General features: G+C 55.3%; 44 protein-coding genes. 26 read left to right on the top strand and 18 right to left on the bottom strand.

The annotated features are described in order from the left end of the window. From GHO41_RS12995 to GHO41_RS12975, 5 genes are all read left to right on the top strand, one after another. Window positions 1-1,782: RHS repeat-associated core domain-containing protein (locus tag GHO41_RS12995; RefSeq protein ID WP_218580257.1), on the top strand; the 1,782-nt coding region annotated here is incomplete at its 5' end. 409 nt (window positions 1,783-2,191) lie between these two features. Continuing rightward, complete coding sequence (locus GHO41_RS12990) at window positions 2,192-2,722, top strand: fimbrial protein (protein WP_048368593.1); 531 nt, start codon at window positions 2,192-2,194, stop codon at window positions 2,720-2,722. An 83-nt stretch (window positions 2,723-2,805) separates the two neighbouring features. Continuing rightward, the gene (locus GHO41_RS12985) at window positions 2,806-3,561 is read left to right on the top strand and encodes a molecular chaperone (protein WP_153390247.1); all 756 of its coding nucleotides are present in this window, start codon (window positions 2,806-2,808) and stop codon (window positions 3,559-3,561) included. A gap of 34 nt (window positions 3,562-3,595) precedes the next feature. Beyond that, the gene (locus tag GHO41_RS12980; protein ID WP_153433771.1) at window positions 3,596-6,106 is read left to right on the top strand and encodes a fimbria/pilus outer membrane usher protein; all 2,511 of its coding nucleotides are present in this window, start codon (window positions 3,596-3,598) and stop codon (window positions 6,104-6,106) included. A 57-nt stretch (window positions 6,107-6,163) separates the two neighbouring features. Next, window positions 6,164-7,249: a fimbrial protein gene (locus GHO41_RS12975; protein WP_053225203.1), complete on the top strand. Its 1,086-nt coding sequence runs from the start codon at window positions 6,164-6,166 to the stop codon at window positions 7,247-7,249. Window positions 7,250-7,295: 46 nt separating this feature from the next. On the opposite strand, the gene GHO41_RS12970 is transcribed toward GHO41_RS12975, so the two are convergent. From GHO41_RS12970 to GHO41_RS12950, 5 genes are all read right to left on the bottom strand, one after another. Beyond that, on the bottom strand, window positions 7,296-8,822 hold the full coding sequence (locus GHO41_RS12970) for a hypothetical protein (RefSeq protein ID WP_153433770.1): 1,527 nt from the start codon (window positions 8,820-8,822) through the stop codon (window positions 7,296-7,298). A gap of 185 nt (window positions 8,823-9,007) precedes the next feature. Next, window positions 9,008-11,221: an autotransporter outer membrane beta-barrel domain-containing protein gene (locus GHO41_RS12965; protein WP_178126509.1), complete on the bottom strand. Its 2,214-nt coding sequence runs from the start codon at window positions 11,219-11,221 to the stop codon at window positions 9,008-9,010. 167 nt (window positions 11,222-11,388) lie between these two features. Beyond that, on the bottom strand, window positions 11,389-13,374 hold the full coding sequence (locus GHO41_RS12960; RefSeq protein WP_048368598.1) for a hypothetical protein: 1,986 nt from the start codon (window positions 13,372-13,374) through the stop codon (window positions 11,389-11,391). 417 nt (window positions 13,375-13,791) lie between these two features. Further along, the gene (locus GHO41_RS12955) at window positions 13,792-14,940 is read right to left on the bottom strand and encodes a patatin-like phospholipase family protein (protein ID WP_153330533.1); all 1,149 of its coding nucleotides are present in this window, start codon (window positions 14,938-14,940) and stop codon (window positions 13,792-13,794) included. Window positions 14,941-14,964: 24 nt separating this feature from the next. Continuing rightward, on the bottom strand, window positions 14,965-15,900 hold the full coding sequence (locus tag GHO41_RS12950) for a lipid A biosynthesis lauroyl acyltransferase (protein ID WP_048368600.1): 936 nt from the start codon (window positions 15,898-15,900) through the stop codon (window positions 14,965-14,967). A gap of 120 nt (window positions 15,901-16,020) precedes the next feature. On the opposite strand from GHO41_RS12950, the gene minC reads away from it, so the two are divergent. From minC to GHO41_RS12920, 7 genes are all read left to right on the top strand, one after another. Continuing rightward, window positions 16,021-16,764 carry a septum site-determining protein MinC gene (minC, locus tag GHO41_RS12945; protein ID WP_048368601.1) on the top strand — a complete coding sequence of 248 codons (744 nt, stop codon included), beginning with the start codon at window positions 16,021-16,023 and terminating at the stop codon, window positions 16,762-16,764. 201 nt (window positions 16,765-16,965) lie between these two features. Then, the gene (gene minD, locus GHO41_RS12940; protein ID WP_048368602.1) at window positions 16,966-17,778 is read left to right on the top strand and encodes a septum site-determining protein MinD; all 813 of its coding nucleotides are present in this window, start codon (window positions 16,966-16,968) and stop codon (window positions 17,776-17,778) included. A gap of 3 nt (window positions 17,779-17,781) precedes the next feature. Continuing rightward, complete coding sequence (gene minE / locus GHO41_RS12935) at window positions 17,782-18,036, top strand: cell division topological specificity factor MinE (protein WP_019410761.1); 255 nt, start codon at window positions 17,782-17,784, stop codon at window positions 18,034-18,036. 90 nt (window positions 18,037-18,126) lie between these two features. Continuing rightward, on the top strand, window positions 18,127-18,762 hold the full coding sequence (locus GHO41_RS12930; protein WP_048368603.1) for an RluA family pseudouridine synthase: 636 nt from the start codon (window positions 18,127-18,129) through the stop codon (window positions 18,760-18,762). A 157-nt stretch (window positions 18,763-18,919) separates the two neighbouring features. After that, entirely contained in the window at window positions 18,920-20,209 is a 1,290-nt protein-coding gene (locus GHO41_RS12925; RefSeq protein ID WP_123750373.1) for a M18 family aminopeptidase, read from the top strand. A gap of 202 nt (window positions 20,210-20,411) precedes the next feature. Continuing rightward, window positions 20,412-20,588, top strand: coding sequence for a hypothetical protein (locus GHO41_RS29825; RefSeq protein WP_164488139.1), 177 nt, complete (start codon window positions 20,412-20,414; stop codon window positions 20,586-20,588). Window positions 20,589-20,694: 106 nt separating this feature from the next. Then, a complete protein-coding gene (locus GHO41_RS12920) occupies window positions 20,695-22,854 on the top strand; it encodes a mechanosensitive ion channel family protein (RefSeq protein WP_048368605.1) in 2,160 nt (719 codons plus the stop codon). Window positions 22,855-22,928: 74 nt separating this feature from the next. Here the strand turns inward: GHO41_RS12920 and phnR are convergent, their stop codons facing one another. Continuing rightward, complete coding sequence (gene phnR, locus GHO41_RS12915) at window positions 22,929-23,648, bottom strand: phosphonate utilization transcriptional regulator PhnR (RefSeq protein ID WP_153433769.1); 720 nt, start codon at window positions 23,646-23,648, stop codon at window positions 22,929-22,931. Between the two features lie 334 nt (window positions 23,649-23,982). On the opposite strand from phnR, the gene GHO41_RS12910 reads away from it, so the two are divergent. From GHO41_RS12910 to GHO41_RS12885, 6 genes are all read left to right on the top strand, one after another. Then, entirely contained in the window at window positions 23,983-25,050 is a 1,068-nt protein-coding gene (locus GHO41_RS12910) for an ABC transporter substrate-binding protein (RefSeq protein WP_048368607.1), read from the top strand. 117 nt (window positions 25,051-25,167) lie between these two features. After that, window positions 25,168-25,983: an alkaline phosphatase family protein gene (locus tag GHO41_RS12905; protein WP_153433768.1), complete on the top strand. Its 816-nt coding sequence runs from the start codon at window positions 25,168-25,170 to the stop codon at window positions 25,981-25,983. Beyond that, entirely contained in the window at window positions 25,980-26,816 is an 837-nt protein-coding gene (locus GHO41_RS12900; RefSeq protein WP_048368609.1) for an ABC transporter permease subunit, read from the top strand. The genes GHO41_RS12905 and GHO41_RS12900 overlap by 4 nt, the downstream gene beginning before the upstream one ends. Continuing rightward, window positions 26,803-27,603, top strand: a complete 801-nt coding sequence (locus GHO41_RS12895) for an ABC transporter permease (RefSeq protein ID WP_048391212.1) — start codon at window positions 26,803-26,805, stop codon at window positions 27,601-27,603. The genes GHO41_RS12900 and GHO41_RS12895 overlap by 14 nt, the downstream gene beginning before the upstream one ends. Continuing rightward, complete coding sequence (locus GHO41_RS12890; protein ID WP_153433767.1) at window positions 27,600-28,589, top strand: ABC transporter ATP-binding protein; 990 nt, start codon at window positions 27,600-27,602, stop codon at window positions 28,587-28,589. The genes GHO41_RS12895 and GHO41_RS12890 overlap by 4 nt, the downstream gene beginning before the upstream one ends. Before the next feature lie 34 nt (window positions 28,590-28,623). Beyond that, window positions 28,624-29,277, top strand: a complete 654-nt coding sequence (locus GHO41_RS12885; protein ID WP_153433766.1) for an HAD family phosphatase — start codon at window positions 28,624-28,626, stop codon at window positions 29,275-29,277. Between the two features lie 94 nt (window positions 29,278-29,371). Here the strand turns inward: GHO41_RS12885 and GHO41_RS12880 are convergent, their stop codons facing one another. Further along, window positions 29,372-30,334: a zinc-binding dehydrogenase gene (locus tag GHO41_RS12880; protein ID WP_282363854.1), complete on the bottom strand. Its 963-nt coding sequence runs from the start codon at window positions 30,332-30,334 to the stop codon at window positions 29,372-29,374. Window positions 30,335-30,472: 138 nt separating this feature from the next. On the opposite strand from GHO41_RS12880, the gene GHO41_RS12875 reads away from it, so the two are divergent. Further along, entirely contained in the window at window positions 30,473-32,554 is a 2,082-nt protein-coding gene (locus GHO41_RS12875) for a carboxy terminal-processing peptidase (protein ID WP_173430632.1), read from the top strand. A 117-nt stretch (window positions 32,555-32,671) separates the two neighbouring features. On the opposite strand, the gene GHO41_RS12870 is transcribed toward GHO41_RS12875, so the two are convergent. From GHO41_RS12870 to GHO41_RS12860, 3 genes are all read right to left on the bottom strand, one after another. Further along, window positions 32,672-33,040, bottom strand: a complete 369-nt coding sequence (locus GHO41_RS12870; protein ID WP_048368615.1) for a hypothetical protein — start codon at window positions 33,038-33,040, stop codon at window positions 32,672-32,674. Continuing rightward, window positions 33,037-33,387, bottom strand: a complete 351-nt coding sequence (locus GHO41_RS12865; RefSeq protein WP_048368616.1) for a helix-turn-helix transcriptional regulator — start codon at window positions 33,385-33,387, stop codon at window positions 33,037-33,039. Before GHO41_RS12865 ends, GHO41_RS12870 begins: the two co-directional genes overlap by 4 nt. A gap of 409 nt (window positions 33,388-33,796) precedes the next feature. After that, complete coding sequence (locus GHO41_RS12860) at window positions 33,797-34,516, bottom strand: FKBP-type peptidyl-prolyl cis-trans isomerase (protein ID WP_048368617.1); 720 nt, start codon at window positions 34,514-34,516, stop codon at window positions 33,797-33,799. A 267-nt stretch (window positions 34,517-34,783) separates the two neighbouring features. On the opposite strand from GHO41_RS12860, the gene GHO41_RS12855 reads away from it, so the two are divergent. Both GHO41_RS12855 and GHO41_RS12850 read left to right on the top strand, forming a co-directional pair. Beyond that, complete coding sequence (locus GHO41_RS12855; protein ID WP_153433765.1) at window positions 34,784-36,598, top strand: di-heme-cytochrome C peroxidase; 1,815 nt, start codon at window positions 34,784-34,786, stop codon at window positions 36,596-36,598. 19 nt (window positions 36,599-36,617) lie between these two features. Further along, window positions 36,618-37,754 (top strand): catalase family protein, encoded by a 1,137-nt coding sequence (locus GHO41_RS12850; RefSeq protein WP_153433764.1) that lies wholly within the window; start codon window positions 36,618-36,620, stop codon window positions 37,752-37,754. 79 nt (window positions 37,755-37,833) lie between these two features. Here the strand turns inward: GHO41_RS12850 and GHO41_RS12845 are convergent, their stop codons facing one another. The 4 genes from GHO41_RS12845 to GHO41_RS12830 all read right to left on the bottom strand — a co-directional run bounded on the left by GHO41_RS12845 (window position 37,834) and on the right by GHO41_RS12830 (window position 41,358). Next, window positions 37,834-39,159: a DUF4329 domain-containing protein gene (locus GHO41_RS12845; protein ID WP_048368620.1), complete on the bottom strand. Its 1,326-nt coding sequence runs from the start codon at window positions 39,157-39,159 to the stop codon at window positions 37,834-37,836. 173 nt (window positions 39,160-39,332) lie between these two features. Continuing rightward, complete coding sequence (gene cysB / locus GHO41_RS12840; protein WP_048368621.1) at window positions 39,333-40,307, bottom strand: HTH-type transcriptional regulator CysB; 975 nt, start codon at window positions 40,305-40,307, stop codon at window positions 39,333-39,335. Window positions 40,308-40,420: 113 nt separating this feature from the next. Beyond that, window positions 40,421-40,921, bottom strand: coding sequence for a universal stress protein (locus GHO41_RS12835; RefSeq protein ID WP_153433763.1), 501 nt, complete (start codon window positions 40,919-40,921; stop codon window positions 40,421-40,423). Between the two features lie 110 nt (window positions 40,922-41,031). Then, window positions 41,032-41,358: a thioredoxin gene (locus tag GHO41_RS12830; protein WP_048368623.1), complete on the bottom strand. Its 327-nt coding sequence runs from the start codon at window positions 41,356-41,358 to the stop codon at window positions 41,032-41,034. 58 nt (window positions 41,359-41,416) lie between these two features. Between GHO41_RS12830 and GHO41_RS12825 the strand changes: the two genes are divergently transcribed. Next, the gene (locus GHO41_RS12825) at window positions 41,417-41,863 is read left to right on the top strand and encodes a PilZ domain-containing protein (RefSeq protein WP_048368624.1); all 447 of its coding nucleotides are present in this window, start codon (window positions 41,417-41,419) and stop codon (window positions 41,861-41,863) included. A gap of 131 nt (window positions 41,864-41,994) precedes the next feature. After that, a complete protein-coding gene (locus GHO41_RS12820; RefSeq protein ID WP_048368800.1) occupies window positions 41,995-43,071 on the top strand; it encodes a 3-deoxy-7-phosphoheptulonate synthase in 1,077 nt (358 codons plus the stop codon). Window positions 43,072-43,126: 55 nt separating this feature from the next. Here GHO41_RS12820 and GHO41_RS12815 read toward each other — a convergent pair whose 3' ends face one another. After that, complete coding sequence (locus GHO41_RS12815; protein WP_048368625.1) at window positions 43,127-43,408, bottom strand: GNAT family N-acetyltransferase; 282 nt, start codon at window positions 43,406-43,408, stop codon at window positions 43,127-43,129. Window positions 43,409-43,885: 477 nt separating this feature from the next. On the opposite strand from GHO41_RS12815, the gene oprI reads away from it, so the two are divergent. Next, complete coding sequence (gene oprI / locus GHO41_RS12810; protein WP_003172710.1) at window positions 43,886-44,137, top strand: outer membrane lipoprotei OprI; 252 nt, start codon at window positions 43,886-43,888, stop codon at window positions 44,135-44,137. 132 nt (window positions 44,138-44,269) lie between these two features. On the opposite strand, the gene GHO41_RS12805 is transcribed toward oprI, so the two are convergent. From GHO41_RS12805 to GHO41_RS12795, 3 genes are all read right to left on the bottom strand, one after another. Further along, complete coding sequence (locus tag GHO41_RS12805) at window positions 44,270-45,298, bottom strand: L,D-transpeptidase family protein (RefSeq protein WP_153433762.1); 1,029 nt, start codon at window positions 45,296-45,298, stop codon at window positions 44,270-44,272. Between the two features lie 109 nt (window positions 45,299-45,407). Further along, the gene (locus GHO41_RS12800; protein WP_003446817.1) at window positions 45,408-45,701 is read right to left on the bottom strand and encodes a hypothetical protein; all 294 of its coding nucleotides are present in this window, start codon (window positions 45,699-45,701) and stop codon (window positions 45,408-45,410) included. A gap of 58 nt (window positions 45,702-45,759) precedes the next feature. Continuing rightward, the gene (locus GHO41_RS12795) at window positions 45,760-46,365 is read right to left on the bottom strand and encodes an arylesterase (protein ID WP_153330961.1); all 606 of its coding nucleotides are present in this window, start codon (window positions 46,363-46,365) and stop codon (window positions 45,760-45,762) included. A 10-nt stretch (window positions 46,366-46,375) separates the two neighbouring features. Here GHO41_RS12795 and GHO41_RS12790 point away from each other — a divergent pair, with 10 nt between their 5' ends. Then, window positions 46,376-47,059 (top strand): ABC transporter ATP-binding protein, encoded by a 684-nt coding sequence (locus GHO41_RS12790; protein WP_153433761.1) that lies wholly within the window; start codon window positions 46,376-46,378, stop codon window positions 47,057-47,059. Continuing rightward, on the top strand, window positions 47,059-48,100 hold a 1,042-nt coding region (locus tag GHO41_RS12785; RefSeq protein WP_153433760.1), incomplete at its 3' end, for an FtsX-like permease family protein. The genes GHO41_RS12790 and GHO41_RS12785, both read left to right, overlap by 1 nt.

The following is a 48,100-nucleotide window of genomic DNA, read 5'->3' as shown; positions in this document are numbered from 1 at the left end:
TGTTTTGGAAGCGGGATTGTTTCGCTTAGCAAGCTCAGAAAATTAACTGACTGTTGCACTTGCTCCTTGAGACCGCCCAGTGAAGCGCCACGCATTCTCGGCCAGACGTGGTACCCCAATAACCTGCTACGCACACGTGAACTTAACAGTGACGGTGCCCTGCTATTGAAAGAAACATTTGAATATGACGCCCGCGGCCGACTGCGGCTGCATATATGCGAAGGTGATAACTTACCCAAGGATCGTTATGGCAATGCAATTACTCGACAAACGTTCAGGTTTGATTCGCTTGACAATATTCAACGCTGCGCCACCATATTTGCCGACGCTACAACGGATCTTGCCCAGTTCACCTACGACATTGAAGATAAGTGCCGCCTTCTAAACGTGACCCATACTCACCCTTCCTACCCAGCAACTCAGGCATTCGAGTATGACGCTAATGGCAACATGCTCAATGATGAGCAGAACCAGCGTCTTATCTATGACTCCCAAGGCCGACTGCTGCAAGTTGAGGCGGTCCGGGATGCGCAGATCAGCGGGCGTTATCGCTACGATGCACACAATCAATTAATCACCACTCAAGTCGGCGAGCAGCCTGAAACCTTGCGCTTTTATGAAGGTAATCGCCTGAGCCTTTCAGTTCAAGAAGGTATTAGCACTCACTTTCTGACCATCAGCGGGCAGCCGATCGGCCAACAACAGGCTGGCGACGACAGTAAAACCCTGGTGTTACTGACTGACGCCAGTCATACCGTAGTCGGCGAGTGCTTGCAAAATCAGTTATTGACCGCTAGCTACACTGCTTATGGCGAACGCAGCAGTGAACAAAACCTGCAAAGCCTGATGGCATTCAATGGCGAAGTGCGTGATGAGGCCAGTGGTTGGTATTTACTCGGTAAAGGCTACCGAGCTTACAACCCACAACTGATGCGCTTCCACAGTCCCGATTCGATGAGTCCATTTGGTGCGGGTGGGCTAAATCCATATGCGTATTGCCTGGGCAATCCCATTGCATTAAGTGACCCCACCGGGCATGCGGGTTCAGGTCGCAACATTCGTCCTAAATATGTAGCGCCGCGTAGCAGCGGTGGCGGTATCGGCGCCTGGATAGGCGTGATTATTGGTGCTGTGCTTTTAGTTGCAACTGTAATCGCAACGGTATTTTTCCCACCTGTGGCAGCCATAGCTTCGAGTGTGGCAACCAGTTTCACAACAGCTCTGTCTGCACTGACAAGTTCTACGCCAGTACTCATGGCTGGCTATGCAGTTAGCTATTGGACTTCGACCATCATCACCACCTTCATCACAGCACCGACAATTTTGGAAAAAACTTTTGTGGCTCTTGATACAGTGACGACCAGCTTAGATGCGATATCCATAGGCACAAAGAGTCCAACATTAGCCAATGTTCTGGACAAGGCTAACTGGACACTGCTGGCTGCAGACGCTACGTTGGCAATCACGCGAATACTTGACCTTGACCTTGCCCTTGACCTTGCTAAAGCTGCGACCTCCAGTGGGCTTAGAGCTACACGCAATGTACAAAAATCTTTAGCCTCATTTACACCTATAGAGGCTGGAGTAACGACATCAGTAGGAGATGCTAAATTATTTAATCCAGCAACCTCTTCGACTGACGTCTATACGATTGATATCTATTCAAAAGTGCCAGATATAAAACCCCTTAATCCTTACCGCTTGGCTAAAACTTACCCTACTGTCGAGACTCCAGATCGCGTCATAACTACTGAAGCAGGTGTTCGCAATACCAGGGCGTGAATATAGGGTAATTCTTAAAAACTTCTCGCCCAAGTGAAACATATGGCTCGAACAAGCTGAACAGTTCAGTCAGTAGACACAGATACCTTTCGCGTGAAATACATTATTTTACGTGAAGGGTATTATGTGACTGCAGCACTTATATCCCCCCTATAAGCCGCACGCGCTATGCGCTTGATCCAGTTGAACCGATGTGAGAGGCGGACCTGCCCAGTTCACTCAACCGCTGGAATATTAAATTCTAAATTTTCACCACCTGATAATTGAGAGTTCTCTCATATCTCAACCCGCTCAACCCCTGCAAAATCTGCCCTCTGAAACAACGCTACCCCTTTATAATCACCCTTATGTGCACTCGGCAATGTTTCGCATTTATACGCCGAACACATTTCCAAACAGGTTATACACCATGAAAAGCTCATTAATAACCTTGGGTCTTCTGACAGCCCTGACAGGTACCTCTGCCTTTGCCAACACCGGCACTATCAACTTCGTCGGTAAAATCGACAGTTCAACATGCCCTATAGAAGTGGTAAACCCAGGCAGTGGTGCGGTGACCAACGAGGTCAGCATGGGTTCTATATCACCCTCACGCTTTACTGAAGTCGGCCAGGAGTATCCGGGGAATGACTTTATTCTTCGTATACCCTTAGATGCGGATTGCGCTGTTGTAAATGCTGGAACCGTAACCTTCACCAGTAATGCTGCTGGTGATAATTATGCAACTAAAGTATATACAGGCGCAGCCACCGGGGTTGCAATTCTTATAAAGGATCATACAGGTGAGCCTGTGAAGAACGGCATCGCATCCAAATCCTATGTCTTGGACCCTCTCAAGGTTAACGACATGAAGTTTGATGCTTATTATGTCTCAACCTCAAAAGACGTGAGTGCCGGACCGGCTGATGCCGATATAAACTTCCTCGTCACTATCAAGTAATAGCCCACTGTTTGCCCTTGCCAGCCAAGGGCAGCACTTATCTGACTCGCCAACTTCTCACCTCGCTGACAGGTCTGCACTCCATGTTCGGTTTTATCAGAAAGACCACTGATTCAAAGCCTGCTTTGCTTATGATTACACTGTTATCTATATGCACTTTCTATAGCGCTTCCAACCATGCCGCCCTAGTTATAAGTGGCACCCGCATCGTGTATGACAGCGACAAGCGTAGTGTCTCCACTATTATTTCCAACCCCAGCAAAAAACCGTTTGCCGTTCAAACCTGGGTCAATACAATTGACGATGACAACACCACGGCAGTGCCTTTTATTCCATCCCCCGCTTTATTTCGATTAAATGCAGGAAAAGAACAGCACGTTCAAATCAACCTGCTCCCCCATCAATTACCTGACAACCAAGAGTCGGTCTTTTATTTTAATGTACAAGAAATCCCTCAAACCACTAAGTCCCAAGACGGGGTATTAAATATTGCATTACGCACTCGAATTAAATTGTTCTATCGCCCTACAGCGATCAAGGGCAACCCAGAGCTTCGATTAAAAGAGCTGCAATGGTCCATGAAAAAAATTGAGGGCAAGACTTATCTGGAGGTATATAACCCGACCCCCTATTACGTTTCCTTTCTACGCTTGGATGTTAGTTCAAACGGCCATATTCAGTCCCCTGAAAATCCGCCAATGGCTGCCCCCCTTTCTCATCAGGTTTACCCGATGGACAACACCAAGCTGGCCTCCGATATACAAGTCACGTTCTCTGCAATCAATGACTACGGCGGCTTCAGCACACCTTTATCCCGCCCGGTAGCGTTCGCTAACTAAAGCTTATCCCCGCATTGACCTACCAGGACCCTCCATGATCTACACACCCGGCCTATGCAATGCTCATGCGCGCCTGAAATTAACACGACTTTTTATCATGAGTACCAGCTTAAACCTCACGTTCACAGCTTTTACATTCGCAAACGCGACAACACAGTTTCAATCCAGTTTTATGCGCCAAGGCACTGGACAAACAACCGATGCGGGCAACTATGCACTTGAAGCCCTTTCCAAAGGACATGACATCGTACCCGGACGTTATTGGGTGCATGTTCAAGCCAATTCACAACCGCTTGAACAGCAACAGATCAATTTCCTACTAAGCGAGGATGGCGAAACACTCAAACCTTGCTTGCCTGCAGCATTATTGACGTCAATTGGCATTAAACCGGACAGTGTGCAAGACCCTGCCTCCTTGAAAGCTGCCTGTGTGGATCTTTGGGCACTGATACCGGGCGCTACAACAGATTTTGACAGTGCCAAAATGCTGTTGGACATTTCTATCCCGCAAATTGCATTGCGTCGTGATGTCGCGGGGCATGTTGAACCAAAACGTTGGGATACCGGCATCAATGCTGCATTCATTAACTATCAAGCATCTGCACAGCAAAGCTCCAACCGTTACAGAGGCCAGAGCAGCAGCCAGGATTTATTTCTCAACAGCGGGATAAACCTGGGTGAATGGCAATTTCGCACCAATCACGTACTCCGTCGGGATGACACCGATAACGATCAGTGGACGCGCTCATTTAGTTACCTGCGACGAGATGTGCCGGGCACTAACGCGAATTTGACGCTGGGTGAAACGTCAACAGAAGGAGATATTTTTCGCAGCGTGCCTATTCAGGGAGTCCTGCTTCGTTCGGATCCAGGGATGCTGCCAGACGTGCTGCAAAGTTACGCACCCATCATTCGAGGCGTGGCGCTGACCCGAGCCAAACTCGAGGTGCGGCAAAACGGGTACCCCATTTACTCAACCTATGTCAGCGCCGGTCCTTATGAAATCGACGACCTGAGCACTGCTGGTGGCAGTGGTGAACTGGAAATAGTACTCACCGAAGAAGACGGTCAGATAAGACGGTTTACTCAGCCCTACGCGACCCTGAGCAATCTATTGCGCGAAGGTGTCTGGCGCTACAGCGCTGCTGCGGGACGTTATAACGCGGCAGGCCACCTGAGCGAGCCGATATTATGGCAAGGCACTTTAGCGATGGGCACCGCCTGGAACTCAACCCTCTATGGTGGCCTCATGGGGAGCAACTTTTATCAGGCTGGCACATTTGGCATCTCTAAAGACCTAGGTACATTCGGCGCCCTGGCGCTTGACGCAACCCGTTCCAGCGCCCAGATCGATTGGAATGATGTGCAAAGTCTGCAGGGGATGAGCTACGCCGTTAAATACGGCAAATCTTTCAGCTCGGGCACCAATCTTCGTTTTGCCGGTTATCGCTACTCCACCTCAGGCTATCGAGACTTTGATGAAGCGCTGCGCCAACGCAGCCAGGACTCCACGTTCTTTGGAAGCCGCCGTAGCCGGATAGAAGCCTCTGTTTATCAAAATTTAACGACTCGCAGCTCCTTAAACTTATCGCTTTCGCACCAAGACTACTGGGGGACGAGCTACAAGCAGCGTCAATTCCAGTTCAGCTTCAACACTCAGTTTCAGGACGTCACGCTTAACCTGTTTGCCTCGCAATCGTTAAGCGATAAGTACGCCAGTGATAGACAAATAGGTCTGAGTATTTCAATGCCACTGGACTTTGCCCGTGCCAGCAATGTCACATTTGACCTGCAAAAAAATGCCGACTACTACAGTCAGCGCACCAGCGTGAGTGGCAGCGCCTATGGCAATCGTCTCAATTATCGGGGCTCATTCAGCCACACCGAGCAACAGCAAGAATCCGCTACGTTATCGGCCAACTATCAAACACCCTATGCCAGCCTGGGCAGCGGCATTACTGTAGGACGTGAATACCGCAGTATGTCGGTGAACACCACTGGCGCGATCATGCTCCACGATCAAGGCATCGAGTTAAGCCCTTATTTGGGGGAAACCATGGCCTTAATTCAGGTGCCCGACATTGCCGGGGTTGGTGTCGCCAATACGAGCGCCATACGCACCAATGAAAAAGGTTTTGTACTGGCTCCTTACCTGCGCCCTTATCGGGTCAACTACCTTGAGCTCAATACTGACGATCTGGGACCAAATATCGAGATCGATAACGCTACTGCTCAGGTAATACCTCGACGAGGCGCGGTTGTGAAAAGCGTGTTTCCTGCCCGAAAAGTGAACCGAATCCTAATAACCGGTACCACAATCGATGGCCAACCGCTGCCTTTTGCTGCACTGGTAACCACAGTTACAGGTGAACAAAAGGGAATCATCGGCCAAGCCGGGCAAGTGCTGTTATCGACAACGCTTCAGTCGCAAACTCTGAACGTGGGCTGGGGTCCGGAACCAGAGCAAAACTGCAAAATGCACACAAATCCGGACACGATGCAACAAATCAACGGGTTTCATTTGCAGGCTCTGGTTTGCCAATAAATCGCCCTCTATAAGGGTGGTATTCAATATACCCCCCGGCCAATCTGGAATGACTCAATGAACACGTTTTCTCAACGGCTAGTGTGCCTGATTGGACTTGCTCTGTGCTCTAAGATGTCTATCGCTTTCGGCGCAGATGATGTGAACACTTGCTACTGGGTCAGCGGCTCAGGCCCTGTAACTTTTACTCCCGATGTAGGCGCTGTTTATATCCCAAGAGATGCGCCCTTGGGCAGTGTGATTGGGATTGTAAATGATCTGTTTCCGCAGAATCCTGAGAGAGGCTACATTGGTTGCGCAAACGACGGCAAAACGGTACTGAGCTTTAACGCCATTGCATCTGCCCCTATTTTCATAGGCCCCCTGCCGCCGACGCCGGGCACAATACTGCATTCCAACATTCCCGGAGTGGGGGTCAGAATTGAACTGCAAAGACCCTTGGTTAAAGAGTTTTCAGAAGACAACTCATTCACAGCCCTCAATGGCCCTTACGTGCCAATGGACAGCCAACACACAGGCGCAATGGGCAGTGCCAACTTCGGTTTGGGGAACTTACGTCATCGACTCACGCTGATCAAAATAGGCAAAATCGCACCCGGCCTGCACACACTGAATGGCGCTCAGTTGTTCAGTGGTCATTTCAGCGGCATAGGCAAGGCGTTTTCTTACGGTGTCACTGGCACCGTAATACAAGCGCAATGCAGTTTGTCAGGCAACCCTGTGAGTGCAAATCCGGTAAATCTGGGTGATTGGGACAACTCGCACTTTACTAAACCGGGGGATGTAACAGATGCGGTGGATTTTCACATCAATCTGATCGACTGCGAAGCAGACCCTGCAGACGCGAATATCGCAACGGCAAATATTCGTCTCGAAGGGGCCAAGGGATCGACGGTATTTGATGCTGCTAAAGGGATATTTACTCTGACTTCAAGCGCCACGGCAAAGGGGGTGGGAATTCAAATGCTCAGCGCCGATGGCCTGACTCCAATAGCTTTGGGAGTGGAAGTACCCGTGATCGCCATTCAGCCGGGTAACACGGTGCTGGACTTCAAGGCACGCATGTATCAGACCCATCCAGCTGACCAAGTTGAGTCCGGGTCAGTGGAAGGAGCCTTAAACTTCACACTTACCTACAAATAAATGCTCCCCCCGCTTTCGCAATATAAAAAAGCGGGGAGACACATATTTAATTGGTCAGATTAGCTCGCAACGCCCTGAAGCCATACCAATAACCCTTATTATTAAAAGTCACCTGCCCTTCAAAATAAATATCGATGCCTACTTTGAATTTTAAAAATTGCTCTTTAGCGACTGTCACACTGACCTTCTTATCCGCTACTTCCTCGGCAGTCACTTTATGCTCAAAGAAAACCACCTCTAAGTTTTTACCATCCTGCCCCAAACCTACCAGCTTGAATTTGATATATTGATCGTCTGCCATAAAAGGCCACACACCAATACTCACCTCAGCTCCTGACCCAGGCACGCTGGAAAGGCTCAAAATATTCCCGTTCACATGCGAACACTGCATGGTCGGATAGTTAGTTGCCAATATATCTGAGAGGGTCAAGCCATAGATACCCGACGTCGCAAGCACTTCAGAGCTACTACCGTCGAGCACCTCATAATAGACGGGAATATAGCGTGCTCCGTCGGCCAAACTGCTGACCATGTGGGCCGCAATATTTTTTCTGGGTACATTAAATAGCAAGGGAGCATCAGGATCGGCGCTGCTCAGCGTAATTGCATTAAACGCCAGAGGGTCAGCCCATTGAAGAAGAACCTTCTCGCCCTCATAAATATCACTTTCTGGAGGGATATTCACAGTGATACCGTCTCCAGGGCCCTCCCCTACAGAATCGATATTCAGTTTCCCAAATTGAGATGAACCGCTGGCGCCTGTAACTTTTACGTAGCCGAGAGAACGTGGCGCCATGTCCACTTCAATGGGCACTGACTCACTCAACGGGCTGCTATTTCCTGCTTTATCGATAAGTTGGTACTCGGCATAACACTCACCGTTCAGCGCGGCCTCAATCTGCGCACGGGTATAGATTATTTCTCTATTGGTCGCCACCGGTGTCCGACCAATAAGTTGACTACCCGTACGGGTTCTCCAAAAATAAACGACTTCATCACCGTCTTGATAATCGGCATATTCTGGTATGACACAGACAAATTTATTGTCATGAGCCTCGAAGAAAGGAATAGTAATTTGCGTGGCGGGAAGGATCAGTGTGCTGGGTTTTAGATGCTTATACGGAGGCGTACGATCAATAACCAAGGGGACAATGTTTGATTCACTCTCTCCTCCCCCATTATGCCCAACGACCACGTATCTAAAGTCAAAAGGCCCTTCCTCGTAATCTAGCTTCCCCGCATCAATACTAAATGACATAGGAAAATCACTGTCAGCAAGCGGCCCTACAACGTCATAGGTTTGCATTGTATTAAATGCGTTGGAGGTATTCTGCCTGCGCCATTGAAATGAGAGTTTATCAATAGCGTTTTTTGGCGGGAGATTAACCCATGCTGCAACGTCAACGATTAACGGATCATCAAGCGCCGAAGCCGGTAGTAACCCTGCCGGGAGCCCCGGCAAAACGCCTACAATATCGGGCTCTTGCAACAAAAAGTGCAGGGACGCAAGCGCATTTATATTCGCCGGGCCTTCAGTGGGTTTTACATTTTTTCTGTCATCAAAATCGGCCATTACTATCACTCACTAAACTTCAATTTAATTGAAACTTAACCTGACGTGTACAGTGGACTCCCACTGTGCACGTAAAGCACGTCAAGTATATTTAGCACGCTTTTGATCGATCGGTTACTAGCAAAACTACTAGCACCCGACCTCTCAGCTTTAAACAGCCCTATTATTTTTCGTACACTTAAAACTTACCAACTATAATAAACCCCCACTGAGCCACCCAACGGCTGTTCAATACCGTCGCCTTTGCTGTACTCCACATCAGCATAGACTTTTATTTTTTGAGTCATGGTCATCGTCATACCGGCCCCCAACTTACCTCGCGAACCGGACAAGTCATTATTAAAGACATTGTCGTTAACTTTGACTTCATTGTTTTTCGAGAACTCATGCACGTAAGCGGCTCGCAGGTAGGGTTGTACGACCTGACCGCCCGCCAACTCAATATTACGCCCCACCGTAGAGCCAAGCTCACCCAATAATGAACACGTGCGGTCACCTTTAGCACGTAACCCATTGTCCAGATCGTAATCCTTGCCTTGGATAATAACGCTTGACACTTGAGCATACGGCTCGACAAAGTAGCCCTCATCAAGCTTTATATGACGCCCAAACTCTGCAGAGGCACCAACACCATAATTGCTATAACTGCCTTTTGTGCTCGTGTTATCACTCAAATTCACATCTGATTTATTTTGAAAACGGTTAATCTTGACGACACCATCAAAGTAATAACCGGTTTGCGCATCAAGCCAGGTGGTATAAGCACCAGCATAATAACTGTCTACCGTGCCGGAAGTGCCACGATCGAGGTCAAGATCTGACTGGCTATAACCCGCCATCAAACCCGCCAGCCACTGACCATCACCGATCGGCAACGGTGCATCCGCACCGAATGTTAACCCCTGCTGGCTTTGCTTATAGCCCACTCCGGTAGAAGCAGACACTGTGTACTTATTGCCATAGGCCCTGACCCATGCGCCGGACTGCCCCGAACCGATACGCAACTCCCCCATACGTGTGCGCAACGTGGTCAACTCTCCATACCAGATAGTAGGTGCCGTATTAAACAATGCCATGGCCGACTGAGTGCCAGGGCTTATGGTTCTGTTCTCAGGGTTCAAGTACCAGTCGGTTGCGCCTCCATCTTCACTGTTTGCCAATTGATAGGAATAAGCACCAAGGTCAATTCGGTCATTCAGCAACGAAAACTTTGCATCCCCTGCGGCTGTGTGCACGAGGTAAAGCTTGTCTGCATTAATCGGATCAGCACCGGAACTGGCCACTACCAGTTGGTGACTGCCCGTAGCGGTGCCCGTTACGTCCAGTTTGTCGGTCTGACCGGTCGAAAAATCTGAAGCCATATAGAACGTACCGCCCGCTCCGCTCAAGTTACTGACCGACAACGTGTAGTAAGCGGTGGGTTCACCAAATTTGATCGAACCTCCATTCATGGATAAGTCGGACACTGTACCGTCTCCAACCATTACCCATTGTGCCTGGCTATTGATTGCCAGGCCCGAGAGGTTTTCAAGGCGCCCGGTCAAGGTGGCCTGAGTATCAAGGATCACATTGGCAGTAGCACCTGACGCAGCAATCACATCACCCTTAAGTTGGGTATTGCTGTCGCTGACTCGCAAGGTGGCTGTGGATGTGCCGTTAACCTCCAGTAAATTGCCATTACCACCGGTGAGTGTAGAGCCATTCATCACATTGATTTGTGTATGAGCGCTCCCGGAATCGTAGTTTTCTACAAGGATCGCCGCCCCAGTCCGCCCGGTCACGGTAGTACTGTCTAGATCAATAACTGAATCTTCGGGATTGATGTAATCAATAATCTGTATGCCATTCAGCCCCCCAACAATCGTGCCTCTCACGGCTGAGGCGTTGCCGTTGAACACCTCAAGGCCGATACCCTCAGCAGCGTTGGCCAACAAAGTAGTGTCGGTCATCTCCAGGCGGCTCAAATGAGACACTGTTGCGCCACGGTTCATACCCGTGATGGTACTACTCTGTACCTGTGCAACAGACCCTGTATTGGTATCAGCTGCGACTCTAAGAGCGATCCCATTACTGGTAAGTGTGCTGCCAGTAATGGTCGCATTACTGCCATATAAACTCACACCGGGTTCTGTACCGTTTCCATTTACAGTTGACCCGTTCAACACCAGATTTGACTTATTGACCTCAATATTTTGTGCGGTCGCTGCATTGGCCGTCAGCGTCCAACCATTGAAAACTCTATATTTATTCAGCGGATCACTCAAAGCACTAATAGACTCGTCACTAAATCTGACCAAAACTGTTTCGGCATTTACGCGTTCAGCGATGAACAAACTGGAGCCTACCGCAACAAGAAACATACAATGAGAAAGTGGCGAACGTTGATAGGGCATGGTCATTTACCTGTTAATCGGATACATTTTTATGCAAAGAATTACCTTAGATCTCTCTAAGCATATTCATACAAAGCCGACGCATGCTACGCACATTGTATAAACCGCAATGTAGGAAAAACCCTACGCAATCGTAGGGCGTCTCCCAAATAATGTTGCATGCCCTGATAAATCTATGGACTTGGGGGGATATTGCACGTCCCTGCTGAGGTATACATACCTATGTCCACTGTCGCCTCTCCAGGTTCTTCTTTACCCTGAATAAGCAGTGTGTATTCAACTTTTCCACTGCCTATATTGTCACTGTCTGCACCATAGATGGGCAGAAAGTAGGTGTCATAAGGTCTAACCCACCAGATAAAACCTTGCTGTTCTTGCTCCTTACTCACCGTCAACTCGCCACTTTCAAGTGGGTCACCTGGAATCGGCGTTACGGTGCCTTCATCAATAAAACTAGTCCATTTAAGTTTTATTTTTGTACCCTCGACCAAGTATCTGGATACCGGAATATAAACACGAATCCCATAGGAACCATCATCAGTCAGTTCCAGAGAAGGGCAATTCAGCCAGTTCCAAGTCGTGTCAATAGTTGGAAATTCAGGGGGAGCCAAAACAATAGGAACTCCCGAAACCGCCACCGGTTTGGGCTTTGATTTTTCATCGTTGATAAAGTCGTCATGCGATACAGAAAACCAAACATCGATGTCGCCATTACCCGCTGCATCAATATTAACCCAATCAACAGTGAACTCTATATCATCAGGATCAGTGGGCTCTTCGGTGGTGACCGTATGAGTACCGAGTGATTTACCCCCCCAAAAGAACTCGATTTTTTGATCGGGGCCAATTCCCTCATAAGGTCTGAGTTTTATCGTTGCAGGTTCGTTTACATCACCAGCAACAATTTTATCAACTTCCCCCGTAAAACTGACTACGGTCACTACACCGAGTGCAGGGTTTACCGGGTTAGGCTCGTCAGGGTTTTCTGGCCCCACTTTGGATAAATCTACCTGAATCGTGACATCGGCTGAGCCCAAAGGCAGCGAACCCCGGTAATAGGTGTACTCGACAATGGTGGGCTGCGAGCCAGGCTTCGTGAAATCATAGGCAGCTTTCAGAGTTGCCCACGGCACTGGGACGCTAACCGGAAACTGACTGATGGGAAAAAGGACATCCAACGTCTTGCTTCCCCACTTGACCTCAATACGATCGCCAATTTTCCAGTTGGTAATTTCAGTTTTTATCTCAAGATAAACGCCCAAAAAAGCATCATCACGGTCAATTAACTCATCTGAGATCTCGTCGGCATGGCGTACCGTCGGTGCCGGAAATGGCGCCACAGGCAAAGGTCCAAGCGCTACAGGCATTTTCACAGACTTACCAATACGACTGTCATTACCGGCTTTATCGAGCAGGATATAACAGGCGTAAAAATCACCATCCCCCGCAGCAACAATTGTCGCTTCGGGAATTGCAAATTTCCGACCTGCTGGAATAGCTTGATACCCCCCAATAGGGGTCAAGCCGGATATATCATCCGGCACATCACCTTTTACCCAGAAAACACCAATTCTATCGCTGCTTTCTTCATCAGGATAAGCCGAAATTTCAGCCACTACTGCAGCACGATTGGCATCCGTAATAGGTCCCGCCGGGAGAATTAAATCAGCCGGATATGCAGAACCGTAGGGCGGGATAATGTCGAGCACTATAGGTGTTGTTTCTGACGGAGTAGCAACTCCGCCATCATTCCCACCCACTACGCGGTATCTAAATTCAAAAGCACCGTGAACATTTTTAAAAGCGTCGAGCGGTATTTCTTGAATCATGGGATCTGGGTACACCCCTTTTATTTCAATAGATGGAGGGTCCAGCAGGTCTATATAGGCCGCGTCATCGGTACTCCCTAGCGGTCGCCATTGCAGCCTTAATTCATCACCGGGCCTTGTTGGATTGGTCGGAAAATTCACCCAGTGCGGAATTTCAACTTTAAGAGGAACGGTCAAAAGCGCTTTAGGGATAAGCCCAAGCGGATCGCCTGGCAAAACACCTTGCACAGTAGGTTTGACATGTGCAGCTGCATGCCTTAACCCAACAGCGCGTTTAAAATAAGCCTTACGTGCATTTTTAGCAGCTAATTTCCTCTCAAGCATATTCATCCCGCAACCCTCAATTCACAGAAAAGTTTAGATATCGAACGTTCTTACGCCTTACAAAAACAGACCCACAAAAAACTTAGCACTTAGCCTATAAATTAAGTGTGCGAGCAGCACGCCACCGAACGAACTATGGCCGCCATAAATACCTTAATACTGTTGTGACTCTTAGAGTTATTGAACGCCTTTTTAAGGCAGTTGGATACTGTCAGAAATGACAGGTAAACCCACCGTATATAACCTTCTCAAATACGCTCTAACCCAGCAGGCCCTTGCCACTTTTGGGGCCTGACTCACTGTAGTTTCGGCCCATCGCTGCCTATTTATTGATCGAATTTAGTAGCACGGATAATCGTCTGGCGCATGAGGTGGGGAATGGCATGCACTGCGTTTCCAAAGCGCATCCAGGCTCGTCAACTGCTACGTAATACCCAAAAACCCCACTAACGCCGCACGCTGGGCCAATGCATCCTTGCGCCCCAGTTCAATTAACTCGCTGCAATAGCCCGCCTCGAACAACAAATAACTCAGCACACCTGCACCGCTGGTTTTGGTTGCCCCCGGCCCGCGCAAAAACAGGCGCAGCGCGGCGGGCAGTTCGTGGCGGTGGCGGGCGGCTATTTCGTCAATGGGCTGGCTGGGGGCGATAACCAGCACATCAACCGGCGCTAAACCGAGGTTGTCGGGCTGCCCTGGCAGCAACCGGCTGAAGTGGTTCAGGCGCTCCAGCAGTTCGATATCGCTCTCAAGGCTGTCAATAAAAGTGCTGTTGAGCATGTGCCCGCCAATTTGCGCCAAGGTCGGATGCTGCGCGTTGTACTGGCGCGCTTGCCCGCCCTGACGATCCGGCCCGCGCGGGTTGCCGCTGACCCCGACCACCAGCACGCGATTGGCGCCCAAATGCAGCGCCGGGCTGATGGGTGCAGACTGGCGCACGGCGCCATCGCCAAAATACTCTTCGCCAATTTTGACCGGGGCAAACAACAGCGGTATGGCCGAGCTGGCCAGCAAGTGCTCGACGGTCAACGCCGTCGGCAGGCCAATGCGCCGATGACGCAACCAGCCTTCGATCGCACCTTCACTTTGATAAAACGTTACGGCCTGGCCCGAGGAGTAGCCAAAAGCCGTGAGCGCCACAGCGCGCAAGTGCTGCGCAGCGATGGCCTGATCGATACCGGCAAAGTTGATTTTGTCGTTGAGCAATTCGCGTAACGGCGAACTGTTGAGCAGCGCCACCGGCACGTGGCTGCCAAGGCCCAACAAGCTGTGGCCCAGAAAGCGACTGGCCTGGTGAATCACCCCCGGCCAATCACTGCGCAACACACGATGGCTTTCAAAGTTTTGCCAGAAGGTCGTCAAGTGCTCGACGGCCTGGGTGAAGTTCATCGCGCCACTGGCCAGGCTGACTGCGTTGATCGCCCCGGCCGAGGTGCCGACAATCACTGGAAACGGGTTGGGCGCACCCGCAGGTAACAACTCGGCAATGGCCGCCAGCACCCCCACTTGATACGCCGCCCTGGCGCCGCCGCCCGACAGAATCAACCCGGTCACCGACGCTCTGCCGTTCATACCTCAGCGCCTTTGCAGCGCGGGTTACTTGCGGCGTTTGTCGTACAGCTTTGGCTCGCCCGGTGGCCGGGTTTTGAAGCGGCGGTGCGCCCACAAGTACTGCTCTGGGCATTCGCGTATCGCACGCTCGACCCATTGGTTGATGCGCAGGCAGTCGGCCTCATCGCTTTCTCCGGGAAAGTCGCTTAAAGGCGGATGAATCACCAACTTATAACCACTGCCATCCGCCAGTCGTTGTTGAGTAAAGGGTACAACCTGCGCTTTGCCCAGCTTGGCGAACTTGCTGGTGGCCGTCACTGTGGCGGCCTCGATGCCAAACAATGGCACAAAAATGCTTTGCTTGGCGCCGTAGTCCTGGTCGGGTGCGTACCAGATCGCCCGCCCGGCGCGCAGCAACTTGAGCATGCCGCGCACGTCATCGCGCTCCACTGCCAGCGAGTCCAGGTTGTGGCGCTCGCGGCCGCGGCGCTGGATAAAGTCGAACAACGGGTTTTTGTGTTCGCGGTACATGCCATCAATGGTGTGCTGCTGCCCGAGCAAGGCGGCGCCAATTTCCAGGGTGGTGAAGTGAAAGGCCATCAAGATGACGCCCTTGCCTTCACGCTGGGCCTGCTGCAGGTGCTCCAGCCCTTCGACATGCGCCAACTTGGCCAGGCGCGGCTTGGCCCACCACCAGCTCATGGCCATTTCAAAAAAGGCGATGCCGGTTGAGGCGAAGTTTTCCTTAAGCAGGCGCTCGCGCTCAGCGGCGTTTTTTTCGGGGAAGCACAGTTCAAGGTTGCGCGCAGCAATGCGCCGGCGCTCACCGGCCACCCGGAACATGCAAGCCCCCAGAAAACGACCAATGCGCAGTTGCACCTTATAAGGCAGTTGCACCACCAGCCACAGCACGCCCAGCCCTGACCACAGCAGCCAAAAACGCGGATGAAAAAAAGCAGCTCGAAAACGCGGGCGATCCATTAATGATTCCGGACAGACACAAGGGCCGGGCATTCTACATCGTTAGACCCGGCTTGCGGCTCGCGGGCGTTCTCGTTATAAGTCTCTGCACTTTAAGTGACAAGCCGCATTAAGCCGACCATGAGCCAAACCGAATCGCAAGACCAAGCCCCCGTGTTTCAGCTTAAGGGCAGTATGCTCGCCATTACGGTGCTGGAACTGGCCCAAAACAACCTTGAAGCCCTTGATCGCCAACTGGCCGCCAAAGTTGCCCAGGCGCCCAATTTTTTCAGTAACACCCCGCTGGTGCTGGCGCTCGACAAGCTGCCCGTCGGTGCCGGTGCCGTCGACTTGCCCGGGCTGATGCGCGTGTGTCGCCAACATGGCCTGCGCACCCTGGCCATTCGCGCCAGCCGCATCGAAGACATTGCCGCGGCCATCGCCATCGACCTGCCAGTCTTGCCGCCGTCCGGTGCACGTGAGCGGCCGATTGAGCCCCCGGTTGAAGTAATCATCGCGCCGAAAAAGCCCGAAAAACCGCCCGAGCCGGCCATCAAGCCGACCCGCATCATCACCACGCCAGTACGTGGTGGCCAAACGGTATACGCCGAGGGTTGCGACCTGGTGGTCATCGCCTCGGTCAGCCCCGGTGCGGAACTTATGGCCGATGGCAACATCCATGTGTACGGCCCTATGCGTGGCCGAGCGCTTGCCGGATACAAAGGCAACACCCGAGCGCGAATTTTTTGCCAGCAACTGAGCGCCGAACTGGTGTCCATTGCCGGAATGTACAAAGTGTCCGAAGACCTGCGACGCGATCCTTTGTGGGGCGCCGGGGTTCAAATCAGTCTGTCAAGTGACATGTTGAACATCACCCGTCTTTAACGGATACTCACGCCATTTTCCAACCATCTCAATTACGTAGAGAAAACAGACTAGTCTTTGTAGGAAGTCAGCAATCAGCCAGTGTTTACGTTGTGTAGGCCTGGCTTGGGGGATGTCCACCAAGACTGTTCACCTGTTGTCGTTTATTTAGAGATGTTATTCAGGGACTAAAAAGTCCTTTTTCCTTAGGGGTGAAGCACCTTGGCCAAGATTCTAGTGGTTACATCCGGCAAGGGTGGTGTGGGTAAGACCACCACCAGCGCCGCTATCGGTACGGGCCTGGCACTGCGCGGGCACAAAACCGTCATCGTCGACTTCGACGTTGGCCTGCGTAACCTCGACCTGATCATGGGGTGCGAGCGTCGCGTGGTGTATGACTTCGTTAACGTGGTTAACGGCGAAGCCAACCTGCAACAGGCGCTGATCAAAGACAAACGTCTGGAAAACCTGTACGTGCTGGCTGCCAGCCAGACCCGTGACAAAGACGCCCTGACCAAAGAAGGCGTCGAAAAAGTTCTGATGGAACTCAAAGAGACCTTCGAATACGTGGTCTGCGACTCTCCGGCGGGCATCGAAACTGGCGCCCACCTGGCCATGTACTTCGCGGATGAAGCGATTGTCGTGACCAACCCGGAAGTGTCTTCGGTGCGTGACTCGGACCGCATGTTGGGCCTGCTGGCCAGCAAATCGCGCCGCGCCGAACTGGGCGAAGACCCGATCAAGGAACACCTGCTGCTGACCCGCTACAACGCGGATCGCGTCAGCAAGGGTGAAATGCTCGGCGTTGAAGACGTCAAGGAAATCCTGGCGGTTACGCTGCTGGGTGTGATCCCGGAATCCCAGGCGGTGCTCAAGGCATCCAACCAGGGCGTGCCGGTGATCCTTGATGACCAAAGTGACGCCGGTCAGGCCTACAGCGATGCGGTTGATCGTTTGCTGGGCAAAACCGTGGAGCATCGGTTCCTCGATGTACAGAAGAAGGGATTCTTCGAGCGCCTGTTTGGAGGCAATTAAACAATGAACATTTTTGACTTCTTTCGTACCCGCAAAACGCCAACCACCGCGTCGGTCGCGAAAGAGCGTCTACAGATCATCGTGGCGCACGAACGCGGCCAACGCAGTACCCCGGACTACCTGCCAGCCCTGCAAAAAGAGCTGGTCGAGGTGATCCGCAAATACGTCAACATCGGCGATGATCAAGTACAGATCGCCCTTGAAAACGAGGGTAGCTGCTCGATTCTGGAACTCAACATCACCCTGCCAGACCGTTAATCGATCCGGCTGATACCACGGCGGCTTGGAGGTTTCTCTGCACAGGGGGATCTCCAAGCCGCCGTTGGCGTTTGTTAAGAGGCTGTTTTAATGCCGTTGTCGAATATTCACATCATCCATCAGGACGCAGGCGTTCTGGTGGTCAACAAGCCGACCTTGCTGCTGTCGGTGCCGGGCCGCGCCGAAGACAACAAAGACTGCCTGATCACCCGCCTGCAAGAAAACGGCTACCCCGAAGCCCGCATCGTGCACCGCCTGGACTGGGAAACCTCGGGGATCATTCTGCTGGCCCGCGATGCCGACACGCACCGCGAATTGTCGCGTCAGTTTCACGACCGGGAAACTGAAAAGGCCTACACCGCGCTGGCCTGGGGCCAACCGGAGCTGGACAGTGGCAGCATCGACCTGCCCCTGCGTTACGACCCGCCGACCAAGCCGCGCCACGTGGTCGACCACGAGTTTGGCAAGAACGCGTTGACCTTCTGGAAAGTCCTGGAGCGTTGCGGCGATTATTGCCGGGTTGAACTGACGCCGATTACCGGGCGTTCGCATCAGTTGCGCGTGCACATGTTGTCCATTGGCCACCCGCTGCTGGGCGATGGCCTGTACGCGCACCCGCAGGCATTGGCGGCCTATCCGCGTTTGTGCCTGCACGCCAGCATGCTCAGCTTCACCCACCCGCAGACCGGCGAACGCCTGCGCTTCGAGTGCCCCGCACCGTTTTAACAGCTTCACGCCCTGTAGGAGCGAGCTTGCCTCGCGATCTTTTGATCTTTAAAAGATCGCGAGGCAAGCTCGCTCCTACAAAGGGTTTGCACGTTTTTGCTGGTCAAATTTTGTGATCAATGCGCTAAACTCGCGGCCTTGCTGTCTGGAGTAACTTATGCGCGAAGAGTTGAACCAAGGCCTGATCGACTTTCTCAAGGCCTCCCCTACCCCGTTCCATGCCACCGCCAGCCTTGTTCAACGCCTGGAAGCCGCCGGTTACCAGCGCCTCGACGAGCGCGAGACGTGGTACACCGAAGCCAACGGCCGCTATTACGTCACCCGTAATGACTCCTCCATCGTCGCTTTCAAGCTGGGCCGTCACTCGCCCCTGCAAGGTGGCATCCGCATGGTCGGCGCTCACACAGACAGCCCCTGCCTGCGGGTCAAGCCTCAGCCTGAGCTGCAACGCCAGGGTTTTTGGCAATTGGGCGTGGAAGTCTACGGCGGCGCGTTGCTGGCCCCCTGGTTTGACCGCGACCTGTCGCTGGCCGGGCGCGTGACATTCCGCCGTGACGGCAAGGTCGAGAGCCAGTTGATCGACTTCCGCGCGCCGATTGCGACCATCCCCAATCTGGCGATTCACCTCAATCGCACGGCCAACGAAGGCTGGGCGATTAACCCGCAGACCGAACTGCCACCGATTCTGGCGCAGGTTGCAGGCGATGAGCGCGTAGATTTCCGCGCCCTGCTCACCGACCAGCTGGCCCGCGAACACGGCCTGAACGCCGACGTGGTGCTCGACTATGAGCTGAGCTTCTACGACACACAAAGCGCTGCGGTGATCGGCCTCAACGGTGATTTTATTGCCGGTGCGCGCCTGGACAACCTGCTGTCGTGCTACGCCGGCCTGCAAGCGCTGTTGAACACCGACACCGACGAAACCTGCCTGTTCGTGGCCAATGACCATGAAGAAGTCGGCTCGTGTTCAGCGTGCGGCGCGGACGGCCCGATGCTGGAGCAGATCCTCCAGCGCGTACTGCCTGAAGGCGACGAGTTTGTGCGTACCATACAAAAATCGCTGCTGGTCTCGGCCGACAACGCCCACGGCGTGCACCCCAACTACGCCGACAAGCACGACGCCAACCACGGCCCCAAACTCAATGCCGGGCCGGTGATCAAGGTCAACAGCAACCAGCGTTACGCCACCAACAGTGAAACGGCGGGTTTTTTCCGTCATCTGTGCATGGCGGTTGAAGTGCCGGTGCAAAGTTTTGTGGTGCGCAGCGACATGGGCTGTGGCTCAACCATCGGCCCGATCACCGCCAGCCACCTGGGTGTGCGCACGGTAGACATCGGCTTGCCGACCTTCGCCATGCACTCCATCCGTGAACTGGCCGGTAGCCACGACCTGGCGCACCTGGTCAAAGTATTGAGCGCGTTCTACGCCAGCAACGAACTCCCGTAAAACACCAGCTTCAACAGGTGGGAGCGGGCTTGCTCGCGATGAAATCAGCGCGTTTTTTTTGAAAACCGCGTCGCCTGCATCGCGAGCAAGCCCGCTCCCACCTGTTGTGTTACAAGCACGGCGATTCATTTTTGATACACATCACCCCACTTCTGCGTAAAGCCACCTAGACTCGGGTGATTAACTTCTTCAGGTCCAGAACATGCTCGAAATATCCGCCTTTAATTCCATGTTGATCCCCATTGTGATTGGTATGTTGCTGCTCACTATTGGCTTCAACTTTCGCGACAGTAAACCCGGTGTACTGTCGATCTGGTTTGGCATGTTGCTGATCTTCGGCACCATCGTTTTTAAAATTCTCGCCAAACTGAATCAATAAATAGCACCGCATCCGCGATCACTTATTTTATGTATGACAAGAAATGAATGATCGCGGGGCCTAGCGTACACTCGTCCGATCCGTACTTTCCGAGGGTGATCGCCTAGTGTTTCTTCGTCTCTTTGCCCGGCCCTATTGGCTACTGATTTGTCTGCTGACCTTGCTGCCGCTCGCCTCGGCCCAGGCTGTGGGCATCACCAGCCTGCTTCCCAGTTCGGATAAAACCCAAACGCAACCCACCGAGCCTTTGGGCCAGTCGCTGGACGAGGTGATCAAAAATCTTGAGAACGACCAGCAACGCAGCAAGTTGCTGGCGGACCTTAAAAAGCTTCGCGATGCCACCAAAAAAGCCCAGCCCGAAGCTGAAATCGGTGTGCTGGGTTTGATCGGTAGCACTCTCGCCGACCTCGAAAAACAGTTCTCGGGCAACGACAGCCCCACCTCGCGCTGGAGCGAAGAAATCGGCCAGGCCAAAGATGAACTGGTGGCCTTGATGCTGCCCGCCAAGGAATGGGTGCCCATCATCTTTGCCTTTGCGCTGATCATCATGATCTGGAGCCTGCTGGCTTCACTGCTGATTTGGGTCAGCCACCGCGTGCGCTTGCGCTTTGGCCTGAGCGAAGAATTGCCGCAGCACCCAAAAGCCGTCGACATGCTGCGCTTTGCCTTGCGCAAGCTCGGCCCTTGGCTGGTGGCGCTGGTGATCACGGTGTACATGAGTTACGCCTTGCCATCATCGCTGGGCAAAGACCTGGCCATGGCGCTGGCCTACGCCCTGGTGATCGGCACCTGCTTCTCGGCCACCTGCGTGATTTTGTTTTCATTGCTCGATGGCCCGCACCGTCATCGCGCCCTGCATATTCTGCGGCATCAGGCGTTCCGCCCGCTGTGGTGGATCGGCAGCTTTGCCGCCTTTGGTGAGGCACTCAGCGACCCGCGCATGGTCGCCTCACTTGGCGTGCACCTGGCGCATACCGTGGCCACGTTTGCCAACGTGATGGCGGCGCTGTCGACCGGGCTGTTTATCATCCGCTTCCGCCGCCCCATCGCTCACCTTATCCGTAACCAGCCGCTGTCACGCCGCCTCACCCGCCGCGCCCTGAGCGACAGCATCGAGACCCTCGGCACTTACTGGTACATCGCCGCGCTGATTCTGGTGGGCATCTCACTGTTCGCCACCTTCTTGTCGGCGGGCGATACCAGCACCGCGCTGCGCCAGTCGCTGATCTGCGCCGTGCTGGTGGTGCTGTGCATGGTGATCAACGGGCTGGTACGCCGCCATGCGCAAAAGCCACAACGCGGGCCCAAGCGCCACGCGCTGTATTCGGAACGGCTCAAAAGCTTTGTCTACACCCTGGCGCACTTGATTGTGTGGCTGGTGTTCATCGAGTTGGGGTTGCGCGTGTGGGGCCTCTCGCTGATCGGTTTCACCGAGGGTGAAGGCCATGAAATCAGCGTCAAACTGTTCGGCCTGGCGGGGACGTTACTGTTTGCCTGGCTGATCTGGATTCTCGCCGATACGGCCATCCACCACGCCCTGACCCGCTCGCGCAAAGGCCTGGCCAACGCCCGCGCGCAAACCATGATGCCGTTGATTCGCAACGTGCTGTTTGCGGCCATTTTCATCATCGCGCTGATCGTCGCACTGGCGAACATGGGCATGAACGTCACGCCACTGCTGGCCGGTGCCGGTGTGATCGGTCTGGCCATTGGTTTTGGTGCGCAGTCGCTGGTTGCCGACCTGATTACCGGCTTGTTCATCATCATTGAAGACTCGCTGGCCATCGATGATTACGTGGATGTCGGCGGCCACCTGGGCACGGTTGAAGGCCTGACGATTCGTACCGTGCGCCTGCGCGACATTGACGGCATCGTGCACACCATTCCGTTCAGTGAAATCAAAAGCATCAAAAACTATTCCCGCGAGTTCGGTTACGCGATTTTCCGCGTGGCGATCCCGTACAACATGGAAATCGACGACGCCATCAAGCTGATGCGCGAGGTGGGACAAAAGATGCGCACCGACCCGCTGCAGCGCCGCAACATCTGGTCACCGCTGGAGATTCAAGGGGTCGAAAGTTTCGAGTCGGGCAGCGCAATTTTGCGCGCACGCTTCAAAACCGCGCCGATCAAGCAATGGGAAGTGTCACGGGCGTTCAACCTGTCGCTCAAGCGCCATCTGGATGAAGCCGGCCTTGACCTCGCGACACCGCGCCTGAGCGTGCAGGTAGTGACAGCAGGTAGCGGGAACTTACAAAAGGAATAACCCCTTCATCCCTGTAGGAGCGAGCTCGCCTCGCGATCTTTTGATCTTTAAAAGTTCGCGAGGCAGGCTCAGACTCAACGCTCCAGCACATCCACACCAACGTGGATCGCGTCATGTCGCCAATACTCAATGTCACAGTCGATCAGCCGCTCGTGCTGGTCGTAGTTGATGCGCTCGATCCTCAACCCCGGGCTGCCCGTCGACACCTTGAGCGTTGCCGCCGCCTCGGCGGGCAAGGCGGTCGGCACGATCTCAAAACGCACCCGCCCGTAATGCAAATCGTAGTGCCGCGCATACAGCTCGGTGATCGACTGCGTGAGGTCAAAATCCAGAATCTGCGGGAAGTATTGCGGGTTCAGGTAATGCTCGACATACAGCACCAAACGCCCATCAATGCACCGCGCCCGGCAGATCTGGATCACACTGGAAAACGCCGGTAACTGCAGACGTGCGCACACGGCGGCCGAGGCCGGCTGCAAGCGCGCCGAAATCACCTCGGTAGTCGGTACTCGTCCCTGGGCGCTGACCATCGCGTGAAAGTGGCTGCGCTGCATCAAGTTATAGGCCAGGCGCGGCGGCGAAATAAACCAGCCGCGCCGCTCCTCGCGATACACCACGCCTTGCGCTTCCAGTTGCAACAACGCTTCACGCACCGTGATGCGGGTGGTCGCGAACAGTTCGCTGAGTTTTCTTTCAGCCGGCAATTGGCTGCCGCAGGTCAGCAAGCCATGTTCGATTTGCTCTTGCAGGGCCAGACCAATGGCTGTCACCGCTTTGGGTGCACCTTCACGCATCAACGTTACCTATCTGGACTAGTCCAGCACCAAATGTGGGCAGGCTCGGCCTGCAAAACACTTAACTCTTGAGGATGCCAGCCTAGGCAGTGCAGATGACTGTTCGATGACACTGACACCTGTTTTAACCCTCAAGCCCACACCCGCCGGGGCCTTGACCATGGTCTACGCTTAGCTCACGGCACTTGGCGGGCCTGTAAAAGTGCTTGCACAACCAATGCCGACATTAAAGTGTCATGCAGCGCCCTTAAATTGGCTCAGGTATTGCTGACCTAGACCAACCCACTGCAAAACTCTAAAAAAACCAGCGTGAACACCCCCACAGGAGCTTCAGATGAAACAGTTTTTTCTGGCATCACTGTTAGGCACCAGCATCGCCCTTTGCACCTCGGCCATGGCCGCCGATGTCGATTTAAAAGCCCTTGAAACTGCCGCCAAGGCAGAGGGCGCCGTGAACAGTGTCGGCATGCCCGATGACTGGGCCAACTGGAAAGGCACGTGGGAAGACCTGAACAAACTGTATGGCCTCAAGCATGTCGACACCGACATGAGTTCGGCTCAGGAAGTGGCCAAGTTTGCCGCCGAAAAAGACAACGCCAGCGCTGATATTGGTGACGTCGGTGCAGCCTTCGGCCCTATCGCGGTGGCCAAAGGCGTGACCCAGCCCTACAAACCCACCACCTGGGAACAGATCCCGGCCTGGGCCAAGGACAAAGACGGTAACTGGGCATTGGCCTACACCGGCACCATCGCGTTTATCGTCAATAAAAAGCTGCTGCACGGCTCTGAAGTGCCAACCAAATGGTCTGACCTCAAATCTGGCAAATACAAGGTCTCGATCGGTGACGTGAGCACCGCCGCGCAAGCCTCCAACGGTGTTCTGGCCGCAGCCTTTGCCAACCACGGTGATGAAAAGAACATTCAGCCAGCCCTGTTGATGTTTGCTGATATCGCCAAGCAAGGGCGCCTGTCACTGGCCAACCCGACCATCGCCACCATGGAAAAAGGTGAAGTTGAAGTGGGCGTGGTCTGGGACTTCAATGGCCTGAGCTACAAAGCCAAAATGGCCAACCCGGATGACTACGTGGTGCTGATTCCGTCGGACGGCTCAGTGATTTCGGGTTACACCACCATCATCAACAAATACGCCAAGCACCCGAACGCCGCCAAACTGACCCGCGAATACATCTTCAGTGATGCCGGCCAAACCAATCTGGCGCGTGGCAACGCCCGCCCGATCCGCGCCGAACACCTGACCCTGCCAGACGACGTGAAGGCCAAGCTGCTGCCTAACGAGCAGTACAAGAACGTGACGCCGATCAAAGACGCCGACGCATGGGAAAAAACCGCGAAGGCCCTGCCTCAGAAATGGCAGGAAGAAGTCATTATCAACATGCAGTAAAGAGCTGTACCTACCCCTGTAGGAGCGAGCCCGTCTCGCGATCTTTTGAGCGTTTAAAAGATCGCGAGGCACGCTCGCCCCTGCACATTCTGTGCTTTACCTGCGGAGTCGCAGTACATGAAACACAAGGTCATTTTGGTGGTACTCGACGGACTCAATCATGACGTTGCCCGCCATGCCATGGGGCATTTGCAGGCCTATGTCAGCGCAGGACGCGCCACGCTGTACAAGCTCACCTGTGAACTCCCAGCGCTGTCACGCCCTCTGTATGAGTGCATCCTCACGGGTGTCCCGCCGATTGAAAGCGGCATTGTGCATAACAATGTCTCGCGCCTGTCTCATCAGCGCAGCGTGTTCCATTACGCCCGCGAGGCAGGTTTGAGCACCGCCGCCGCGGCTTACCACTGGGTCAGCGAACTGTATAACCGCTCGCCTTTTATCGCGGCCCGTGACCGCCACACCGAAGACAGCGATCTGCCCATCCAGCACGGGCATTTTTACTGGAACGATCACTATCCCGATTCCCACTTGCTTGCCGATGCCGAAAGCCTGCGCCTGCGCCATGCGCCGGACTTTTTGCTGGTGCACCCGATGAACATCGACGATGCCGGCCACAAGCACGGCCTCGACAGCTCGCAATACCGTAACAGCGCACGCTCTGCCGACATTGTGTTGGCCGATTACCTGCAAGGCTGGCTGGACGCGGGCTACCAGGTGCTGGTGACCGCCGACCACGGCATGAACAACGACCGCTCGCACAATGGCCTGTTGCCCGAAGAACGCGAAGTGCCGCTGTTTGTACTTGGCGACGCCTTTAGCCTGGACCCGCAGGCCACCCCCAAACAAACCGAACTGTGCGGCACGATTTGCCAATTGCTGGGCGTCGCCCATGACAAACCGCTGTGCCAGACCTTATTGAGACCCGCGCCATGACCCGTGGTAAATGGCTGGCATTGTTGTGCCTCGCGCCCTTTGCAATTGTCTTTATCGTGTTCCAGATTGCCCCGCTGGTGTGGGTGCTGGTACACAGCCTGCAATCAGAAGACACCGGCTGGGGCCTGGATAACTTCAGCAAGATCTTCGCCTCGAAGTTCTATTTACAGGCCATCCAGCACAGCCTGGAGATCAGCTTTTGGTCCAGCCTGTTCGGCATCGTAATTGCCGTGCTCGGCAGCTACTCGCTGCATAAAGTCGACTCAAGGCTGCGCAACTTCGTTAACGCCTTCGCCAACATGACCAGCAACTTCTCCGGGGTGCCGCTGGCCTTTGCCTTCATCATCCTGCTGGGGTTTAACGGCAGTATCACGATCATGCTGAAACAGGCGGGGATCATCGAGGACTTCAACCTCTACTCCAAAACCGGCCTGATTATTTTGTACACCTACTTCCAGATCCCGCTGGGTGTCCTGCTGCTGTACCCGGCCTTTGATGCCCTGCGTGAAGACTGGCGCGAGTCAGCGTCATTGCTGGGCGCCAACAGCTGGCAGTTCTGGCGTTTTATTGGCTTGCCGGTCCTCACACCGGCACTGCTGGGCACCTTTGTGATCCTGCTGGCCAACGCCTTGGGCGCCTATGCCACGGTGTATGCGCTGACCACCGGCAACTTCAACGTTTTACCTATCCGCATTGCCGCGATGGTCTCGGGTGACATCAGCCTGGACCCGAACATGGCCAGTGCGCTGGCGGTGATTCTGGTGGGGTTGATGACCCTGGTGACGCTGGTGCATCAGTGGCTGTTAAAGAGGAGCTACCATGTCGCGCGCTGAAACCGGAACCGCCAGCGTTTATCACCGCACGGTGGTTTACCTGCTGTTTATTATTTTGTTGTTGCCGCTGCTGGGCACGTTTGTGTACTCGATTGCCAGCAGTTGGTCCGCCACCGTGTTGCCCAGCGGCTTTACCTTCAAGTGGTACCTGCAACTGTGGAGCGATCCGCGCTTTTTGACCGCATTCGGCCATTCGCTGTTGATCTGCTTCGGGTCTTTGGTGCTGTCGGTGGTGTTGATTCTGCCGCTGCTTTTTGTAGTGCATTACCACTTCCCCAAACTCGACGCGCTGATGAACATCCTCATTTTGCTGCCGTTTGCGGTGCCGCCGGTGGTCTCGTCGGTCGGCCTGCTGCAACTCTACGGTTCGGGGCCAATGGCCATGGTCGGTACGCCGTGGATCCTGATCGGCTGCTACTTCACCGTGGCCCTGCCCTTCATGTACCGGGCCATCACCAACAACCTGCAAGCCATCAACCTGCACGACTTGATGGACGCTGCCCAACTGCTCGGCGCCAGCACCTGGCAGGCGGCGTTTCTGGTGGTGTTGCCGAACTTGCGTAAAGGCTTGCTGGTGGCGTTGCTGCTGTCGTTTTCGTTCCTGTTTGGCGAGTTTGTGTTTGCCAACATCCTGGTCGGCACCCGCTACGAAACCTTGCAGGTGTTCCTCAATAACATGCGTAACAGCAGCGGCCATTTCACCAGCGCGCTGGTGATCTCGTACTTCCTTTTTGTACTGGTGCTGACTTGGGTTGCCACCTTCCTGAACAAGGACAAAAGCCAATGAGTTTTGTCAGCGTCGAACACCTGCAAAAAACCTACTCCGGCACGCCGGTCTTCAGCGACATCAACTTCACCATCAGCAAGGGCGAGTTCGTCACCCTGCTCGGCCCGTCGGGCTGCGGCAAGTCAACGCTGCTGCGCTGCATCGCCGGGCTGACGCCGGTGGATGACGGAAAGATCCTCCTCGATGGCCAGGACATCGTGCCGCTCAACCCGCAAAAACGCGGGATTGGCATGGTATTTCAAAGCTACGCGCTGTTCCCCAACATGACCGTTGAGCAAAACGTCGCGTTTGGCCTGCGCATGCAAAAGGTCAACGCCAATGACAGCCAAAAACGCGTGGCTGAAGTGCTGCAACTGGTCGAGCTCAATGACTTTGCCAAGCGCTACCCGCACCAACTCTCGGGCGGCCAATGCCAGCGTGTGGCGCTGGCCCGCTCACTGGTGACGCGCCCGCGCCTGTTGCTGCTGGACGAGCCCCTGTCAGCGCTGGACGCCCGTATCCGCAAGCATTTGCGCGAGCAGATCCGGCAGATCCAGCGCGAGCTGGGGCTGACCACGATCTTCGTTACCCACGACCAGGAAGAAGCGCTGACCATGAGTGACCGCATCTTCCTGATGAACAAGGGACGGATCGTCCAGAGCGGCAATGCCGAAAGCCTCTATGTCGCCCCGGTGGACGTGTTTGCCGCGAGTTTTATTGGCAACTACAACCTGCTGGACGCCGACACCGCCAGCCGTTTATTGCAGCGCCCGGTCACTAGCCGCATCGCCATACGCCCGGAAACCCTGGGCTTGAGCCTGCAGGGCGAGGCCGACACACTGATCCGCAACCACAGCCTGCTGGGCAACGTGATCCGCTATCGGGTCGAGGTCCGTGGCGTGGAGTTGATCGTGGACGTGCTCAACCGTTCTGCAGCCGACCTGTACGCGGATGGTCAGCGCGTGGCGTTGACCATCGATTCCAGCGCCTTATGTGAGGTAGCCTGATGCTTTTGAGCACCATGAAAAGGGAGTTGCACTGATGGCCCTGGCAATTTTTGACCTGGATGAAACGTTGATTCACGGCGACTGCGCCACCTTGTGGAGCGAGCAAATGGGCCGCCTCGGCTGGGTCGATCCGCAGGCGTTTTTAAAGCGCAATAACGAACTGATGCACGCCTACAGCCAAGGCGAGTTGAAGATGGAAGATTACATGGCCTTCAGCCTGGAGCCCTTGATCGGACGGACCCCTGAAGAAATCGAGCATTTGGTCGGCCCGTGGGTTGAAGACTTTATCGAGCCGATCATTTTCAGTGACGCGACCAAAACCGTGGCCGCTCACCGCAAGGCCGGCGATCGCATTTTGATTATTTCGGCGTCTGGTGTGCACTTGGTCAAACCGATTGCCGAGCGCCTGGGCATTGATGAAGTGCTGGGTATTGAACTGGAAGTTGTGCACTGCATGTACACCGGCAACACCGTGGGCACCCTGACCTACCGTGATGGCAAGATCACGCGCCTGCTGGAATGGCTGGACGAGCAAGAAGAAAACCTTGCGGGCGCGAGTTTTTATTCCGACTCACGCAACGACTTGCCGTTGCTGCTCAAAGTGGATCACCCGCATGCGGTCAACCCCGACCCGGTCTTGCGTGAACACGCTGAAAAGGCCGGCTGGCCGATTCATCACTGGAAGTAAATAGGCTAACTGTAGGAGCGAGCTTGCCTCGCGATCTTTTGATCTTTTTAAAAGATCGCGAGGCAAGCTCGCTCCTACAGATTGCGTATATGACTTAAACCAAGTCCGCGTCGATCACCAGCACCAGCTTGCCCGACACCTGATTGCTGGCCAATTCGGCAAACGCCGCCTGGGCCTCTTCAATCGGGAAGGTTTTGGCCAACTGCGGGCTCAAGCGGCCTTCGGCAAACAACGGCCACACTTGCTGATTGAGATCACTCAACAAATCCGCCTTGAACTGGTCGCCGCGGCTGCGCAATGTCGAACCCAGCAACTGGATGCGCTTGCCCAACACCAAGGCCAGATCCAGCTCGGCCTTGCGTCCACCCATCAAGCCAATCAAAACCCAACGCCCGTCCAGTGCCAACAACTTGAGGTTGGACTCAACATAGTTGGCGCCCACCGGGTCGAGTACCACATCAAACGGCCCCAGCGCCTTGAGGCTGTCCAGCCCTTCGGTGCGCACTGCGCCGCCCTGGGCACCCAGGGCCTCGCAATAGGCCAGACGCTCGGCCGAACCGACCGTCACCCAGCACGGGCTGCCAAAGGCTTTGCACAGCTGAATAGCGGCTGAACCAACTCCACTTGCTCCGGCATGCAGCAACACTTTTTCGCCCGGCTTCAGGGCCGCCAATTGGAACAGATTAAGCCATGCAGTGCTGTACACCTCGGGCAGGGCGGCCGCCTCAATCAGCGACAACCCTTCGGGCACCGGCAAGGCATGGCGCCCATCAACGACAACCTCTTGCGCCATGCCACCGCCCGCCAACAGCGCGCACACGCGGTCTCCGACTTGCCAGGAAGACCCTGGCCCGACCTCGCTGACCACGCCCGAGCACTCCAGCCCCAGCATCTGGCTGGCGCCAGGCGGTGGCGGATACAACCCCTGGCTTTGCAAAAGATCGGCGCGATTAAGGCCCGCTGCCGCCACACGAATTCGAATTTGTCCTACATCACAACGTGGGCTTGGTTCTTCAACCCACTTCACTTGTCCCTCAACGCCTTGCAATGCTTTCACAGTGCCTCCATAGTGAGTCTGGACTGAGCCCGGTGCTGCTGCATCGGGCTTCTTGCATTATGCGGCCGGTTCTTAGGGAACCGGCGACTTCAAAGACGGCCTAATATGCGTTATCAATTGCCCCCGCGTCGACTCAGCATGAAGCATTTATTCCCTAGCACCGCTCTCGCACTCTTCATTGGCTTAGGCGTTTTGCCGTTTTCGGCCACTACGTTCGCCGCTAACAGTTGGGATAACCTTCAGCCCGATCGTGATGAGGTAATTGCCAGTCTTAACGTTGTTGAGCTGCTCAAACGCCATCATTACAGCAAGCCGCCACTGGATGACGCACGTTCCGCGATCATCTATGACAGCTACCTGAAGCTGCTCGATCCTTCGCGCAGTTACTTTCTGGCCAGTGATATCGCCGAATTCGACAAATGGAAATTCCAGTTTGACGACTTCCTCAAGAGCGGCGATCTCAATCCCGGCTTCACCATCTACAAGCGCTACCTGGATCGCGTCAAGTCGCGTCTGGACTTCGCCCTGGGCGAACTGAACAAAGGCGTGGACTCGTTCGACTTCAACACCAAAGAGACCCTGCAGATCGACCGCAAGGACGCTCCGTGGCTCAAGACTGAAGCCGAACTCAATGATCTGTGGCGCAAACGTCTCAAGGACGAAGTCCTGCGCCTGAAAATCGCTGGCAAAGAGCCGTCGAAAATTCAGGAACTGCTGACCAAGCGCTACAAGAACCAGTTGAGCCGTCTTGATCAGACCCGCAGCGAAGACATCTTCCAGGCGTATATCAACACCTTCGCCATGTCTTATGACCCGCACACCAATTATCTGTCGCCAGATAACGCGGAAAACTTCGACATCAACATGAGCCTGTCGCTGGAAGGCATCGGCGCCGTGTTGCAGAGCGATAACGACCAGGTGAAGATCGTGCGCCTGGTGCCGGCGGGCCCCGCCGACAAGACCAAGCAAGTCGCTCCGGCTGACAAGATCATCGGCGTTGCCCAGGGCGACAAAGAGATGGTCGACGTGATCGGCTGGCGCCTGGACGAAGTGGTCAAGTTGATTCGTGGCCCTAAAGGCTCTGTGGTGCGCCTGGAAGTGATTCCGGCGAGCAATGCGCCTAACGACCAGACCAGCAAGATTGTCTCCATCACCCGTGAAGCGGTGAAGCTTGAAGAGCAGGCGGCGAAAAAGTCGATCCTCAACCTCAAGCAGGATGGCAAAGATTACAAACTGGGCGTGATCGAAATCCCGGCGTTCTACCTGGACTTCAAGGCCTACCGTGCCGGTGACCCGAACTACAAGAGCACGACCCGCGACGTTAAAAAACTGCTGACCGAGTTGCAGAATGAAAAAGTCGATGGCGTGATTATCGACCTGCGCAACAACGGTGGCGGTTCGTTGCAGGAAGCGACCGAGCTGACCAGCCTGTTCATCGACAAGGGCCCGACGGTTCTGGTACGTAACGCTGACGGTAAAGTCGACGTACTCGAAGACGAAAACCCTGGCGCGTTCTACAAAGGCCCGATGGCGTTGCTGGTCAATCGCTTGTCGGCATCGGCGTCGGAGATTTTTGCCGGGGCCATGCAGGACTACCATCGCGCGCTGATTATCGGCGGCCAAACGTTCGGCAAGGGCACGGTGCAAACCATTCAGCCGCTGAACCACGGCGAACTGAAACTGACACTGGCCAAGTTCTACCGGGTTTCCGGGCAGAGCACCCAGCATCAGGGCGTACTGCCTGACGTCGCCTTCCCGTCGATTATCGATACCAAGGAAATCGGTGAAAGTGCACTGCCTGAGGCCATGCCGTGGGACACCATCCGCCCTGCGATCAAGCCTGCGGCTGACCCGTTCAAGCCGTTCATTGCGCAACTGAAAGCGGATCACGATGCGCGTGTGGCTAAAGATGCCGAGTTCATCTTTATCCGCGACAAGCTGGCCCTGGCCGACAAACTGATGGCCGAGAAAACCGTGAGCCTGAACGAGGCCGACCGTCGCGCACAACACGCCGATATCGATGCCCAGCAGTTGGTGATGGAAAACGCCCGCCGCAAGGCCAAAGGCGAAGCACCGCTCAAGGAAATGAAGAAAGAAGACGAAGACGCCTTGCCGGTGGAGCCTGAAAAGACCAAGCCAGAAGACGACGCTTACCTGAGTGAAACCGGGCGCGTCCTGCTGGACTACCTCAAGCTCAACCCACAGGCAGCGAAGAAGTAACCTTCACGTGTCTCGCGATCTTTTGCACGTTTAAAAGATCGCGAGGCAAGCTCGCTCCTACAGGGTTTTAGTGTAAAAAAAGGGCGGGCCGCATCATGCGGCCCGCCCTTTTTGTCTTTACGCTTCTTCGTGTTCGTAACTGTGTTCAAACACCCGAACCACTTCCGAGGCGTGCCAGGAGGCTGCCGCGACGCCATCCGGCGGCCCGGCAAAACGCCCAAGGCGCCCCACGCATTCAAAAAAACCGGTGCGGGGCAGACGGCTCGCCCCTTGGCTAATCACCAGCGAACTGCGTAGCGGCTGCTCGGCCTTCACGTCCATCGCCGCCAGATGCTCCAGCGCGGAGGTGAGGGTCAACATGGCCGGGCTGGGCAACTGCAAACGCTCCAGCAATGCCCGGTATGTCACTAAATGGCGCTGTCGACGCGCCTGATCAAGCTCAGCCAGTAACCCATCCCAGTGTTGACGACTGATGCGCACGTTCATGAGGCTTCCCTCCAGCCCGCAACGCCCAGCTCCCAGGCCAGGCTGCGGCGAATGGCAAGATCCGGCAGACGTTCACCGGTTTCGATCATTCCCAGGTACGACGGGCTAATGCCTACCGTGCGTGCCAGCACCTCCAGGGCCAAACCCTTGCCCTCGCGCAGACCACGCAGTTGATCGAGCCCTGGCAGCGCCTGTACAGGCTCAGGCGGCTGTCGTTCAGTATCAGGGATGAGTGTTGTCGCTACCGGAGCGTCGATACCCGCAGCCTTGAGTAGCGCCAGGTAGCTCTGCCACGAAAGAACCGCATATTCGGGTTCTCCATTGCGCTTGATGATTTGAAGATCCATTGCTAACCCCGTCAGATTTTTAGACAGATCAAGTCGGAATTTTCCTTAGAAGCTTAATCCTAACAGCCGCTGAGGTCTCTGGGGTTTTTGATCTTCTTGCTCGTCTTCAGCTTCGCCGCAGGAATAAGCCTGATAAACGCGAAATGTTATCCACACAAATTGTGGATAACCTTGTGAACAGAGCAGATTTTTCACTCTGAAAGCCACGTTCTATAAGGGCTGCGCTTAGATCGGGCATTTTTTACACACATAAAAAAACCCATAAATTCATTGACTTGCTGGTCAGCAACTACTAGCCACCAGAACAGATGCGACAAATAACCGCTGGTCGGGGGAATAAACAGACGGGCCAGGCCCAGATACAACAACGCCCCGTCAGGACGGGGCGCTGTGTGAAAACAGAGGCTGCTTACTTGGCAGCATCGGCCTCTGGTTTTGCAGGGTCTTTGATGCCCAGCAGTTCCAGGTCGAATACCAGCACCGAGTTGGCCGGGATCGCCGGGCTTGGGCTTTGTGCGCCGTAAGCCAGTTCGCTAGGGATGTAGAGCTTGTACTTCTCACCCACGTGCATCAGTTGCAGGCCTTCAACCCAACCCGGGATCACGCCGCTGACTGGCAGGTCAATCGGGCTACCGCGCTCGATCGAGCTGTCGAAAACCTTGCCGTCAATCAGCTTGCCTTCGTAGTGAACGGTCACGACGTCAGTTGGCTTTGGCTGTGGGCCATCGGCCTTTTTGATGACTTCGTACTGCAGGCCAGAAGCAGTGGTGACAACACCTGCTTTCTTGCCGTTTTCTTCGAGGAATTTTTTACCGGCGGCAGAGGCTTCGTCGCTCATCTTGGCCAGGCGCTCTTCAGCGCGTTTTTGCAGGGCAGCGAACGCTTCGATCAGTTCGTCATCCTTAAGCTTTTGCTCTTTCTTGCCGACGGCATCTTCGATGCCCAAGGCTACGGCTTTGGAATCCAGATCATCCATGCCTTCTTGAGCCAGGCTTTTACCCATGTTCAGGCCAATGCCATAAGAGGCTTTTTGTGCCGGGGTTTTCAGCTCTACGCTGGTCTGCGAGTCGCAACCCGCCAGTACCAGGCTTACCAGAGCCACAGCTGCCGCCAACCGATGCTGTTTCATGCTATTTCCTTGTTCATGCGCCAAATGGGCAATCGAATAAAGCCGCGAGCTTATCAGGCGGCCGCAACCAATGGCTACCGGCATGAGAGAGGCAAATCGCGGATAAGTTCATGTCTAAATCACAATTCATAATTACCGCAACTTTTGCTAACACTTCAAGCACGCTGTCAAACCTGTCCCTCCCCTCCCCGATCAAACCAATAGCCACTTGATGCTAGCCGCTCGCTCAGGCATAAGACTGAAAAAATTCCTACAAGGAGCGTTATTTTGCGATTGTTTTACCGTGTGCTGTCAGGGCTTGGCGTGGCCTTGGTGTTAGGGCTGTGTGTGGTTGTCTACTTCATCGCCAACCCAAAACTGCCTGCTTACACCGCGCCGCAGCACGTGCACTACCAGGACCAATGGAGCGAGGCGGATCGGCAAGTTTATTACTACACGCCCCAGGGCACCCAAGTGAAAGGCCTGCATTACGACTGGTTCAGTGCCCTGGAGCTGCCCTTCTCGACGCAACACTTCGCTGCGCCTGAGTATTTGGCGCGGTTTGGCTTTTTGGTCGACCCGCAGCAACAAGCCAGCGCGGCCAACCCGGCCAACTTGCCCGTCGGCTTCACTCGCCATCAGAACCCCGGCAGCCCCGTTGAGTATCTGGACATCACCTGCGCGGCCTGCCACACCGGCGAGCTGCGTTACAAAGGCCAGGCCCTGCGCATTGACGGTGGTCCGGCGCAACACGTGCTGCCTTCCAGCGTACCGACCCTGCGCGGCGGCAGCTTTGGCCAGGCGTTGGTCGCAAGCCTGGCAGCCACGTACTACAACCCCTGGAAATTTGAGCGCTTTGCCCGCACGGTTCTGGGCGATAACTATGAAGCCGGGCACAAGCAACTGCGCAAGGACTTCAAGGCCTCGCTGGACACCTTTCTGGCCGTGGCCTGGAACGACACCCATCGCGGCCTTTACCCGACGCTCGAAGGCCCGGGGCGTACCGATGCCTTTGGCCGGATAGCCAATGCCAGCTTCGGCGACGCGATCTCGCCCGACAACTATCGAGTGGCCAATGCACCGGTAGACTACCCGCACCTGTGGGACATGTGGACGTTCGACTGGGTGCAATGGAATGGCTCGGCCCAACAGCCCATGGCACGCAATATCGGTGAAGCCTTGGGCGTCGGCGCAACCCTGAACTTCTTCGACAGCCACGGTCAGCCGCTGCAAGGCGACCATCGCTACCCATCCAGCGTGCGGGTCAACGACTTGCACCTGATTGAAGAAACCCTGCAACGACTCAAACCTCCCGTTTGGCCCGAAGACCTGTTCGGCAAGATCGACCGCCCGCTGGCCGCCAAAGGCCGCCGTCTTTTTACCGAGAACTGCGCAGGTTGCCACGTGCCGCCCGTGGTTGAAGACAACGGCCGTCTGGTCAAGCAACTTAAGATGCTGCCGGTCGAGGTGATCGGTACCGATCCCAATACCGCCACTAACATCGCAGACAATCGCTACGACCTCAGCGCCCTGCAGTGGGACCCGGCCGAGTTGGCCAGCATGAACGTCAACCTCCTCCCCAAGAGCGAGCAGCCGCTGGACATGCATCAGCTGTCTGTCGCCAAGGGCCTGGCCTATGTCACCGCCTTTGTTGAAAAGCGCGCCTACCACGACGCTGCCGTCAGCCCTGAAGAGCAAGCACGCCTCAACGGCTTCGGCCTGCCGATTGGCGTGCTCGAGTTGCGCGCCTACAAGGCTCGCCCGCTGGATGGCATCTGGGCCACTGCGCCCTACCTGCACAACGGCTCTGTGCCGACGGTGTATCAACTGTTGTCGCCGCAGTCAGAACGTGCGCAAACCTTCTATCGCGGCAATTTTGAGTACGACCCGCGCCACTTGGGCTACCGCACAGACGCCTTTGATGGCGGCTTTGTGCTGGACACCCGCATCAGTGGCAACCACAACAGCGGTCACGAATTCCGGGCCGGGCCACAGGGCAATGGCGTGATTGGTCGCCTGCTGCAACCTGAAGAGCGCTGGGCCTTGATCGAGTACCTGAAAGTGCTCGGCGGCCCGCTCGAACACCAGTTGCCCAACGAATAACGTTTAAAAGGATGTTTGCATGCTGACCACTTTATGGCTTCGACTCGGCACCTGGCTGGGCAAGCTGTTGCTCGCCCTGATCGTGCTGGGGCTGCTGGGCTGGGCGCTGACAACAGGCTGGTATGCCTGGAAGTACCGCGGTCCTGTTTCAGCACAGGAGCAGATCCCGGCCGGTGAAGCCGCGATGACTCAAGACACGATCCAGACGGCGATTAAAATCGTCGACCAACACCGAGAGAACACGCGCTACCTGCGCGATGCTCACGCCAAGGCGCATGGCTGCGTCAAAGCTGAGGTCAAGGTGCTCGATGACCTCGACCCGGCCTTGCGCCAAGGCGTGTTTGCGGCGCCGGGCAAAACCTGGCAAGCCGTGATGCGCCTGTCAAACGGTAATGCTTACCCGCAATTTGACAGCATCCGCGACGCCCGCGGCATGGCGATCAAGTTGCAGGACGTGCCGGGTACGCAGCTGTTGCCCAGCCAGCAAGGGCGCGGCGAACAGGATTTTGTAATGTTCAACCACCCCAACTTCTTTGTCAGCGATGTGGCGGAGTATCGTCAGAACATCGCGGCCCAGGCCGACGGCAAAAAAGTGCTGGCGTTTTTCCCGTCCTGGGACCCGCGCAGCTGGCAAGTGCGGCACTTGTTTATTGCCTTGGCCACTCTGGCACCCGCACCCGCCAGCCCGACACAAACCACCTACTACTCGGTGTCGCCTTACAAGTTCGGGACGGCCAATGCCAAATTCAGAGTGGCACCGGACGCAGACAACTGCCCGGCCTACAGCCTGCCCAAACAGAATCAGGACCTGCCGAACTTCTTGCGCAGTGCGTTGACTCAGCAACTCAGCACAGACCGCACGCCTGCCTGTTTTGTGTTGCAGATTCAGCGTCAGGATGCCAACCGCTACATGCCGATTGAAGACACCAGTGTTGAATGGAAGGCGTCTGATGCGCCATTCGAAACTGTGGCGCGCATCACCGTAGCGCCGCAAGACTTCGACACCCCGAGCCAGAATCTGGCCTGTGACAACCTGTCGTTCAGCCCATGGCACGGCATTGAAGAGCACCGGCCTATTGGCGGTATCAACCGCCTGCGCAAAGCCGTGTATGACTCGGTCAGCGAGTACCGCCACAGCCGTAACGCCGAGCAATAACGCGTCCCGCCACACACTGTAGGAGCGAGCTCGTCTCGCGATCTTTTGACCGTTAAAAGATCGCGAGGCAAGCTCGCTCCTACAGTGTTGGCGACACGGCAAACGGCGCCCAGTCGGGGCCAATCCTTCCCTCTTGCGTCCATACCTCGTCAGTCGTAATGACCTCCAGCTTGCCCGCTTCGGCTACACGGTGGACGTAGCTCTGTGCATTACGGTCGTAAGGGAAAAGTCTCGCTTCAATATCTGACACGGTCGTGTGAGTGCGGTTTATAAGGGTGACCAGCTCTGCTTCTGACTCTGTCGCGTCGCTCTGATAGCGCAGTAACCCGCCCTCCCGTGCACAAAAGAAGACGTCGCAGCCAGGCGTTGCGCGCACCAGCAACAAACTGGTCAGCAGCGCGCTGGGGGAAAAGAAATCACCAAACAACTCGTTGGTAGTGTCATGCAACAGCGCATCCGGTTCTTCACCTGACAAGTAAACCCCGACGATGCGGTAACCCTCGGGCACCACCGGCACTCCGCTGGGATCCTTGGGGAACACCACATCCCAGTCAAATTCAAAAAAAGGCGTTTCTAATGCACGGGTATAAACGTACACGTCAGCGTCCAGCTGCTTGAGCACAAACCCGGCAAATTGCGTGTGTTTGCGCAAGAGCATGGCCTGATGAACAGCCTTCACCGCGTCTACTACATCGCTGTACACACTGGAACACAGTGCGGGCTTGTCGACCGAGGTCCGCCCCTTCTGCTGATCGGCCTTCCAGTTCGCACCCAGCCGGGTGCGTCGATCCCAGTGAGCCCCCGCCAGCACAATGCTGAGTTCCCCCGCCAGGCAGATCAAACCAATCAAGTCAGAGGGCATCAACGACCCCAAGTCATAGGCTCTTTCAAACGTCCCGGGATACAGCGCACGCTTGCGTGAAAGTAAAGGCAACAAGGCTTTCTCAAGGTCTGAACCACTGGCGACGTAGCTCAATACGCACTTGTCGGGGCAGGACAAATAGAAGCGCGGGTAGTTGTGTTTATAGCGAATCGCTTGATTGAGGTCGTGAATCGAAAAAAAGTTGTCTTGCAACTCGCTTTCCTCGTGCACCTGCCAAGGCATCCGTTGAATGGAAGTATTGGAGTGGTACATCCCTTCAATGGTGTAGCCCTGGATCGGCAGGAATAAACCCTCATCAGACAATGACAGCACGTCGGCAGGGTCAAAGGACGTGCTGGAACCCGCATGTGGCAGGGTGGCGTAATAGCGGTTCTGCCTGGCGAGTATAAAGCCGCCGTAAACAATGCCATTCTTGATGGCCGCAATGAGCTCGTGGGCGTACACCGCCGCATCATCGGCACTGATGAAGGCGGGGCTTAACGACGGGATTAATACAGAAGCAGTTTGCGCGCTGGTACTCATGGAAAAGTCCTTGTCTTGGCGTGGGCCGGGCGCTGTTCGCCCAGCGTGAAATCACGCGTCAAGTTTCAAGGTATTCATGGCAGCACGTGCGTTACTGGGGTAGTGACGGTCATGGTTCGCACGCCACCACCGTCACGGGTTCAACTGGCCCATCCGTGGGCCCGTCAGCCCACTCAATGAACCGGCAGTTCAACCCCTTCAAACAGGTCTTCGAGTTCCTGCTTGTTATGGCAGGCAATGGCCTTGGCCATCACTTCGCGGGTCAGGTGCGGCGCGAATTTCTCAATGAAATCGCACATGAAACCGCGCAGGAAGGTACCGCGACGGAAACCAATCTTGGTGATGCTCGACTCGAACAATTCGCTGGCATCCAGAACTACAAGGTCTTTGTCCAGGTTGGTGTCCACGGCCATCTTGGCCACAATACCGACGCCCAGGCCCAAGCGTACGTAAGTCTTGATCACGTCAGCGTCAGCTGCGGTGAACACCACTTTGGGCGTCAGGCCGCGATGGCTGAAGGCTTCGTCCAGCTTGGAACGGCCGGTAAAACCAAAGACGTAAGTCACAATCGGGTATTCAGCCAAGGCCTCAAGGGTCAGCTTCGGCAGTTTGGTCAGCGGGTGGCCTTGAGGCACGACCACGCAACGGTTCCAGCGGTAGCACGGCATCATTACCAGGTCGCCGAACAGCTCCAGCGCTTCAGTGGCAATTGCAAAATCGACGGTGCCATCAGCGGCCATTTCAGCAATTTGCATCGGCGAGCCCTGATGCATATGCAAGGCGACGTCCGGGTATTGCTTGATGAAGTTGCTGATGACCGGCGGCAGGGCATAACGCGCCTGGGTGTGCGTGGTAGCAATCGACAACGTGCCTTTTTTCTCGTTGGAAAACTCTTGAGCGATCTGCTTGATGCTCTCGACCTTGCGCAGGATTTCACCGGCGGTGGTGATGATACGCTCGCCCGCCGGTGTGACACGGGTCAGGTGTTTGCCACTGCGCGCAAATACTTCAACGCCCAACTCGTCTTCCAGCAAACGGATCTGTTTACTGATCCCCGGCTGTGAGGTGTAGAGACTCTGAGCGGTAGCTGAAACGTTGAGGTCGTGGTGCGCCACTTCCCAGATGTAGCGCAGTTGTTGAAGCTTCATATGCATCCCTCAGAGCAAATAGGCGCCATGACTATCGGCGGCGATATATAACTATATGGAAGGTCAGAAGAATAAATCTAGAACTTTTTATCGTTTTTAGCAGTTCGTCGCCTTCACCCGTCGGTGCGCCGCCGACGTTGCACCAACGGCACCAGGTACACCGGCACCTGCGCCTGCTCTACGACGCGGCTTGCGTTGTGCCCCAAGTGGCTGTTTGCGCCAGTAGACTGGCCGTGACTGCCGAGGATCACCAGGTCAACCCCAAGCTTTCGCGACTCCTCCAGAATGATATGGGCGGGCTCGCCCTGAACCACCTTGACCGAGCGGATCAAGGCAAGCTCCTGCGCCCCTTCGCCCAGTTCATCTTGAAGACTCTCGAACACACGCTGCTCAATATTGGACAGCATGGCGGTCATGCCCTGCTGCTGCAGTTCATGCAGCGCCTGCTCATCCAGATAACTTTGCAATACCGATTCGGCGAACAGCCCCATGGGCTCCACAACGTGAAGCACATACAAATCCGCCTTGAAACTGCGGGCCAGCCCCAAAGCGTGCTGCATCACAACCGGAGCATAAATACCGAGGTCTGTGGCGAACAGTATCGAGCGAATCATGCGACCTCCTCGACAGGCGTTATGGCCGAGATGAATTCAGCTTAGCAGCGCCCGGACAAGTTCGATGACCCGCGCGATGACTTACACGCACAGTTGGGGTAGCACAAGGTTCAAGGCAGTTCGTCGGGCTCAAGCAGCAAGGCCAGTTTAAGGTGGTGGGCCAACTCCCCCTCACTCAAGCGCGACTTCAATTCACCGTAAAAAGCACCGTCACGCACGACAAACATTGCAGGAAGGTGGAAGATCTCGTAACGCTCGACCAGGCCACCGTTGTCACCGGCGTCAATCCAGCACAGCTGATCAATGGGCAACTGCATTTCGGGCAGCATTTTGCGCGCCGTGCGGCAGCTCGAACACCCGGTGCTGGTGAACACCAGCAAGGTCGTGCCGGGCAGCGTCAGCAGGCGCTGGTCCGCATCAAAGTCTGTCAGTTCCATTTCAGTCACTATACTCAGCTAACAAGATCAAAATACTGGCACTTTGGAGTCTGTGTACATGGGTCGTTTTTTGCCTCACCCAGATGATGTTCCTGTTCAGATCACCCCTCGCAAGCACCCTGCCCTTTCGCGCCAGAAGCTGAACACTATCAGCCTGGGGGGTGTTGCGTGCAACAGTGACAGAGGCTGGAGGCGCGGCACGGCGGTTGATATGTACATGCCCACCCTGGGCGACACCGCCCACTACCCGGGCTATATCGCCTGGTGTGAAAAACACGCCGACGGCTACCGCGTCGGTGTGGCCTTTACCGATGACCAGACCCTGTTTGGTGCGCGCATGGGTGAGCAGGTGTGTCAGATCGAACACTATTGCCGCCAGCGCAATCAACTCAACCTGCCCTTCGAAAACAAGGATGCGCTGGCCCTGGAATGGGTCAACCTGCACGCTCCAGAGTTTTCCCAGGAAACTCTGGAGCAGGCCCTGGCACAACCTGCGCTGGATTAAACCGCTGTGTGCCCATTGTCGAATAACCGCTTAACGCGTTAAGGTTCCGCTCCCCGATGCGCTCAATCAAGCTGTGCTCCGCCGCACGGGGATCGCTGGCGGCCGGCACCCGTGACCTGACGAGTAACACGATGGCTGATTTACCGATCGACGACCTTAACGTTGCCTCCAACGAAACCCTGATCACACCTGAACGCCTCAAGCGCGAGATCCCTCTCAGCGCTACAGCGCTGCAGACCGTGAACAAAGGGCGTGAGGTCATTCGCAACATCCTGGATGGCAAAGACCATCGCCTGTTCGTTGTCATCGGGCCTTGCTCGATCCACGACCTCAAGGCGGCTCATGAATACGCTGAGCGCCTGAAGGTACTTGCGGCTGAAGTCAGCGACACGCTGTATCTGGTCATGCGCGTTTATTTCGAAAAACCACGGACCACCGTGGGCTGGAAAGGCCTGATCAACGACCCGTACCTGGACGACTCGTTCAAAATCGAAGACGGTCTGCACATCGGCCGTAAATTGCTTCTGGACCTGGCCGAAATGGGCCTGCCAACCGCCACTGAAGCCCTTGACCCGATTTCTCCGCAGTACCTGCAAGACCTCATCAGCTGGTCTGCCATTGGTGCGCGTACCACCGAGTCGCAAACTCACCGCGAAATGGCCTCTGGCCTGTCTTCGGCAGTTGGCTTTAAAAACGGCACCGATGGCGGCCTGACCGTTGCGATCAACGCCTTGCAGTCAGTGTCCAGCCCGCACCGTTTCCTGGGTATCAACCAGGAAGGTGGCGTGTCCATCGTCACCACCAAAGGCAACGCCTACGGCCACGTGGTATTGCGCGGTGGCAATGGCAAGCCGAACTATGACTCGGTCAGCGTGGCGCTCTGCGAGCAAGCCCTGACCAAAGCTAAAATCACCCCGAACATCATGGTCGATTGCAGCCATGCCAACTCCAACAAAGACCCTGCGCTGCAACCGCTGGTGATGGAGAACGTGGCCAATCAGATCCTTGAAGGCAACCAGTCGATCATCGGTCTGATGGTTGAAAGCCACCTGAACTGGGGCTGCCAGGCGATCCCTAAAAACCTTGAAGACTTGCAATACGGTGTCTCGATCACCGATGCCTGCATCGACTGGGCAAGCACTGAAAACACCTTGCGCAGCATGCACGCCAAGCTCAAGGACGTCCTGCCCAAGCGGGCTCGCGGTTGATTTTAAGCGCACACAAAAACGCCGGGCTAGCCCGGCGTTTTTTATGAGTGCTATTTCAGGTTTTGGCCTGAGTGCGCTTGTGGCGCTCCATATAGCGCTCAACGTAGGAACACGAGGGAATCACCTCGTAGCCCATTTTTTCGGCGTAATCGAGCGCCTGCTCGGTCAACGCGGCCGCAATGCCTCGCCCACGCAACGCGTTGGGCACAAAGGTGCGGTAAATATCCAGAGTCTGCTTACCCAAATCCATGTAGGTCAGGTAGGCACGGTGACCGTCGACAGTGGTCTCAAACTGGTGACCTGCCTGGTCATGGTGGATGGACAGCGCCTCGCTCATCATTACTCCTCGCGGGTCTTGGACTGTGACCTCTACCTTACTCATGTTTTTGTGCCGAGGGAACCCAGATACTGGCCCTGTGTCATTGCCGTTACACAGCAACCGGAACAGCTTCTGCAACAGGCACACAGACAACGGCAGGCACGCCGACAGGCAAAATTAAGAATAGTCGCTCTCGCAATTGATGCTCAGTGTGTGCTCGCACGCAAAAGACTTATCTATGACGCAGGCGCCCTCTTGAAGTCACTTCACGCGGTCTTTATATTTGCAAGCCGCTTGCTCAAGACGACCAAAGACGGGCAGTTTTCTCGGACACAATCTGTTAAATCTAGCCCATTGGCATTGATTGCCAAATATTTTTTTTGGTTCTTGCGCTAGGTCAGTTTACTTACTACAAGTAATGGGTAGTATGTACGCCGGCTGTTTCCTCATGTTGAAGGAGCAGCTTTAATTAGAAAGTCCTTGAAGGGGAACACGATGAACAACGTTCTGAAATTCTCTGCTCTGGCATTGGCCGCAGTTCTGGCTACCGGTTGCAGCAGCGTATCTAAAGAAACTGAAGCCCGTCTGACTGCAACTGAAGACGCAGCAGCTCGTTCCCAGGCTCGTGCTGACGAAGCCTACCGCAAAGCTGACGAAGCTCTGGCTGCTGCTCAAAAAGCACAACAGACTGCTGATGAAGCTAACGAACGTGCTCTGCGTATGCTTGAAAAAGCTAGCCGCAAGTAATAGTCCTTCGGGATTATTATCGAAGCCGACCCATTTTTATGGGTCGGCTTTTTTATGCCTGCTACCAACTAAGCAGGCAATAAAAAACCGCCAGGGCGTTAACCGTGGCGGCTGTTTTAGTGCCTGGGTGCGTTACTGAACGTAGTCCAGCGACTCACCCTGTTGCACCGTGGTGTTGGCCACACCGATCTCCTGAGGTATGCCGGTTTCGGCACCGACCACAGGGAACGCTTTGTCTTTGTCGATCTGGATGACCTTTTCCAGGTCTTTATGCTTAAGCAGGAAGTTGATAAAGCCTGCGTACTTGTTCTGCAGATCTTCCTGAGTCAAATGCGACTTGTCACTTTTGGCTAGCAAAGAGCCATCTTTGACATTCAACGGCTCGTGCACTTCAAGGAATACCTTGCCGCCACTTACACCGAGTTTGTACGGTTCGTTGATGATGCGAACCGGCGTGCCCACCGGCACCATTTTGGCCAGCTCAAGCACGTTTTTGTTAAGCATGCGGAAACAGCCGTGGCTGGTGCCTGTGCCGATACCGAACTTGGCGTTGGAACCATGAATCAGGTAACCCGGCATGCCCAGGGTGAACTTGAACGGCCCCAGCGGGTTGTCCGGCCCTGCCGGCACAACGTTAGGCAGCGGGTCACCATTGGCGGCGTGTTCGGCCTTGATCGAAGCAGGAGGCGTCCAGGTCGGATTTGGCGTTTTAGCCGTGACCTTGGTCAGCCCCAAAGGCGAGCCCCAGCCTTCACGGCCGATCCCCAACGGAAAGGTGTACACCTTGTTCTGATCCTTGGGGAAATAATACAAGCGATACTCGGCAAGGTTGATCACGATGCCTTCGCGCTTGCCCGGCGGCAGGATGAACTGGGTCGGCAAGACAATATCGGTGTCAACGATCGAGCCGTCGAGGTTCTTTTTGACAGGCAGCCAGGCATCCACACCTGGGTTGGCGGCAATCATTTCGGAGTAGCCCAGTTCGTACTGGTTGCCAAGGTCCGAGAAAGAATCTTCGTATTTGCCCTTGATGACTTGCACCTGCCCGACCACGTCTTCACCCGGTGGCGGCAGCGGAAATTCAAGCGCATGAACGGGACCCGCAACACACAGTGCGGCAACTGACAGATAACGGGTGACAGCAGGTAAGCGCGAGAACATCCGGAAGACCCTTCGCATAATCAACAGGGGGACAAAAAAGAGAGTGTACACGCCACCTCGAAAAGCCGGGAGGCGGCGTATTGAGTCTTAAGGTTTCAGACAGGTTACATCACAATTCAAAGCGCAATTCGGGCCAGATCGGCTCAGTGCCGCGGCGCTGAGACTCAATAATCGCCCGGCACAGCGGGCAAAGCCGGTGATCCTGAAACACCTTGCGCGTGACATCCGACCAACGCGGCTGCGCGGGCAGCAATGAGCCACACAGGGTGCGGTCGATTGTGCCACCCAGCTCCAATTGGCGCGTGACCAAATGTACCCGTACCTCCTGGCAGGCGAACAAATCGAGCTGTTCATCGGGCTCGATCAGTTGATAAGCATATAAAGACCAGGCAGGACGCGACATCAGGGGCTCCAAATCGGGGGGGCGCCACATTAGCCGAAACCATGCCACTAGAAAAGCATCAAAGCAGTGGTTTTAGGGTTGACCACACATTATCGAGCAAACGGCCCTGTGCATTGGCCTTCGGATGCAGGCCATCATCCTGGATAAACTCGGGATGCCCGCCGACGCCCTCCAGGAAAAACGGCACCAGCGCGACCTTTTTCTCGCTGCCCAGATCGCTGTAGACCTTGGCAAAAGCGTCGGTATAGCGCCGACCATAATTGGGCGGCAGCAACATGCCCAACAGCAGCACTTTGGCACCTGCTTTTTGCGAGTCGTCGACCATCGCGGCAAGATTTTGTTTCAATTGTGCTGGCGGCTGGCCGCGCAGCCCATCGTTGGCGCCCAGCTCAATAATCACCACCTGCGGTTTATGCTCCGCAAGCAGCGCCGGTAACCGCGCAAGCCCGCCGGCGCTGGTGTCGCCGCTGATCGAGGCATTGACTACTTGGTCGTCGTAGCCTTGCTCCTTAAGCCGTTGTTGCAGCAAAGAAGCCCATCCCAGACGGGTATCCAGGCCTAAAGCCGCGCTGATACTATCGCCGACGATCAAGATTGTTCCTGCAGCTGCATTCTGCGCTATACACATCAGGGCAAGAGCAGCACTTATAAACCACGTACGCATTGGATTCTCCATGGGCGAAAGTATTCTCACCGCGCAGAACCTTAGCAAAGTGGTTCTCAGCGCGGAAGGCGAGTTAACCATCCTGCACCCCTTAAGCCTGGAACTGCGCAAAGGCGACAGCCTGGCCATCGTCGGCGCTTCCGGCTCGGGCAAATCCACCCTGCTCGGCTTGCTCGCAGGCCTGGACCTGCCCAGCCAGGGTGAAGTCATTCTGGCCGGGCATACACTCAGCACCCTCGATGAAGATCAGCGTGCCCGCGTGCGCGCCGAACACGTTGGCTTCGTGTTCCAGTCATTCCAACTGCTCGACAGCCTCAACGCACTGGAAAACGTCATGTTGCCGCTGGAGCTCGATGGCCGCAAAGACGCCCGCGAACAGGCGCGGCATTTGCTTGAACGGGTCGGCCTGGGCCAGCGCCTGAGCCATTCACCGCGCCAGTTGTCTGGCGGCGAGCAGCAACGCGTTGCCATAGCACGGGCCTTTGCCGCCAACCCGGACGTGCTGTTTGCCGACGAACCGACAGGTAACCTCGACAGCCACACCGGCGAGCGCATTACCGAGCTGCTGTTTGAGCTGAACAAAGAACAGGGCACCACACTGGTACTGGTGACCCATGACGAACGTCTGGCCCATCGCTGCCGACGCCTGATCCGTCTTGACGCCGGCCATCTGGTCGGCCCTCTGGAGCCTTGATGGCACGTTTGCCGCTGGTCCGTCTGCTCAGCCTCGCCCTGCGCCAACTCCTGCGTGATGCACGCGCCGGTGAGTTGCGCGTGCTGTTTTTTGCCGTACTGGTGGCCGTCGCTGCCAGCACCGCCATCGGTTACTTCGGCGCTCGCCTCAACGGCGCGATGGTTTTGCGCGCCACCGAGTTCCTGGGGGCCGACCTGGTGCTCGAAGGCAGCTCACCGGCCCGCGAAGAGCAAATCCGCGTGGGCAACGAACTGGGGCTCAAACACGCGCAAATCGTCGAGTTTTCCAGCGTAATTGCCACAGACAACGGCATTCAGCTGTCCAGCATCAAAGCCGCCGATGACGCATACCCCCTGCGCGGCCAACTCAAAAGCGCCGCCCAGCCTTACGGCGAAGAACAGCCCGGCGGCGGGCCAAAGTCCGGGCAGGCCTGGGTTGAGCCGCGACTGCTGACTGCATTGGATCTCAAGGTCGGTGACGACATTGATGTCGGCTCAAAAACCGTCAAGATCACCCGTGTTCTGACCTACGAACCCGACCGTGCCGGTAATTTTTACAGCCTGACCCCACGAGTGCTGATCAATCTGGATGACCTGCAAGCGACCGGCATCGTACAACCCGGCAGCCGGGTCAGCTTTCGCGAGCTGTGGCGCGGCGAAGCACCGGCACTACAGTCCTACCGTGACGTCATCCAACCGGGCCTTGAAGCCAACCAGCGCTTGCTCGACGGGCGTGATGGCAACCAGCAAATCGGCGGCGCACTCGGCAAGGCCGAACGCTATCTGAACATGGCCAGCCTGGTAGCGGTGTTGCTCGCCGGGGTGGCGGTTGCCCTGTCTGCAACCCGTTTTGCCAATCGGCGCTTTGATGCCAGCGCGCTGCTGCGCTGCCTGGGCTTGTCCCGCCGCGAAACACTCTGGCTGTTCAGCCTGCAACTGGCGATGCTCGGGCTGCTGGCCAGCGTGACCGGAGCCCTGCTCGGCTGGCTGGCGCAACTGGGGTTGTTCGCCTTGCTGCACGACTTGCTCCCGACCGATGTAC

Source organism: Pseudomonas sp. FSL R10-0399 (assembly GCF_009600165.1).
Lineage (GTDB): Bacteria > Pseudomonadota > Gammaproteobacteria > Pseudomonadales > Pseudomonadaceae > Aquipseudomonas > Aquipseudomonas helleri.
Note: the sequence above shows the minus strand (reverse complement) of the source record. Positions and strands in the feature narration are given on the sequence as shown.

Excerpts from the sequence above, each read along its gene's own strand:
- GHO41_RS12965 (WP_178126509.1), bottom strand. The coding sequence starts at position 11,221 with ATGACCATGCCCTATCAACGTTCGCCACTTTCTCATTGTATGTTTCTT.
- GHO41_RS12800 (WP_003446817.1), bottom strand. The coding sequence starts at position 45,701 with ATGTCGCGTCCTGCCTGGTCTTTATATGCTTATCAACTGATCGAGCCC.
- GHO41_RS12885 (WP_153433766.1), top strand. The coding sequence starts at position 28,624 with ATGGCCCTGGCAATTTTTGACCTGGATGAAACGTTGATTCACGGCGAC.
- GHO41_RS12845 (WP_048368620.1), bottom strand. The coding sequence starts at position 39,159 with ATGAGTACCAGCGCGCAAACTGCTTCTGTATTAATCCCGTCGTTAAGC.
- GHO41_RS12970 (WP_153433770.1), bottom strand. The coding sequence starts at position 8,822 with ATGGCCGATTTTGATGACAGAAAAAATGTAAAACCCACTGAAGGCCCG.
- GHO41_RS29825 (WP_164488139.1), top strand. The coding sequence starts at position 20,412 with ATGCTCGAAATATCCGCCTTTAATTCCATGTTGATCCCCATTGTGATT.
- GHO41_RS12825 (WP_048368624.1), top strand. The coding sequence starts at position 41,417 with ATGGGTCGTTTTTTGCCTCACCCAGATGATGTTCCTGTTCAGATCACC.
- GHO41_RS12820 (WP_048368800.1), top strand. The coding sequence starts at position 41,995 with ATGGCTGATTTACCGATCGACGACCTTAACGTTGCCTCCAACGAAACC.
- GHO41_RS12905 (WP_153433768.1), top strand. The coding sequence starts at position 25,168 with ATGAAACACAAGGTCATTTTGGTGGTACTCGACGGACTCAATCATGAC.
- minC (WP_048368601.1), top strand. The coding sequence starts at position 16,021 with ATGAGCCAAACCGAATCGCAAGACCAAGCCCCCGTGTTTCAGCTTAAG.
- GHO41_RS12955 (WP_153330533.1), bottom strand. The coding sequence starts at position 14,940 with ATGAACGGCAGAGCGTCGGTGACCGGGTTGATTCTGTCGGGCGGCGGC.
- minE (WP_019410761.1), top strand. The coding sequence starts at position 17,782 with ATGAACATTTTTGACTTCTTTCGTACCCGCAAAACGCCAACCACCGCG.
- GHO41_RS12805 (WP_153433762.1), bottom strand. The coding sequence starts at position 45,298 with ATGTTCTCGCGCTTACCTGCTGTCACCCGTTATCTGTCAGTTGCCGCA.
- GHO41_RS12890 (WP_153433767.1), top strand. The coding sequence starts at position 27,600 with ATGAGTTTTGTCAGCGTCGAACACCTGCAAAAAACCTACTCCGGCACG.
- GHO41_RS12925 (WP_123750373.1), top strand. The coding sequence starts at position 18,920 with ATGCGCGAAGAGTTGAACCAAGGCCTGATCGACTTTCTCAAGGCCTCC.
- phnR (WP_153433769.1), bottom strand. The coding sequence starts at position 23,648 with ATGCGTGAAGGTGCACCCAAAGCGGTGACAGCCATTGGTCTGGCCCTG.
- GHO41_RS12895 (WP_048391212.1), top strand. The coding sequence starts at position 26,803 with ATGTCGCGCGCTGAAACCGGAACCGCCAGCGTTTATCACCGCACGGTG.
- GHO41_RS12835 (WP_153433763.1), bottom strand. The coding sequence starts at position 40,921 with ATGATTCGCTCGATACTGTTCGCCACAGACCTCGGTATTTATGCTCCG.
- GHO41_RS12790 (WP_153433761.1), top strand. The coding sequence starts at position 46,376 with ATGGGCGAAAGTATTCTCACCGCGCAGAACCTTAGCAAAGTGGTTCTC.
- oprI (WP_003172710.1), top strand. The coding sequence starts at position 43,886 with ATGAACAACGTTCTGAAATTCTCTGCTCTGGCATTGGCCGCAGTTCTG.
- GHO41_RS12870 (WP_048368615.1), bottom strand. The coding sequence starts at position 33,040 with ATGAACGTGCGCATCAGTCGTCAACACTGGGATGGGTTACTGGCTGAG.
- GHO41_RS12815 (WP_048368625.1), bottom strand. The coding sequence starts at position 43,408 with ATGAGCGAGGCGCTGTCCATCCACCATGACCAGGCAGGTCACCAGTTT.
- GHO41_RS12990 (WP_048368593.1), top strand. The coding sequence starts at position 2,192 with ATGAAAAGCTCATTAATAACCTTGGGTCTTCTGACAGCCCTGACAGGT.
- GHO41_RS12980 (WP_153433771.1), top strand. The coding sequence starts at position 3,596 with ATGATCTACACACCCGGCCTATGCAATGCTCATGCGCGCCTGAAATTA.
- GHO41_RS12900 (WP_048368609.1), top strand. The coding sequence starts at position 25,980 with ATGACCCGTGGTAAATGGCTGGCATTGTTGTGCCTCGCGCCCTTTGCA.
- GHO41_RS12850 (WP_153433764.1), top strand. The coding sequence starts at position 36,618 with ATGCTGACCACTTTATGGCTTCGACTCGGCACCTGGCTGGGCAAGCTG.
- GHO41_RS12975 (WP_053225203.1), top strand. The coding sequence starts at position 6,164 with ATGAACACGTTTTCTCAACGGCTAGTGTGCCTGATTGGACTTGCTCTG.
- GHO41_RS12865 (WP_048368616.1), bottom strand. The coding sequence starts at position 33,387 with ATGGATCTTCAAATCATCAAGCGCAATGGAGAACCCGAATATGCGGTT.
- GHO41_RS12985 (WP_153390247.1), top strand. The coding sequence starts at position 2,806 with ATGTTCGGTTTTATCAGAAAGACCACTGATTCAAAGCCTGCTTTGCTT.
- GHO41_RS12930 (WP_048368603.1), top strand. The coding sequence starts at position 18,127 with ATGCCGTTGTCGAATATTCACATCATCCATCAGGACGCAGGCGTTCTG.
- cysB (WP_048368621.1), bottom strand. The coding sequence starts at position 40,307 with ATGAAGCTTCAACAACTGCGCTACATCTGGGAAGTGGCGCACCACGAC.
- GHO41_RS12910 (WP_048368607.1), top strand. The coding sequence starts at position 23,983 with ATGAAACAGTTTTTTCTGGCATCACTGTTAGGCACCAGCATCGCCCTT.
- GHO41_RS12830 (WP_048368623.1), bottom strand. The coding sequence starts at position 41,358 with ATGGAACTGACAGACTTTGATGCGGACCAGCGCCTGCTGACGCTGCCC.
- GHO41_RS12960 (WP_048368598.1), bottom strand. The coding sequence starts at position 13,374 with ATGAATATGCTTGAGAGGAAATTAGCTGCTAAAAATGCACGTAAGGCT.
- GHO41_RS12860 (WP_048368617.1), bottom strand. The coding sequence starts at position 34,516 with ATGAAACAGCATCGGTTGGCGGCAGCTGTGGCTCTGGTAAGCCTGGTA.
- GHO41_RS12875 (WP_173430632.1), top strand. The coding sequence starts at position 30,473 with ATGAAGCATTTATTCCCTAGCACCGCTCTCGCACTCTTCATTGGCTTA.
- GHO41_RS12795 (WP_153330961.1), bottom strand. The coding sequence starts at position 46,365 with ATGCGTACGTGGTTTATAAGTGCTGCTCTTGCCCTGATGTGTATAGCG.
- GHO41_RS12950 (WP_048368600.1), bottom strand. The coding sequence starts at position 15,900 with ATGGATCGCCCGCGTTTTCGAGCTGCTTTTTTTCATCCGCGTTTTTGG.